At 65.3% G+C, this 56,724-nt stretch carries 51 protein-coding genes and 1 pseudogene (2 of these 52 running past the window's edge); 37 read left to right on the top strand and 15 right to left on the bottom strand.

Going from position 1 to position 56,724, the window contains the following annotated elements:
* From metK to E4K65_RS14105, 6 genes are all read left to right on the top strand, one after another.
* Positions 1-843, top strand: partial view of a methionine adenosyltransferase gene (gene metK, locus E4K65_RS14130; RefSeq protein WP_135174678.1) — the 3' portion only. Its footprint begins 354 nt before the window's first position; 843 of the gene's 1,197 nt are visible here — the last part of the coding sequence; its start codon lies off the left edge, out of view; the stop codon is at positions 841-843.
* Positions 844-966: 123 nt separating this feature from the next.
* Complete coding sequence (gene ahcY, locus E4K65_RS14125) at positions 967-2,388, top strand: adenosylhomocysteinase (RefSeq protein ID WP_027545108.1); 1,422 nt, start codon at positions 967-969, stop codon at positions 2,386-2,388.
* 164 nt (positions 2,389-2,552) lie between these two features.
* The gene (locus tag E4K65_RS14120; protein ID WP_135174677.1) at positions 2,553-2,972 is read left to right on the top strand and encodes a nuclear transport factor 2 family protein; all 420 of its coding nucleotides are present in this window, start codon (positions 2,553-2,555) and stop codon (positions 2,970-2,972) included.
* A 50-nt stretch (positions 2,973-3,022) separates the two neighbouring features.
* Positions 3,023-4,489: a flavin-containing monooxygenase gene (locus E4K65_RS14115; protein WP_135174676.1), complete on the top strand. Its 1,467-nt coding sequence runs from the start codon at positions 3,023-3,025 to the stop codon at positions 4,487-4,489.
* Positions 4,490-4,631: 142 nt separating this feature from the next.
* A complete protein-coding gene (locus E4K65_RS14110; protein WP_135174675.1) occupies positions 4,632-5,294 on the top strand; it encodes a ParA family protein in 663 nt (220 codons plus the stop codon).
* Positions 5,257-5,904 carry a phasin family protein gene (locus E4K65_RS14105; RefSeq protein WP_135174674.1) on the top strand — a complete coding sequence of 216 codons (648 nt, stop codon included), beginning with the start codon at positions 5,257-5,259 and terminating at the stop codon, positions 5,902-5,904. The genes E4K65_RS14110 and E4K65_RS14105 overlap by 38 nt, the downstream gene beginning before the upstream one ends.
* A gap of 25 nt (positions 5,905-5,929) precedes the next feature.
* Here E4K65_RS14105 and E4K65_RS14100 read toward each other — a convergent pair whose 3' ends face one another.
* From E4K65_RS14100 to E4K65_RS14090, 3 genes are read right to left on the bottom strand one after another with little or no spacing between them, the layout of a single operon-like run.
* A complete protein-coding gene (locus E4K65_RS14100; protein ID WP_167770800.1) occupies positions 5,930-7,162 on the bottom strand; it encodes a YbfB/YjiJ family MFS transporter in 1,233 nt (410 codons plus the stop codon).
* 32 nt (positions 7,163-7,194) lie between these two features.
* Entirely contained in the window at positions 7,195-7,431 is a 237-nt protein-coding gene (locus E4K65_RS14095) for a tautomerase family protein (protein ID WP_135174672.1), read from the bottom strand.
* Positions 7,432-7,448: 17 nt separating this feature from the next.
* Positions 7,449-8,159, bottom strand: a complete 711-nt coding sequence (locus E4K65_RS14090) for an SDR family NAD(P)-dependent oxidoreductase (RefSeq protein ID WP_135174671.1) — start codon at positions 8,157-8,159, stop codon at positions 7,449-7,451.
* A gap of 212 nt (positions 8,160-8,371) precedes the next feature.
* Between E4K65_RS14090 and E4K65_RS14085 the strand changes: the two genes are divergently transcribed.
* The 4 genes from E4K65_RS14085 to E4K65_RS14075 all read left to right on the top strand — a co-directional run bounded on the left by E4K65_RS14085 (position 8,372) and on the right by E4K65_RS14075 (position 11,141).
* A complete protein-coding gene (locus E4K65_RS14085; RefSeq protein ID WP_135174670.1) occupies positions 8,372-9,295 on the top strand; it encodes a LysR family transcriptional regulator in 924 nt (307 codons plus the stop codon).
* Positions 9,296-9,440: 145 nt separating this feature from the next.
* Positions 9,441-9,596, top strand: a complete 156-nt coding sequence (locus E4K65_RS47195; protein ID WP_165448167.1) for a hypothetical protein — start codon at positions 9,441-9,443, stop codon at positions 9,594-9,596.
* Positions 9,597-9,741: 145 nt separating this feature from the next.
* A complete protein-coding gene (locus E4K65_RS14080) occupies positions 9,742-10,671 on the top strand; it encodes an aspartyl/asparaginyl beta-hydroxylase domain-containing protein (RefSeq protein WP_027545117.1) in 930 nt (309 codons plus the stop codon).
* Positions 10,672-10,682: 11 nt separating this feature from the next.
* Complete coding sequence (locus tag E4K65_RS14075; RefSeq protein ID WP_135174669.1) at positions 10,683-11,141, top strand: YybH family protein; 459 nt, start codon at positions 10,683-10,685, stop codon at positions 11,139-11,141.
* Between the two features lie 66 nt (positions 11,142-11,207).
* Here the strand turns inward: E4K65_RS14075 and E4K65_RS14070 are convergent, their stop codons facing one another.
* The 3 genes from E4K65_RS14070 to galE all read right to left on the bottom strand — a co-directional run bounded on the left by E4K65_RS14070 (position 11,208) and on the right by galE (position 14,879).
* Positions 11,208-11,909 (bottom strand): fumarylacetoacetate hydrolase family protein, encoded by a 702-nt coding sequence (locus E4K65_RS14070; protein WP_027545119.1) that lies wholly within the window; start codon positions 11,907-11,909, stop codon positions 11,208-11,210.
* Between the two features lie 35 nt (positions 11,910-11,944).
* Positions 11,945-13,747 (bottom strand): ABC transporter ATP-binding protein, encoded by a 1,803-nt coding sequence (locus tag E4K65_RS14065; protein WP_135174668.1) that lies wholly within the window; start codon positions 13,745-13,747, stop codon positions 11,945-11,947.
* A 118-nt stretch (positions 13,748-13,865) separates the two neighbouring features.
* Complete coding sequence (gene galE, locus E4K65_RS14060; protein WP_027545121.1) at positions 13,866-14,879, bottom strand: UDP-glucose 4-epimerase GalE; 1,014 nt, start codon at positions 14,877-14,879, stop codon at positions 13,866-13,868.
* A gap of 126 nt (positions 14,880-15,005) precedes the next feature.
* Here galE and E4K65_RS14055 point away from each other — a divergent pair, with 126 nt between their 5' ends.
* Positions 15,006-16,043, top strand: a complete 1,038-nt coding sequence (locus E4K65_RS14055) for a glycosyltransferase family 4 protein (protein ID WP_135174667.1) — start codon at positions 15,006-15,008, stop codon at positions 16,041-16,043.
* 179 nt (positions 16,044-16,222) lie between these two features.
* Here the strand turns inward: E4K65_RS14055 and waaF are convergent, their stop codons facing one another.
* On the bottom strand, positions 16,223-17,293 hold the full coding sequence (waaF, locus tag E4K65_RS14050) for a lipopolysaccharide heptosyltransferase II (protein WP_135174666.1): 1,071 nt from the start codon (positions 17,291-17,293) through the stop codon (positions 16,223-16,225).
* Between the two features lie 159 nt (positions 17,294-17,452).
* Here waaF and rfaD point away from each other — a divergent pair, with 159 nt between their 5' ends.
* The 6 genes and pseudogenes from rfaD (at position 17,453) to E4K65_RS14020 (ending at position 25,391) form a co-directional block, all read left to right on the top strand.
* Positions 17,453-18,433 carry an ADP-glyceromanno-heptose 6-epimerase gene (rfaD, locus tag E4K65_RS14045; RefSeq protein ID WP_135174665.1) on the top strand — a complete coding sequence of 327 codons (981 nt, stop codon included), beginning with the start codon at positions 17,453-17,455 and terminating at the stop codon, positions 18,431-18,433.
* 12 nt (positions 18,434-18,445) lie between these two features.
* Complete coding sequence (gene rfaE1 / locus E4K65_RS14040; protein ID WP_135174664.1) at positions 18,446-19,930, top strand: D-glycero-beta-D-manno-heptose-7-phosphate kinase; 1,485 nt, start codon at positions 18,446-18,448, stop codon at positions 19,928-19,930.
* A gap of 8 nt (positions 19,931-19,938) precedes the next feature.
* A pseudogene (locus E4K65_RS14035) lies at positions 19,939-21,226 on the top strand (O-antigen ligase family protein).
* An 84-nt stretch (positions 21,227-21,310) separates the two neighbouring features.
* Positions 21,311-23,224, top strand: a complete 1,914-nt coding sequence (locus E4K65_RS14030; protein ID WP_167770799.1) for an SDR family NAD(P)-dependent oxidoreductase — start codon at positions 21,311-21,313, stop codon at positions 23,222-23,224.
* A 2-nt stretch (positions 23,225-23,226) separates the two neighbouring features.
* Entirely contained in the window at positions 23,227-24,447 is a 1,221-nt protein-coding gene (locus tag E4K65_RS14025; RefSeq protein ID WP_167770798.1) for a glycosyltransferase family 4 protein, read from the top strand.
* Positions 24,444-25,391 (top strand): NAD-dependent epimerase/dehydratase family protein, encoded by a 948-nt coding sequence (locus tag E4K65_RS14020; protein WP_135174661.1) that lies wholly within the window; start codon positions 24,444-24,446, stop codon positions 25,389-25,391. Before E4K65_RS14025 ends, E4K65_RS14020 begins: the two co-directional genes overlap by 4 nt.
* On the opposite strand, the gene E4K65_RS14015 is transcribed toward E4K65_RS14020, so the two are convergent.
* Together E4K65_RS14015 and E4K65_RS14010 are read right to left on the bottom strand one after the other, a co-directional pair.
* Entirely contained in the window at positions 25,379-26,398 is a 1,020-nt protein-coding gene (locus tag E4K65_RS14015; RefSeq protein WP_135174660.1) for an MraY family glycosyltransferase, read from the bottom strand. The two genes, E4K65_RS14020 and E4K65_RS14015, sit on opposite strands and share 13 nt — an antisense overlap.
* On the bottom strand, positions 26,395-27,354 hold the full coding sequence (locus E4K65_RS14010; RefSeq protein ID WP_135174659.1) for a lysylphosphatidylglycerol synthase transmembrane domain-containing protein: 960 nt from the start codon (positions 27,352-27,354) through the stop codon (positions 26,395-26,397). The genes E4K65_RS14015 and E4K65_RS14010 overlap by 4 nt, the downstream gene beginning before the upstream one ends.
* Before the next feature lie 210 nt (positions 27,355-27,564).
* On the opposite strand from E4K65_RS14010, the gene E4K65_RS14005 reads away from it, so the two are divergent.
* The 11 genes from E4K65_RS14005 (at position 27,565) to E4K65_RS13955 (ending at position 40,657) form a co-directional block, all read left to right on the top strand.
* Positions 27,565-28,554, top strand: coding sequence for an SDR family NAD(P)-dependent oxidoreductase (locus E4K65_RS14005; RefSeq protein WP_135174658.1), 990 nt, complete (start codon positions 27,565-27,567; stop codon positions 28,552-28,554).
* A gap of 7 nt (positions 28,555-28,561) precedes the next feature.
* Complete coding sequence (locus E4K65_RS14000; RefSeq protein WP_167770797.1) at positions 28,562-29,974, top strand: mannose-1-phosphate guanylyltransferase/mannose-6-phosphate isomerase; 1,413 nt, start codon at positions 28,562-28,564, stop codon at positions 29,972-29,974.
* Between the two features lie 184 nt (positions 29,975-30,158).
* On the top strand, positions 30,159-31,163 hold the full coding sequence (locus E4K65_RS13995) for a Gfo/Idh/MocA family protein (RefSeq protein ID WP_135174656.1): 1,005 nt from the start codon (positions 30,159-30,161) through the stop codon (positions 31,161-31,163).
* A 51-nt stretch (positions 31,164-31,214) separates the two neighbouring features.
* Positions 31,215-32,366 carry a DegT/DnrJ/EryC1/StrS family aminotransferase gene (locus E4K65_RS13990; RefSeq protein WP_167770796.1) on the top strand — a complete coding sequence of 384 codons (1,152 nt, stop codon included), beginning with the start codon at positions 31,215-31,217 and terminating at the stop codon, positions 32,364-32,366.
* 226 nt (positions 32,367-32,592) lie between these two features.
* On the top strand, positions 32,593-34,122 hold the full coding sequence (murJ, locus tag E4K65_RS13985) for a murein biosynthesis integral membrane protein MurJ (protein WP_135174654.1): 1,530 nt from the start codon (positions 32,593-32,595) through the stop codon (positions 34,120-34,122).
* A gap of 137 nt (positions 34,123-34,259) precedes the next feature.
* The gene (locus E4K65_RS13980) at positions 34,260-34,658 is read left to right on the top strand and encodes a VOC family protein (RefSeq protein ID WP_135174653.1); all 399 of its coding nucleotides are present in this window, start codon (positions 34,260-34,262) and stop codon (positions 34,656-34,658) included.
* A gap of 367 nt (positions 34,659-35,025) precedes the next feature.
* Entirely contained in the window at positions 35,026-35,424 is a 399-nt protein-coding gene (locus tag E4K65_RS13975; RefSeq protein WP_235885634.1) for a DUF1127 domain-containing protein, read from the top strand.
* A 58-nt stretch (positions 35,425-35,482) separates the two neighbouring features.
* The gene (locus tag E4K65_RS13970; RefSeq protein WP_167770795.1) at positions 35,483-36,007 is read left to right on the top strand and encodes a GNAT family N-acetyltransferase; all 525 of its coding nucleotides are present in this window, start codon (positions 35,483-35,485) and stop codon (positions 36,005-36,007) included.
* Between the two features lie 161 nt (positions 36,008-36,168).
* Positions 36,169-38,478: a xanthine dehydrogenase family protein molybdopterin-binding subunit gene (locus tag E4K65_RS13965; RefSeq protein ID WP_135174651.1), complete on the top strand. Its 2,310-nt coding sequence runs from the start codon at positions 36,169-36,171 to the stop codon at positions 38,476-38,478.
* A gap of 124 nt (positions 38,479-38,602) precedes the next feature.
* Positions 38,603-39,052, top strand: coding sequence for a cytochrome c (locus tag E4K65_RS13960; RefSeq protein ID WP_135174650.1), 450 nt, complete (start codon positions 38,603-38,605; stop codon positions 39,050-39,052).
* Positions 39,053-39,373: 321 nt separating this feature from the next.
* On the top strand, positions 39,374-40,657 hold the full coding sequence (locus E4K65_RS13955) for a cystathionine gamma-synthase family protein (protein WP_135174649.1): 1,284 nt from the start codon (positions 39,374-39,376) through the stop codon (positions 40,655-40,657).
* 94 nt (positions 40,658-40,751) lie between these two features.
* On the opposite strand, the gene E4K65_RS13950 is transcribed toward E4K65_RS13955, so the two are convergent.
* Positions 40,752-41,171 (bottom strand): CHRD domain-containing protein, encoded by a 420-nt coding sequence (locus E4K65_RS13950; protein WP_135174648.1) that lies wholly within the window; start codon positions 41,169-41,171, stop codon positions 40,752-40,754.
* Between the two features lie 154 nt (positions 41,172-41,325).
* Between E4K65_RS13950 and E4K65_RS13945 the strand changes: the two genes are divergently transcribed.
* Positions 41,326-42,252 carry a c-type cytochrome gene (locus E4K65_RS13945; RefSeq protein WP_135174647.1) on the top strand — a complete coding sequence of 309 codons (927 nt, stop codon included), beginning with the start codon at positions 41,326-41,328 and terminating at the stop codon, positions 42,250-42,252.
* A gap of 69 nt (positions 42,253-42,321) precedes the next feature.
* Here E4K65_RS13945 and E4K65_RS13940 read toward each other — a convergent pair whose 3' ends face one another.
* Positions 42,322-42,567 carry an Lrp/AsnC ligand binding domain-containing protein gene (locus E4K65_RS13940; protein ID WP_027545146.1) on the bottom strand — a complete coding sequence of 82 codons (246 nt, stop codon included), beginning with the start codon at positions 42,565-42,567 and terminating at the stop codon, positions 42,322-42,324.
* Between the two features lie 114 nt (positions 42,568-42,681).
* Positions 42,682-44,661 (bottom strand): PAS domain S-box protein, encoded by a 1,980-nt coding sequence (locus E4K65_RS13935; RefSeq protein WP_135174646.1) that lies wholly within the window; start codon positions 44,659-44,661, stop codon positions 42,682-42,684.
* A 308-nt stretch (positions 44,662-44,969) separates the two neighbouring features.
* On the opposite strand from E4K65_RS13935, the gene thiD reads away from it, so the two are divergent.
* The 4 genes from thiD to E4K65_RS13915 all read left to right on the top strand — a co-directional run bounded on the left by thiD (position 44,970) and on the right by E4K65_RS13915 (position 49,004).
* Positions 44,970-45,770 carry a bifunctional hydroxymethylpyrimidine kinase/phosphomethylpyrimidine kinase gene (thiD, locus tag E4K65_RS13930; RefSeq protein ID WP_135174645.1) on the top strand — a complete coding sequence of 267 codons (801 nt, stop codon included), beginning with the start codon at positions 44,970-44,972 and terminating at the stop codon, positions 45,768-45,770.
* Between the two features lie 214 nt (positions 45,771-45,984).
* Positions 45,985-46,797 (top strand): UDP-2,3-diacylglucosamine diphosphatase, encoded by an 813-nt coding sequence (locus E4K65_RS13925; protein WP_135174644.1) that lies wholly within the window; start codon positions 45,985-45,987, stop codon positions 46,795-46,797.
* The gene (locus tag E4K65_RS13920; RefSeq protein WP_135174643.1) at positions 46,797-47,855 is read left to right on the top strand and encodes a glycosyltransferase family 4 protein; all 1,059 of its coding nucleotides are present in this window, start codon (positions 46,797-46,799) and stop codon (positions 47,853-47,855) included. The genes E4K65_RS13925 and E4K65_RS13920 overlap by 1 nt, the downstream gene beginning before the upstream one ends.
* A gap of 165 nt (positions 47,856-48,020) precedes the next feature.
* Entirely contained in the window at positions 48,021-49,004 is a 984-nt protein-coding gene (locus tag E4K65_RS13915; protein ID WP_135174642.1) for a threonine/serine dehydratase family protein, read from the top strand.
* A gap of 175 nt (positions 49,005-49,179) precedes the next feature.
* Here the strand turns inward: E4K65_RS13915 and E4K65_RS13910 are convergent, their stop codons facing one another.
* Complete coding sequence (locus E4K65_RS13910) at positions 49,180-51,018, bottom strand: caspase family protein (RefSeq protein ID WP_167770794.1); 1,839 nt, start codon at positions 51,016-51,018, stop codon at positions 49,180-49,182.
* A 192-nt stretch (positions 51,019-51,210) separates the two neighbouring features.
* On the opposite strand from E4K65_RS13910, the gene E4K65_RS13905 reads away from it, so the two are divergent.
* Both E4K65_RS13905 and E4K65_RS13900 read left to right on the top strand, forming a co-directional pair.
* Positions 51,211-51,654: an RbsD/FucU family protein gene (locus tag E4K65_RS13905; protein WP_135174640.1), complete on the top strand. Its 444-nt coding sequence runs from the start codon at positions 51,211-51,213 to the stop codon at positions 51,652-51,654.
* Between the two features lie 147 nt (positions 51,655-51,801).
* Positions 51,802-52,161: a hypothetical protein gene (locus E4K65_RS13900; protein WP_167770793.1), complete on the top strand. Its 360-nt coding sequence runs from the start codon at positions 51,802-51,804 to the stop codon at positions 52,159-52,161.
* Between the two features lie 448 nt (positions 52,162-52,609).
* On the opposite strand, the gene E4K65_RS13890 is transcribed toward E4K65_RS13900, so the two are convergent.
* Entirely contained in the window at positions 52,610-54,001 is a 1,392-nt protein-coding gene (locus tag E4K65_RS13890) for a hypothetical protein (protein WP_167770792.1), read from the bottom strand.
* Between the two features lie 75 nt (positions 54,002-54,076).
* On the opposite strand from E4K65_RS13890, the gene E4K65_RS13885 reads away from it, so the two are divergent.
* A complete protein-coding gene (locus tag E4K65_RS13885) occupies positions 54,077-55,273 on the top strand; it encodes an MFS transporter (protein WP_135174636.1) in 1,197 nt (398 codons plus the stop codon).
* Here the strand turns inward: E4K65_RS13885 and dgcA are convergent.
* A complete protein-coding gene (gene dgcA / locus E4K65_RS13880) occupies positions 55,243-56,238 on the bottom strand; it encodes an N-acetyl-D-Glu racemase DgcA (RefSeq protein WP_135174635.1) in 996 nt (331 codons plus the stop codon). The genes E4K65_RS13885 and dgcA overlap by 31 nt on opposite strands.
* Before the next feature lie 134 nt (positions 56,239-56,372).
* Between dgcA and E4K65_RS13875 the strand changes: the two genes are divergently transcribed.
* A protein-coding gene (locus E4K65_RS13875) for an MlaE family ABC transporter permease (RefSeq protein WP_135174634.1) crosses the window boundary here: on the top strand, positions 56,373-56,724 show its beginning. 782 nt of this gene lie beyond the right edge of the window; the window shows 352 of its 1,134 coding nt (coding positions 1-352); the start codon lies at positions 56,373-56,375; its stop codon lies beyond the right edge, outside the window.

Below are 56,724 nucleotides of genomic sequence, written 5' to 3'. Positions count from 1 at the left end.
CTTCAGCCGGGCGAGGTCAAGGAAGAAGGCGCAGGCGACCAGGGCATCATGTTCGGTTACGCCACCAACGAGACGCCCGACTTGATGCCGGCGCCGATCTTCTACGCCCACAAGATCCTGCGCCTCATCTCCGAGGCGCGCCACTCCGGCCGCGAGAAGGTGCTGGGCCCGGATTCCAAGAGCCAGGTCACCGTGCAGTACGAGAACGGCAAGCCGGTCGGCGTGCGCGAGATCGTGGTCTCCCATCAGCATCTGGTGCCGGACCTCACCTCGAACCAGGTGCGCGACATCGTCGAGCCCTATGTGCGCGAGGCGCTGCCGAAGGACTGGATCACGCCGAAGACCATCTGGCACATCAATCCGACCGGCAAGTTCTACATCGGCGGCCCCGACGGCGACTCCGGCCTGACCGGCCGCAAGATCATCGTCGACACCTACGGCGGCGCGGCCCCGCATGGCGGCGGTGCGTTCTCCGGCAAGGATCCGACCAAGGTCGACCGTTCTGCGGCCTACGCCGCGCGCTACGTCGCCAAGAACATCGTTGCAGCCGGTCTCGCCGACCGCTGCACGCTGCAGCTCGCCTACGCCATCGGCGTGGCGCGGCCGCTCTCGATCTACATCGACACCCACGGCACCGGTAAGGTGCCGGAGGATCAGCTCGAGAAGGCGGCGGCGCAGGCGATGGATCTCACGCCCCGCGGCATCCGCAGCCATCTCGACCTCAACCGCCCGATCTACGCGCGCACCTCGGCCTATGGCCATTTCGGCCGCACGCCCGACAACGAGGGCGGCTTCTCCTGGGAGAAGACCGATCTCGTCGAGCCGCTCAAGCGCGCGCTCTAGTTCACTCGCGTCATTCCGGGGCGCCGCAACAGCGGCGAACCTGGAATCTCGATCCTCCGGATTCCGGGTTCGCTCGTTTCACGAGCGCCCCGGAATGACGAGCCAAACAAACAGGAACCCCCTATGAACGCGAAGCCCGGCTTCACCGATTACATCGTCAAGGACATTTCGCTCGCCGATTTCGGCCGCAAGGAACTCTCGCTGGCCGAGACCGAAATGCCCGGCCTGATGGCCACCCGCGAGGAGTATGGCCCGAAGCAGCCGCTGAAGGGCGCGCGCATCGCCGGCTCGCTGCACATGACGATCCAGACCGGCGTGCTGATCGAGACGCTGGCAGCACTCGGCGCCGACATTCGCTGGGTCTCCTGCAACATCTATTCGACGCAGGATCACGCTGCCGCCGCGATCGCGGCAGCCGGCATTCCCGTCTTCGCGGTCAAGGGCGAGACGCTGGCCGAGTACTGGGACTACACCGCAAAACTGTTCGACTGGCACGGCGGCGGTCACCCGAACATGATCCTCGATGACGGCGGCGACGCCACCATGTACGTCCATCTCGGTCTGCGTGCCGAGAACGGCGACACCGCCTTCCTCGACAAGCCCGGCTCCGAGGAAGAGGAAGTCTTCTTCGCGCTTCTGAAGAAGCAGCTCAAGGAAAAGCCGAAGGGCTACTTCGCCGAGATCGCCAAGAGCATCAAGGGCGTTTCCGAAGAGACCACCACGGGCGTGCATCGTCTCTATGACATGCAGAAGGCCGGCACGCTGCTGTGGCCGGCGATCAACGTCAACGACAGCGTCACCAAGTCGAAGTTCGACAACCTCTATGGCTGCCGTGAATCGCTGGTCGACGGCATCCGCCGCGGCACCGACGTGATGATGTCGGGCAAGGTCGCGATGGTCGCGGGCTTCGGCGACGTCGGCAAGGGCTCGGCCGCCTCGCTGCGCCAGGCCGGCTGCCGCGTGATGGTCTCCGAAGTCGATCCGATCTGCGCGCTCCAGGCCGCGATGGAAGGCTACGAGGTCGTGACCATGGAAGATGCCGCGCCGCGCGCCGACATCTTCGTCACCGCGACCGGCAACAAGGACATCATCACCATCGAGCACATGCGCGCGATGAAGGATCGCGCCATCGTCTGCAACATCGGCCACTTCGACAACGAGATCCAGATCGCGGGTCTGCGTAATCTGAAGTGGACCAACATCAAGCCGCAGGTCGACGAGATCGAATTCCCCGACAAGCACCGCATCATCATGCTGTCGGAAGGCCGCCTCGTGAACCTCGGCAACGCGATGGGCCATCCGTCCTTCGTGATGTCGGCGTCCTTCACCAACCAGACGCTGGCGCAGATCGAGCTGTTCGCCAACAACAAGGACGGCAAGTACAAGAAGGAAGTCTACGTGCTGCCGAAGACCCTCGACGAGAAGGTCGCGCGCCTCCACCTCGCCAAGATCGGCGTCAAGCTCACCGAGCTGCGCAAGGATCAGGCCGACTATATCGGCGTGAAGCAGGAAGGTCCGTACAAGAGCGACCACTACCGCTACTGAGAATTTATCCAGCTGCGACACGAAAGCCCCGGAGCGATCCGGGGCTTTTTTTGTCGCCATTCTCTGTGGTACGCTCGGAGGTAGAGCCAAAACAAGCCTGCCACTTTCGAAGCGGGCGGCCGCTTTTCCCAGTTCATTTTCAGAAAGCATATGGAGGGAATGCGATGTCCAGCGAAGCCAACGTTCAGCTGTTGAAGGAAGCCTATCGCCAGTGGAACGACAGCAGGGGAGCCAGCGTCGACTATTGGTTCGACAAGGTCATCGGCCCGCAGATCAAGTTCGATTCGATTCCGCGGGGAGCCGAGCCGGTGCCTTTTGCCAAGCGCTATGACGACCGTACCGCGCTGCGCGGCTATTTCGACGGCCTGCTGGCCGACTGGAGCATGCAGTACTACACGATGAACGAGTACGTCGCGCAGGGCGATACCGTCGTCGCGCTCGGCGAATGCGCGTGGACCAACAAGAAGACCAAAAAGGTCGCGAAGACGCCGAAGGTGGATTTCTGGCGCTTCAAGGACGGCAAGGCAGTCGAATTCCACGAGTATTTCGACACCGCCTGTGTCTACGGCGCGACCATCCCCTGACGGTTGCAATTCGGCGCGGCGCCGCCCATCCTGTGCGGCGGGAGAACGCCATGATCGAAGCCAAAGAACATTTCGACGTGCTGATCGTCGGTGCCGGCCTGTCCGGCATCGGCGCGGGCTATCATCTTCAAAGCAGGTGCCCGGGCAAGAGCTACGTCATCCTGGAGGGCCGCGACTGCATCGGCGGCACCTGGGATTTGTTTCGCTATCCTGGCATCCGCTCCGATAGCGACATGTTCACGCTCGGCTATTCATTCAAGCCGTGGACCGATTCGAAGGCGATCGCCGACGGGCCGCAGATCCTGAACTATGTGCGCGAGACGGCTAGCGAGAACGGCATCGAGAAGCACGTCCGCTTTCGCCATCGCGTCAAGCGTGCGGCGTGGTCGACGCCGGACGCGCGCTGGACCGTCGAGGCGGAGCGCATGACGGGCGAGGGCGCGACCGAGCTGGTGCGCTTCACCTGCAATTTCCTGTTCATGTGCTCGGGCTATTACAAATACGAAGCGGGCTATACGCCGGAGTTCAAGGGCGCGGCGGATTTTGCCGGCCGCATCGTGCACCCGCAAAGATGGACCGAGGACATCGACTATGCGGGCAAGCGCGTCGTTGTGATCGGTTCGGGCGCAACCGCGGTGACGCTGGTGCCGGAACTGGCCAAGAAGGCGGCGCAGGTCACCATGCTTCAGCGCTCGCCGACCTATGTTGTGTCGCGCCCGGCGCAGGATCCCCTCGCCAACAAATTGCGCCGCAACCTGCCGGCGCGGCTTGCCTATCATCTGATCCGCTGGCGCAACGTGATGTGGGGAATGTTCTTCTTCCAGCTCAGCCGGCGCAGGCCTGCGAAGGTGAAGGACCTCATCCTCAGGGGTGTGCAGATGGCGCTCGGGCCCGATTACGACGTCGCGACCCATTTCACGCCGCGCTACAATCCCTGGGATCAGCGGCTGTGCCTCGTGCCGGATGGCGACCTGTTCAAGGCGATCCGCGAGCAGCGCGCTTCCGTCGTCACGAGCGAGATCGACAATTTTACGCGCGATGGCATCCGCCTGAAGGACGGCCGAGAGCTTGCGGCCGATATCATCGTCACCGCAACGGGGTTAGTGCTCCAGGTCGTCGGCGGCCTCGAGGTCAGCGTCGACGGCCGCGCCGTCGATTTCGCCAATACGCTGACCTACAAGGGCATGATGTATGCCGACGTGCCGAACATGGCGTCCGCCTTCGGCTACACCAACGCGTCCTGGACGCTGAAATGCGATCTCACCTGCGAATATGTCTGTCGGCTCATCAACTACATGGACCGGCACAATTTCCGCCAGTGCATGCCGCACAATGAGGATCCTGAAATCACCGCGCAGCCCTCGCTCGATTTCACCTCGGGCTACGTGCAGCGCTCGGTCGCGAAGATGCCCAAGCAAGGGTCGAAGCAGCCGTGGCGGCTGTACCAGAACTACGCCCTCGACATCGTCTCCTTGCGCTTCGGCCGGATCGACGACGGCGTGATGCAATATTCCTGATCTTGCTACGTAAATTACCGGGAGAGGCTCGCGATCGCTTGAGACGAATCGCGACTTAGGGTAGATTTGTTGCGTTGCAAGAAAATTATTTCCGGCGATGTCCGGGTTCCACGTTGTTGCCGTCCTCTGGAGAACGCGGAACATGTATGTCCTTGCCCTGGTCACGCAAAAAGGCGGAAGCGGCAAGAGTACGCTGTCCGTTGGACTAGCAGTGGCAGCGATGCAGCGCGGAGAGCGCGTCGCTCTCATCGAGGCGGACGCGCAGGGTACGATCTCGAGATGGAAAGGGCGCCGTGAGAAGCCCTATCCCCGCGTCGATTGCGTTACCGATCCCACCGAAATCGAGCCGGTGATATCCCGCCTCAAGGCCGAAGGGGTCTGGCTCGCAATCATCGACACAGCCGCCACGAACAATGCCTTGGCGACCCGCGCCATTGCCTGTGCCGATCTTTGTCTCATCCCGGCTCGTCCGAGCCCGGCCGATATCGAAGCCGCAATACCTACGCTGATCGCGACCCGCAGGCTCGATCGCCGGTTTGCCTTCATCCTCAATCAGACCCCCACGCGGGGAGGCCGGCTGAGCGAAGCTGCCACGTCGCTCAACTCGCTCGGCGTGCTTGCGCTTCCCTGCATTGGGCAGCGCAACGACCACCAGGATGCGCTCGGGGCAGGGCTGGGCGTGACCGAGTTCGCGCCGGAGGGAAAAGCCTCGGAGGAAATCGCGGCCCTGTGGGGTTGGATCTCGGAGCGCCTTATCAGGGAGTCGAATGATCATGGTCAAGCCGCGCTCAAGACAGCCTGCTGACGTTGCACGCGCCGGGCGTCGCTCGCTGGTGGAGCTGGCGGCGGAAGTGAGCCGTGCCGTCGACGAGGGCTTGGCGATGCAGCCGGGTTCGGTCGCCGTCGTCCTGCAAGAAGCGCCGCAGGTTGCGCAAGCAGCGCCCGCTCCGGCGACAGTTCCAGTACACGAAGCGGCCAGCGTCATCGTTGCAACACCTGAACCTCCGGGCGCTACCACCATTGATCTCATCGTGGACATCGCCAAGGAGTTTCAGGCGCGTGCTTTGGACGACATGAAGACTGGCGCTCACGCTGCGCTGGATTATGCCAGGGACCTCGCCAAGCCACGGCTGGCCGATGCGACATCGGAAGCCAACGGAATCGCCACCGCAGAAAGCCACCTCATCGAGGCGATTGGAACGGCAGCCGAGTGTCGTGTCGTCGTGCTCGAACTGATGAAAGTCAATGCGGGCGCGACCTTGGAGTATGCGCGGGAGTTGGGCCGTGCGAGAACGCTGGCGGAGTTGGTTGAGCTGTCGAGCACGCATGCGCGACAGCAATGTGAGGTGGTCCTGAAGCAAACCGAGTTGCTGAGATCGCTTACTCAAATCATGACGAAGCCCGGTCCCGGGTAGCGCCGCTCGCCTTCCGTCATCGCGCTCAGGAGCTGCGCGGGACGATCAGTGCGAGGCCAAGATCAATCGCGAGCGCCAGGACCGCTGCGCCGCCGCCTAAACCGAACAGCACGATATAGTCGCCGCCGGTCTGCGCGTAAATCCAGGAGAAGCCGTAAGCCGCGGCCGCCTGGAACAGCGCAAAGCTGGTCGTGGCATGGCTCCATGTCGCGCGCTGCCGCTCGGAAGAATGCGGGACGAGCTCGTGGATGCGCCCGAGCACCAGCGGAACGATGCCGGGCGTGAAGCCGCCGACCACGACACTCGACACGATCAGCGAAACCGGCGCGTTACTGACGGTCGGCAGCAGCACGGCGGCCGCCTCGATCAGGAAGGCCGCCCGCAGGGCCGGACCGAAACCTGCCCTGTCGCCGAGATGGCCGGTGACGAGCGGGCCAAGGATCGCGCCGAGACCGTACAGCACCCAGTAGCGCGATCCCGCAGCGATGCCCTGGCCGAGGCAGCGCGCCACGAAATCGACGATGAATACCATGTGCGGCACCAGCGCCACTGCGTTGAGGCCGTATTGGACCAGCAGCGCGCGGGCCGCCGTCGATGCATGGTGGTGCTTCGCGTGATGCAAAGGCGAAGCATCAGTCTTGGCCTCCGCGGGCCAGTTCCACCAGCTTGCGAGGGTGAGCAGCGCGGAGAGGGCGCAGAGGCCATACCAGCTCTGCTGCAAGCCTTGTTGCAGCAGCAGCGGCACCAGCGTGCCCGATGCGGCGACGCCAAGGCCGACACCCGCAAAGATCACGCCGCCGACGATGCCGCGCCTCGCGGCCGAAATGCGCGGCATAATGACGGAGGCCGCTAGCACCATGATGATGCCGCCGGTGAGACCTGACAGGAAGCGCCAGGCGAAGAACCAGGTGAACGACACCGGGGCTGAACTGGCGAAGAAAGAGAGCGTGGCGAGTAGCATCATCGCGCGCAACGCGTGGACCGCGCCGATGCGGTCGGCGACAGCGCGCGCCGCGAGTGCGCCGGCGAGATAGCCGGCAAGGTTCGCCGCGCCGAGATAGACGACATCCGACGCGCTGAACCACTTTGCCGCGATCAACGCCGGGATCAGCGGCGTGTAGGAAAAGCGGGCAAGGCCGAGCCCGACCAGCGATGCGGACAAGCCCGCCGTCGCATATCGCCAGGTAGACTGCGACGTCGATCCCGGCCGCTGTCGCGGCCGGGTGTCGACGTGCTGCTTTGCATCTGCGTTGGTCATGTCATCCTCCTGCGCGCTCGGTTGCGCGCGGATCATCCTGTCTGGGCGGCGCGGCGGCGCCGGAATTCCGGCACGGGCAGGCCGCCCCAGCCCCAATTATCGGTGTCGACTTCCTCGATCACGACGAAGGTGGAATCGAGCGGCTTGCCGAGCACGTCGAGCAGGAGCTGACTCGATCCCCTGATCAGCGCCGCCTTCTCTTCCGCCGTGAGCGACGCCGCGCCCGGCGTCGTTCCCTCGCGGGTCACTTGAATGGTGACGATGGGCATGGTGTCTCTCCTCTCGCTCAGTGGCCGGCGCTCTGGCCGCCGTCGACATGCAGGATCTCGCCGGTGACGAAGGACGCACCCTCGAGATAGAGCACGGCATCGACGATGTCGGACATCTCGCCGATGCGGCCAACCGGATGCAGCGCGCCGAGCTCGGCATGCGTCGAAACCGGATGCATCGGCGACTTGATGACGCCGGGCGCCACTGCGTTCACGCGGATGCCGCGCTTGGCGTATTCGATCGCGAGCGACTTGGTCGCGGCGTTGAGGCCGCCCTTGCTCAGCGAGGCCAGCACCGAGGGCACGTTCGAATTGGCGTGATCGACCAGGGTGGTCGTGATCTGCACGACGTGGCCCGAGCCCTGCTTTTCCATCTCGGCGATGGCGAGCTGCGTGATATTGAAGAAGCCGGCGACGTTGGTGCCCATCACCGCCGCATAGTCCTCGGCGGTGTACTGCGTGAACGGCTTTGCAACGAAGATGCCGGCATTGTTGACCAGCGTGTCGACGCGGCCGAAGCGGGCGACGGCTTGCGAGACCACGCGCTCGGCGGTGGCCCGGTCGGCGATGTCGCCGGGAACGGCGAGGACGTCGTCGTCGCCCGACGGCTTGATGGAGCGCGCCGTTGCGACGACGCGATAGTTGCGATCGCGAAAACCCTGGACCAGGGCGGCGCCGATGCCCTGCGATGCACCGGTGATGATGACGACTTTCTGCTCGATACCCATGACTGGCTCCTGTTGTTGGCTTGAGAACTGCGCCGGCGGTGGCCGGCTTGGGTCGTGAGATAGGCCGCGGCGGCCCGGCTGCGAATACGCGCTGTCCGGCAGACACTCTTTCGCGGCGCGAACGAATGACGGATCGGCGCCCTGCGGCGGTTGTGGCGGCTGGCGCGAACGCCTAGCCTTCAGCCGGAATCTCAGGGGGCGGCGGGAAGCGCATGGATCGTCTGGATGCGATGAAGGTGTTCGTCCTTGCGGTGGACGAGGGCAGCCTCGCCGCCGCGGGGCGCAAGCTCGGCCGTTCGCCGGCGGCGGTGAGCCGCGCCATCGCCTTCCTCGAGGAGCGCGTCGGTGCCGAGCTGCTGCACCGGACGACGCGGTCGATCAAGCTGAGCGAGGAGGGCGAGCGTTATGTCGCGATCTGCCGCCGCGTGCTCACCGAGCTGGAGGAGGCCGACGACATCGCGGCCGGACCGCGCACGGCGCCGCGTGGCCTGCTCACGATCACCGCGCCGGTGGTCTCGGGGGAGATGGTGCTGCGGCCGATCCTCGATGCGTTTCTCGACGCCTATCCGACCGTGTCGGCAAAGCTCCTGCTGTTCGACCGTGCGGTCAACCTGATCGAGGAGGGCGTCGACATCGCGCTTCGCATCGGCCATCTCGCGGATTCGGCGATGGTGGCGATGCGGATCGGCGAGATCAGCCGCGTCGTGGTCGCTGCTCCCCGCTATCTGAAGCAGCATCCGCGCATCACTGACCCCGGCGATCTCGCCAAGCATCAGATCGTGGCGTTGGCGCATCTGCCCAATTCCTGGACCTTCGCGCCACAGGCGGGCTCGTCGGGAGCCCGGACGGTCCAGTTCACCCCGCGGCTCGTCGTCAACAGCACCTATGCGGCCGTCGCGTCCGCGGTCGCCGGGCGCGGCGTGGCGCGGATGTATTCGTACCAGGTGGCCGAGCAAGTCGCGCGCGGCGAGCTCGAGATCGTGCTGGCCGCCGACCAGGATCCGGAGATGCCCGCGCATTTGATCTGCCCGCAGGGGCGGCTCTCCGTGCCCAAGGTGCGGGCGTTCACCGATTTTGCCGTGCCACGGCTGAAGAAGCAGTTCGCACTGCTGAAGAAGAGCATCAATGCGCGCTGAGCCGCTGTGCGCCCGGCAATGCGTTGTTTTGCGTATACGGCCACCGGGCTGAATCGGCGATGCTGCCCGAACGGTTAACGGCGATTTAACGGATGAGTCCTAGCCTGTCTCGGCCGGGGTTACTCGCAAGGCCGAGGTGAGCCCAATGGAAGCCCAGAAAATCGCGGTCGACGCCGTCGTCGCGCTGACCGATTGCGACCGCGACGCCGTCATCGCGTTCATCCGCCGGCTCTATCTCGCCGGCGTCACCGACCCCAAGCGCCTGACCTTCAAGGGTCTCCAGGCGCTGGCGCGGGCGTAATTCGGCTCGTTTCGGCCCGTTTCAGCCCCGGGTTCCGTACCCCCGCTCTCCCCAGCGTGATTGCAACCCAGCGGTGAATATCTTGCCGCTCGGGCCGGCTCGGAGTAGATGACGTCCCCGGCTGGGTCACTCGGGAACTGGGGAAATGCTGAAACAGCTTTTTGCGCCGCAACTGGTCATTCTGTATGTGCTCGCGGCATCGACGATCTACGTTCACTTCCGCGGCAAGCAACGGCTGCGCTTCGCGCGCCAGCTTGGCGATCACTCGACCTATCTCGCCCCCTACAATGTGCTGATGTATGCGGGCTCGGCCGTGCCGAACAAGCCGGTGATCCCGGTCGAGCAGTTTCCCGAGCTCAAGCCCCTCAGCGAGAACTGGGAGACCATCCGCGACGAAGCCGTGCGCCTGTTCGACGAAGGCTTCATCCGCGCGGCCGCGAAGAATAACGACTGGGGCTTCTACTCGTTCTTCAAGAGCGGCTGGAAGCGCTTTTACCTGAAATGGTACGACGACTTCCTGCCCTCGGCGCGCACGCTGTGCCCCAAGACGGTGGAGCTGCTCAATTCGATTCCGAGCGTGCACGGCGCGATGTTCGCGATGCTGCCGCCGGGCGGCAAGCTGGGCGCGCACCGCGATCCCTTCGCCGGCTCGCTGCGTTATCACCTCGGCCTCGTCACGCCGAACTCGAACAAGTGCCGCATCCTGGTCGACGGCGTCGAATGCGTCTGGCGCGACGGCGAGGCCTTCATGTTCGACGAGACCTTCATCCACAGCGCGGAGAATGCGACCGACGTCAACCGCATCATCCTGTTCTGCGATGTCGAGCGCCCGATGAAGTTCGGCTTCATGACCGCCATCAACCGCTGGGTCAGCCATCACATCGTCAAGGCATCGGCGACCCAGAACGTCGACGGCGAGAGCGTCGGCGTGCTCAACAAGGTGTTCGGCAAGCTCTACGAGATCCACCTCGCCAGCCGCAAGGTCAAGGAGTGGAACCGCAACGTCTACTACACGCTGAAATACTCGCTGACGGCGCTGATCCTCGGCCTCATCGTGATGTCGGCGCTGCGGTGAAGCAGGTACGAATGGCGCCCTTGCCGACCGCGAACACCGAGATAGTGCAATTCTTCCGCCAATGGCTGGAGACCTTCGCCGGCTATGTCCGCGAGGTCGACTATGCTTCGGCGAGGCCGCTGTTTCATCCCGAGGTGCTTGCCTTCGGCACGCACAACGATGTCATCCCAGGCCTCGACCAATGGGTCACCACGCAATGGGACAACGTCTGGCCGAAGACGGCCGACTTCCGTTTCGTGCTCGAGCAGACCTCGGTTCTGGCATCCCCCGACGGTGCGATGGCGACCGTGATCGCACCGTGGACGAGCACGGGCTATCATCCCGACGGCAGCGCGTTTCCGCGTCCGGGCCGGGCGACCATGGTGTTCTCCAAAACCGCCGACGGCTGGCTGTGCGTGCATTCCCACATGTCGCTCAATCGCGGCGTCCCGCAGGTGAGCCACGCCAATCGGCCGGTGAAGGCCTGGTAGATTCGATCCGAATCAAAAAGGCCCCGGATATGTCCGGGGCCTTTCGCTTTCGAGATGTCGTGCAGCCTATTCCGGCTGGCCGATCGAGACCTTCAGGGTGCCGACGCCGTCGACGCCGCATTCGAGCTTGTCGCCGGGCTGGAGCTGCGACACGCCGGCCGGCGTGCCCGTCATGATGATGTCGCCGGCGGCGAGCTTCACCTGCTGCGAGAGCTGCCAGATGATCTCGGGCACGTTCCAGATCAGCTCGGTGAGGTCGCCCTTCTGCGCTTCCTTGCCGTTGACCGTGAGCCAGATCTTGCCCTTGGCGGGATGGCCGATCTTCGCGGCCGGCTGCACGGCGGAGCAGGGCGCGGAATAGTCGAACGACTTGCCGATCTCCCAGGGACGCTCCTTCTTGCGCGAGGCGATCTGGAGGTCGCGGCGGGTGAGGTCGATGCCGACGGCGTAGCCGTAGACATGGTCGAGCGCCTTGTCGGCGGGAATGTTGAGGCCACCGCTCTTCATCGCGACGATCAGCTCGACCTCGTGATGCAGGTCCTTGGTCAGCGGCGGATAGGGGATGGTGGCGCCATCGGGTACAAGCATGTCGGCGTGCTTGGCGAAGAAGAACGGCGGCGCGCGCTCGTCATTGCCCATCTCGCGGATGTGCTCGAGATAGTTGCGGCCGACGCACCAGATGCGGCGCACCGGATAACGGCCGGCCTCTCCGACGACGGGAAGCGATGGTTGCGATGGAAGCGGAATGACGTAGGAGGCGGCGTTCATGAAGCGGTCTCGCTGCTCTTGAGGTGAAGGGAATTCTATGCGGTTGCGCTGATCGGCGCCAGAGTGCCGGCGTCGTGATGTTGCAGGCGGAAGAACGAGGCGTAGCGGCCCGAGCGGCGCAGCAGCTCGTCGTGCCGGCCCTGCTCGACGATCTCGCCGCCCTCCACCACCAGGATGCTATCTGCGTGCATGATGGTGTGCAGGCGGTGCGCGATCACGATGGTCGTGCGGTTCTGGCAGAGATGCTCGATCGCCTCCTGCACCTGCTTCTCGGACTCGGAGTCCAGCGCGGCGGTGGCTTCGTCCAACAGGATGATCGGCGCGTTCTTGATCAGCGCGCGTGCCACCGCGATGCGCTGACGCTGGCCGCCGGAGAGCTGCGTGCCGTGCTCGCCGACCGGCGTGTCGTAGCCGAGCGGGAAGCTCATGATGAAATCATGCGCGCAGGCCGCTTTCGCGGCGTCGATGATCTGGTCTTCGGTCGCGCCGGGCTTGCCGAAGGCGATGTTGTTGCGGATGGTGTCGCGGAACAGGTAGACGTCCTGGCCGACATAGGCGGTCTGCGCCCGCAGCGACTTGCGCGAGACCGCGCCGATCGACTGGCCGTCGATGATGATGTCGCCTTGCGTCACCTCGTAGAAGCGCAGCAGCAGCCCCAGCACGGTGGACTTGCCGCCGCCGGACGGGCCGACCAGCGCGGTGACCTTGCCGGGTTCGGCGGTGAAGCTCATGCGGTTGAGGACGGTCTCGCCAGTCCGGTAGGAGAAACTGACGTCGCGCAGCTCGATCCGCGCGTCCGACAGCTTCAGCGCCGGCTTGTCGTCGTCGGAATGCTCGCTCGCCGGGCTGTCGACGACTTCCAGCAGCATGCGCGCGCCGACGAGCTGACTGTTCAGATCGATGTTAAGCCGCGCCAGCCGCTTGGCCGGCTCGGTCGCCATCAGGAAGGCGGTCATGAAGGAGAAGAACGCGCCGGGCGTGGCGTTGAGCGCGACCACGGCATAGCCGCCGTACATCAGGCAGCCGGCGACTGCGAAGCCTCCCAACATTTCCATCAGCGGATTGGAGCGGTTGGCGACGCGGGCCATCTTGTTGGCGTTGCGCTCGACGATCGCGATGTTCTCGTCGATGCGCTTCTGCATGGTCTCTTCGAGCGTGAACGCCTTGACAGTGCGGATGCCCTGCAGCGATTCCTGCATCGTCTCCATGATGTCGGCGGTGCCGGTGAACTGGTTGAAGGCGAGGCCCTTGATGCGCTTGACCAGCTTGCGCAGCACCAGCATCGCCGGCGGCACCGCGACGAGGCCGATGAACGACATCAGCGGATCCTGCCACACCATCACGCCGATCATCGCGAGCAGCATCAGCAAGTCGCGCCCGATGGCATTGACCAGCATGTTGAGCACGTCGGTGATCGACTTGGCGCCGGCCGTCAGCCGCGCCAGGAATTCGGACGAATGCCGCTCGGAGAAGAAACCGATGCTCTCGCGCATCAGCTTGGCGAACAGCTGGCGCTGGTTGGTGGCGAGGATCGCGTTGGAGATCTTGGTCAGGATCACCATGTGGCCGTAGGTCGCCACCCCCTTGATGAAGAGCAGGATCACCGTGATGCCCGAGAACATCGCGATGCCCGGGATGTTCTTGTCGACATAGGCCTGGTTGATGACCTGGCCGAGCACATAGGTCGCGCCCGCGGTCGACCCGGCGGCAAGCGCCATCAGCGCGAAGGCGACGAGGTAACGCCGCCAGTAGACGATCCCCTGTTCCGTGACCAGGCGGCGAATCAGGACCGCTGCCGTATAGGGATCGTCAGTGATTTTCTTTGGAAACTGGGCCATCCGTAGTCCATTGACGGCGCAAGGAAAAGCCTGCCCGCGCGTCAGGGATCGATGGGCCTCTGTGCCCGCTAAAGCGGGGCTTTTCAAGCCCAATTAAGGGCTTGCGTCCGGATGGAATCTAGGCCGAGACGGCGTGGCGGAGCTCGCCATGGCGCTCGCGGAACAGCTTGTCCTCCCAGGCCAGCGCGTGGGCCGCGATGGTCTCGAGGTCGTCGTATTGCGGCTTCCAGTCGAGCAGGCCGCGGATGCGGCTGGTGTCGGCGACCATGGTCATGATGTCGCCGGGCCGGCGCGGGGCGTATTGCACGGCGAAGCTGCGCCCGGACACCCGGCGCACCGCGTCGATGGTCTCCAGCACCGAATAGCCACGGCCATAGCCGCAATTCAGCGTCGTCGAGGCGCCGCCATTGCGCAGGTAAGCCAGCGCCGAGCGGTGCGCCTGCGACAGGTCCGTGACGTGGATGAAGTCGCGGATGCAGCTGCCGTCCGGGGTCGGATAGTCGGTGCCGAACACGTCGATCTTGGCGCGCTGGCCGGTCGCGGCCTCGACCGCGATCTTGAGCAGATGCGTGGCGCCGACGGTGGCAAGGCCGATGCGTGCCTGCGGATCGGCGCCGGCGACGTTGAAGTAGCGCAGGGCCACGTACTGCATGCCGTAGGCGGCGGCGACGTCGTGCAGCATGATTTCGGTCATCAGCTTCGACGAGCCGTAGGGCGACAGCGGCCGCGTCGGCGCGTGCTCGGGCACCGGCACCTCGTCCGGATTGCCGTAGACGGCGGCGGTCGAGGAGAAGATGAAGCGGCCAATGCCGCGCTTCACTGCGACGTTGAGCAGGTTGCGCGCGGTCATGAAATTGTTGCGGTAGTAGCCGAGCGGATCGCGCATCGACTCCGGCACGACCACCGAGCCGGCGAAATGGATGATGCTCTCGATGTTGTGCTGGGCGATCACGCCCTCGAGCAGGTTCTCGTCGCCGGCATCGCCAATGAACAGCGGCACACCTTCCGGCAGGTAGGCGGAGAAACCGGTCGAGAGATCGTCGATCACGACGACGTCCTCGCCGGCTTCCGCCAGCGCCAGGACCGTGTGACTTCCGATATAGCCGGCGCCGCCGGTGACTAGCACAGTCATGATCTCACCCGTCTTCGATCAACGCGCCAAGCTACCGTTTGCGTGGTGAAGAGGGGGTATCGGCGCGGCTGAACTGGTCACTATGCTTAATGTTGCGTATAGGGGGTCTGCTAAACGGAGCATGACGTGGCGAACTCCCCAGACGATCTGCAAGTGATCGTGCCAAATCTGCACAGGCGCTATTCCGGGGTCACCGCGACCAACCGGATGGTGGCGCCGCGGCTGGCGAAACTGTATCGCGCGGCGTGGTTCGGCTCGGACGCGCCGGAGGGGATCGCGCGGCTGAGCGTGGCCGATTTCCTCCGGCTATGGCGCCGCAAGACGCCGCTGATTTGGCATGCGCGTCGCAACAACGAGATGATCGCGGGCGTCGTGCTGCGCGCACTCGGCTGGCCGCTGAAACTGGTCTTCACATCTGCGGCGCAGCGGCACCACAGCTGGATCACGCGCTGGCTGATCCGCCGCATGGACGCGATCGTCGCGACGTCGGATCTCTCGGCCTCGTTCCTGAAGGTGAAGGCCACGGTGATCCCGCATGGCGTCGACACCGACGTCTATGCGCCGCCGATGGATCGTTCGGCGGCGTTCGCTGAAAGCGGGTTGCCGGGGCGTTACGCGATCGGCTGCTTCGGCCGTGTGCGCGCGCAGAAGGGCACCGACGTGTTCATCGATGCGATGTGCCGGTTGTTGCCGCACTATCCTGACTTCACCGCAATCATCGTCGGTCAGGTCACGCCCGAGCAGACGCCCTTCGCGAACGACTTGAAGAAGCGCATCGAGGCAGCCGGCCTGCAATCGCGCATCGTCATCACCGGCGAGTTGCCGATCGAAGCGGTGCAGCGCTGGTACCAGCGGCTGACGATCTACGCCTTCACCTCGCGCAACGAAGGTTTTGGTTTGACGCTGATCGAGGCGATGGCGGCGGGAAGTGCGCTCGTCGCCGCGCGCGCCGGTGCGGCCGAGCTTGTGGTCGAAGATGGCGTCACCGGCGTGCTGATCCCGACGGGCGATGCCGATGCGCTCGCCGCGGCGCTGGAGCCGCTGATGCGCGATGTGGCTGCCGCAACCGCAATGGGCGAGCGCGGACGGGTACGGGTGCTCGAACGGTTCAGCCTCGATGCCGAAGCGGCGCGGATCGGCCAGGTCTATCGTCCGCTGCTCTGAGCCACCGCTGTCGCGCCCCCAAAACAAAAAGCGCGAAAACAACCCCATGCACAGTAGCCGGGGATAACGGAATCAATGGCTTGGCGGCGGGGTCGATGCGCTGCTGATTTTACGAAACCCGTTTGACTCGTCGGGCAAGAGACCGGCATGATGTCATCATCGGCGAAGCCCCGGCGGCCTCACGTCTCGGCCCGCGCCCCCGCCTCACTCAGCACCCGCTGCGCAATCGCCACCACCTCGGACGCTGCGATATCGCGCATGCAGCGGTGGTCGTTCATCCTGCAGATCGTGCTCTGGCAGGGCTGGCAGGACAGCACGCTCTTGTCCTGGACCACGGTGGCGGCAAGGCCGTTAAGGGGGGCCCAGAGGTAGGGGCTGGTCGGGCCGAAGATGCCCATGGTGGGCGTGCCCAGGGCCGCCGCGATGTGCATCAGGCCGGAATCGTTGGAGATGGCGACGCCGGCCGCGGCCATGGCCAGCACGCCGTTGCGCAAATCGGTACCGGTGAGGTCGCGGACATCAGGGCCGCCCGCCGCGACGATCTCCTGGGCGAGGCCCTTTTCGGCGGGGCCGCCCACGACCCAGACTTCGAGGCCACGCTCGACCAGCAGCCGGGCGGCCTCCGGATAGTAGGTCCAGCGCTTCGAGACGCCGACCGAGCCGGGGGCCAGCGCCACGGCCGCGCCGGCGCCGAGGCCATTGGCCTGCCGCCAGCGGACGATGTCCTCGGCCGGGACCCGCAATTGCGGCACCGGCCATTCCGGCGGCAGGGGGGCACCGTCGGGCTGGGCCAGCGCAGCGTTCTTGTCGATGAAGCGGGGCAGCTTTTTCTCGCCCCAGCGCCAGCGATTGAGCAGGCCGAACCGGAACTCGCCGACGAAGCCGACCCGTTCGGGGATCCCGGCCAGCGCAGGCGCGATGGCGGCCTTCCAGGTCCGGGGCAGCACCAGGGCGGTGCCGTAGTTCCGCTCGCGCAGGAGCTTTGCTAGGCCGAACTGGCGACCGACGGCGAGCCGGCCGCGCGGCAGATCCCAGACGATACCTTGGCGCACGCCGGGCATGTAATCGACCAGCGGCGCGCACAGGGACGTGGTCAGGAGATCGACCGGACGGTTCGGCCAGCGCTCCTTCAGGACCCGGACCACGGTGTGATTCCGGACGAAATCGCCGATCCACATGTAGGGAACGATCAGGATCGGGCGGGTGTCGCTCCGATCCGCGCTTCCACTAAATTGTGAATTTTGGTTCATTCGTTAATAGGACCGAGGACGGACTGATCTGGCGGTTCGGTTAGCCGCTCCCGGCCGGCAGGTAAAGCCGGCAGCGCGTTGGTCCCAAAATGCTTACACTTTGGCAGATGATGCGCTACGGCAGGTATCGGGCCGCGAAGATCGGGCAGGGTGGTTGGAATGTTGCTGGTGACCGGCGGAGCCGGTTTTATCGGGTCGAATGTCGTGGCCGCGTTGAACGACGCCGGCCGCAGTGACGTCGTCGTCTGTGATTTCCTCGGCACCGAGGGCAAGTGGCGCAATCTCGCCAAGCGGCAGCTCGTGGATATCGTCCCCCCGGCCGAGCTGCTGGACTGGCTGAACGGCCGCAAGCTCGACGCGGTGATCCATCTCGGGGCGATTTCCGCGACCACCGCGACCGACGGCGATCTCGTGTTCGAAACCAATTTCCGTCTCTCCATGCGCCTGCTCGACTGGTGCACGGCGAATGCGGTGCCGCTGATCTACGCCTCCTCGGCGGCGACCTATGGCGACGGCGAGGCAGGCTTTGACGACGATGCGTCGCTGGGCGCGCTGAAGAAACTGCGGCCGATGAACCTCTACGGCTGGAGCAAGCACCTGTTCGATCTCACTGTTGCCGAGCGCGTCGCGCGCGGCGAGAAGCTGCCGCCGCAATGGGCGGGGTTGAAATTCTTCAACGTGTTCGGCCCCAACGAGTATCACAAGGGCTCGATGATGAGCGTGCTGGCGCGGCGCTTCGACGACGTGAGGGCGGGCCGCGCCGTGCAATTGTTCAAGTCGCATCGCGAGGGCATCGCCGACGGCGACCAGCGCCGCGATTTCATCTATGTCGACGATGTCGTGCGCGTCATCATGTGGCTGCTGGCAACGCCCTCGGTGTCCGGGCTGTTCAATGTCGGCACCGGCAAGGCGCGCAGCTTCAGGGATCTGATGTTGGCTGCCTATGCGGCGCTCGGGGCGAGGCCCAACATCGAATATATCGACATGCCCGAACAGATCCGCAACAGCTATCAATACTTCACCCAGAGCGAGGTCGATCGCCTCTGCCGCGCCGGCTATAACGGCGGCTTCACGACGCTCGAGGATGCGGTGAAGGCTTATGTCGGGGATTATCTCGACCGGCCCGACCGCTTCCGCTGAGGCTCCAGGATCATGCCGACGCCCATTCTCGATTTCGACGCCCTCGCGCAAACGATCTCAGGCCGCACGGTGCTCTGCATCGGCGACATCATGCTGGACGAGTTCGTCTATGGCGAGGTGTCGCGGATCTCGCCGGAAGCGCCGACGCCGGTCATCGTTGCCCAGCGCAGCGAGATCGATATCGGCGGCGCCGGCAATGTCGCGCGCAATATCGCCTCCCTCGGCGCGCGCTGCATCTTCGTCGGCCTCGTCGGCGAGGATGATGCGGGCAAGCGGCTCGCGGTCGCGCTTGCGGAGCAGGGGGGCATCGAAAGCGCGCTGGTGTGCGATCCGTCGCGGCCGACCACGCGAAAGGTCCGCTTCGTCTCCGAGCATTTCTCCACCCACATGCTGCGCGCGGATTGGGAGCAGGCGCAGCCTGCTTCCGACGAGGTCGAGGCGAAGCTGATCGAGGCGATCCTGCCGCAGGTCGCCCGCGCCGACATCGTGCTGCTGTCCGACTACGCCAAGGGCGTGCTGACGGCGCGCGTGATCCGCCACACCATCGACGCCGCGCGAAAGCTCGGCAAGCCCGTGATCGTCGATCCCAAGAGCCTGAACTGGGCGATCTATCGCGGCGCCACGCTCCTCACGCCCAATCGCAAGGAATTTGCCGAGGCGACCCGCAGCCGCGCCGACACGCCGCAGAGCATCGTCGATGCCAGCGAGGACGTGATGCGGCTCGCCGATTGCGAGGCGATCCTGGTCACGCAAGGCGAGCACGGCATGACGCTGGTGCCGCGCCAGGGCGCGGCCGTTCACGTTCCGGCCGTCCCCGTGAAGGTGCGCGACGTCTCCGGCGCCGGCGACACCGTCGCCGCCGCGCTCGCGGTCTCGCTCGCGGCGGGCGCGGACTGGGACACGGCGCTGCGCGTGGCCAATGCCGCCGCCTCCGTCGCCGTCGGCAAGCAGGGCACCGCCATCGTGAGCACGGCCGAGCTGCGGCGAAAGATCCTGCCGCACGCCTATCTCGCGGCCGAGGAGAAGATCGTGCTCGAGCCGGCGGCGCTCGACGCGCAACTCGCGGAATGGCGCAGGCAGGACCTGCGGGTCGGCTTCACCAATGGCTGCTTCGACATCCTGCATCCCGGTCACGTCAAGGTGCTGACCGCGGCGCGCGGCGCTTGCGACCGCCTGGTCGTCGGCCTGAACAGCGACGCCTCGGTGCGGCGGCTGAAGGGCGCCGACCGTCCGGTCCAGGACGAGCGCGCCCGCGCCGAGGTGCTGGCCGCGCTCGAAGCGGTCGATCTCGTCGTCATCTTCGAAGAGGACACGCCGATCGACCTGATCACCCGGATCAAGCCCGGCGTGCTGGTGAAGGGCGGCGACTACACCCGCGAGCAGGTGGTCGGCCATGAGGTCGTCGAGGCCGCGGGCGGGGTGGTCGTACTGGTCGACATCCTCCAGGGTTTCAGCACCACCGCGCTGGTCCATCGCGCGCGGGGAGGGGGCAAGTGACGGACCAAGTGACGACGCTCGCCCGGGAGACGACCGGCCAGATGCTGTGGCGGCGCTGTCGCAGCCCGGCGGCGTGGTGCGAGACGGCCGACCTGTTCGCGATCCTGACCGTGGCCTCGCTGCCCTGGTCGACCTCGCTCGCGGCGATCTTCAACGCTCTGTTCTTGGTCTGCATGGTGCCGTTTCTCGACGTCCGCGCATTCCTGCAATCGCTGAAGCGCCCGATCGCAGCCGCGCCGATCGCGCTGGTCCTGCTCGCGCTGGTGGGCACGCTGTGGTCGGATGCGGCCTGGGGCGCGCGCCTCTATGCGGTCAATCCGACCGTCAAGCTGCTCGTGCTGCCCGTTCTGCTCTATCATTTCGAGCGCTCGCCGCGCGGACACTGGATCTTCATCGCCTTCTTGGTGTCCTGCGCGCTGCTGTCGGTGATGTCGTGGCTGGTCGTCTTCTATCCCAACCTGACGCTCAAGCCCGACCACCTCGAGCGCGGCATCTTCGTCAAGAACTACATCGACCAGAGCCAGGAATTCGCGCTGTGCGCGGTCGCGCTCGCTTATCCCATCGTGATGCTGCTGCGTCAGAAGCGCTATTGGTTCGCGGGATTATTGATCGCGCTGGCGCTGAGCTTCTTCGTCAACATGGCCTTCGTGGTGGTATCGCGCACCGCGCTCGTCACCGTTCCGATCATGTTTGGCGTGTTCGCACTGCTGCACCTGCGCTGGCGCAGCGTTGCGATTATTTCCGCCACGCTGATCGTCTGCGCCGTCCTCGCTTGGCAGGCCTCGCCGCAATTGCGCAAGACCGCCGATACCTTTGCCAGCGACTACACGCGCTATGTCGAAAAGGGCGAGCCGACCTCGCTGGGCCTGCGGCTCGAATTCTGGCGGAAATCGCTCGGCTTCTTCGCGGAGGCGCCGGTCATGGGGCACGGTACGGGCTCGACGCGCGGATTGTTCGAGCGCGTCGCGACACCCGGCGTCCAGTACCAGGCGTCTGCCGAGGTAATCGGGAATCCGCATAACCAGACGCTGAATGTCGCCGTGCAATGGGGCGTGATCGGCATCGCCGTTCTCTATGCGATCTGGATCCTGCATCTGCTGTTGTTCCGCGGCGACGGGCTGGCCTATTGGATTGGCCTGCTGGTCGTGGTGCAGAACGTCTTCACCTCGCTGTTCAACTCCCATCTGTTCGACTTCCACGAGGGCTGGATGTATGTCATCGGCGTCGGCGTTGCCGGTGGCATGGTGATCCGGGCCCGACACGGCCGAAGCGAAGGTGGGGGAAGCCGGTTCCTGAACGGCCGCGCGGCTGGCAAGTCCTGTCGAGATGGGCTATCAGCGCGGTCAGGTTGCACTTAACTGGGATTTCATCGGTCGGCGGATGACGCGTCTTTCGCATCTCACCTTGCGCAATTTCCTGATCGCGCTCCACGACCTGCTGGCGACCACCGCGGCGCTGTTCGCAGCCTTCTATCTCCGTTTCGAGGGCGGTGACGGCTTCTTCGACCGCTTGCCGCTGCTTTTCCAGATTCTGCCCTACTTCCTCGCCTTCAGCGTGGTCGTGTTCTTCGTCTTCAACTTGACCACGACGAAATGGCGATTCATCTCGCTGCCCGACGCGCTGAACATCATTCGTGTTGCGACCGTGCTGACGGTTGCGCTGCTCGCGCTCGACTACATCTTCGTCGCCCCCAACGTCCGCGGCGCCTTCTTCCTCGGCAAGGTGACGATCGTCCTCTACTGGTTCCTTGAAGTCTCCTTTCTCAGCGCCTCGCGCATGGCCTATCGCTACTTCCGCTATACGCGGGTGCGGCGCCATGCCCGGACCGACGATGCCGCGCCGACGCTGCTGATCGGCCGCGCCGCCGATGCCGAGGTGCTCCTGCGCGGCATCGAGAGCGGCGCCATCAAACGCATCTGGCCGGTCGGCGTGCTGTCGCCGTCGAGTTCCGATCGCGGCCAGTTCATCCGCAACGTGCCGGTGCTGGGCGGCGTCGACGACGTCGAGGACGTCATCGCCGACTTCGCCAAGCGCAACAAGCCGATTGGGCGCCTCGTCATGACGCCGTCGGCGTTCGAGCCGGAGGCGCACCCGGAATCGATCCTGATGCGGGCGCGCAAGCTCGGCGTGATCGTCAACCGCATGCCCTCGCTGGAAAGCGGCGATACACCGCGCCTCACGGCGGTCGCGGTCGAGGACCTCCTGCTGCGGCCGAGCGAGACAATCGACTATGCGCGGCTCGAAGCCCTGATCAGGGGCAAGGCGGTGATCGTCACCGGCGGCGGCGGCTCGATCGGTTCCGAGATCTGCGAGCGCGTGGTCGCGTTCGGCGCCGCGCGCCTCCTGATCGTGGAAAATTCCGAGCCGGCGCTCTACGCTGTGACGGAGACGCTCGCCGCGCAGGGCGCGGCGGCTGCGATCGAAGGGCGGATCGCCGACATACGCGACCGCGAGCGCATCATGCGCTTGATGGCCGAGTTCAAGCCGGACATCGTGTTTCACGCCGCCGCGCTCAAGCACGTGCCGATCCTGGAGCGCGACTGGAGCGAGGGCGTCAAGACCAACATCTTCGGCTCGATCAACGTTGCCGACGCCGCGCACGGCGCCGGCGCCGAAGCCATGGTGATGATCTCGACCGACAAGGCGATCGAGCCGGTGTCGATGCTCGGCCTGACCAAGCGTTTCGCCGAAATGTACTGCCAGGCGCTCGACCATGATCTCGCCGCAGGCGGCAGCGGCGCCAAGCCGCCGATGCGGCTGATCTCGGTCCGGTTCGGCAATGTGCTGGCGTCGAACGGTTCGGTGGTGCCGAAGTTCAAGGCCCAGATCGAGGCCGGCGGTCCCGTGACGGTGACGCATCCCGACATGGTCCGCTACTTCATGACCATCCGCGAGGCCTGCGATCTCGTCATCACGGCGGCGACGCATGCGCTCGGAACGCAGCGTTCGGACGTCTCGGTCTACGTGCTCAACATGGGTCAGCCGGTGAAGATCGTCGATCTCGCCGAGCGCATGATCCGCCTTTCCGGCCTTCAGCCCGGCTACGACATCGAGATCGTGTTCACGGGGATGCGGCCGGGCGAGCGCCTGCACGAGATCCTGTTCGCCTCCGAGGAGCCGACCCGCGAGATCGGCGTCGCCGGCATCATGGCCGCGCAGCCGAACGAGCCGCCGATGCAGACCCTGCGCAAGTGGATCGCAGCACTCGAGCAGGCGATCGCGCGCGACGATCGGGCCACCATCAGGACCATCCTGAAGGACGCAGTTCCGGAATTCGGATCGACCGCGGCCTGACCATGCAGTCTCCCGGCAAGATCGTCGTTGCGAGCCAGCATTATCCACCGGACCCGAGCACGACGGCGGCGATCATGGCCGAGATCGCCTGCCGTCTCGCAACGGGGCACGAGGTCGTCGTGCTGTCGGGCTCACCCGGCGCGTTGCCGGCGTCGCAGACCGGCCCCGGCAAGCCGCGGATCGTCGCTATCAAGAACCGCATGACCGGCAAGGCGGCGCTGGTGCGGCGCGGCGCGGCCGAACTGCTGTTCGCGGCGCGCACGTTCCTTGCGTTAATGCGGGAGCTCCGGCCCGGCGACGTTGTGGTCACCGTCACCGCGCCGTTCATGCTGCCTTACGCGGTCGCGACGGCCGCAAGGCTGAAGCGCGCCCGCTCGGCGCTGATCCTGCACGACCTCTTCCCCAACGTGCTCGTGACGGCGGGCCTGCTGAAGCCCGGTTCGATGGTGACGCGGACAATGCGCTTCGCCAACAGCCTGATGTTCCGCGCGCTCAATGCCGTCATCACCATCGGCCGCGATGCGGAGCGGCCGCTGCTGAGCTATGCCGGGATGAAGCGGAACAAGATCCGCTTCATCCCGAACTGGGCGACGCTCACGCCCGGGCCGCGTCCGCTGTCGCCGGACAACCCGTTCCGCAAGCCGCTCGCCGCGCGTTTCGTCGTGGGCCTGTCGGGCAATCTCGGCTTCACCCATGATCCGGAGATCGTATTCGAGGCGGCGCGCCTCTTGAAGGACGAGGCGGACATCCACTTCCTGCTCTCCGGCTGGGGCATCGGCTTTGCGCGGCTGAAGCAGTTGCAGGCGGCCGCGAACCTGCCCAATGTCTCCTTCGTGGGGCGGGTCGAGGATGCCGAGCTCGAGGCGTTCCTGGCGGCTGCCAATCTCTGGATCATTCCGTACCGGAAGGACGTTGCGGGGGTGTCGGTGCCGAGCCGCTTCTACAATCTGCTGGCGGTCGGCCGTCCCGTGGTGCTGGTGTCCGAGCCGGAGGCCGAAGCCGCGTTGACGGTGGTGGAGAACGGGCTCGGCTGGGTCGTGACGCCGGGCCGCGCCGACCAGCTCGCCGAGGCGATCCGTGCGGCGTCCCGTTCCGACGACGGCGCCATGGCGGAGCGCGCGGTGAAGGCGGCATCGAAGTTCGACCGCGCCACCGCGATGAACGCCTACGCCGCCCTGGTCGACGAATTGTTGCGCAACCCGGATCTTTCGGAGCAGCGATGAGCGAGCGCAAACCGGTCGTGCTGGTCACGGGAGCGAGCGGCTTCGTCGGTGGTCATGTCGTACCCGCTCTCGCACGCGAGGGGTGGTCGGTCCGCCGCGCCGTACGCAGTCTGACGGGTGCCGACAACGAAGTCGTGATCGAAACGATCGGTCCCGCGACCGAGTGGAAGGCCGCGCTCGAAGGCGTCGACGCCGTCGTCCATCTCGCCGCGCGCGTGCACCACAAGCACGAGGAGCAAGCGGTCCAGCTCTACCGCAACGTCAACATCCTCGGCACGCTGCATCTGGCGCGCTGCGCGGCGGCGGCCGGCGTGCGCCAGTTCATCTTCGTCAGCACCGTTCTCGTGCACGGCCGCAGCAACGAGGGCCTCGCGCCGTTCAGCGAGAACGACATCCTGACGCCGCGCGGCCTCTACGGCATGTCCAAGGCCGCGGCCGAGGCGGGCTTGAGGACGCTGGCGCGCGACAGCGCCATGAGCATCTCGGTGATCAGGCCGCCGCTGGTCTATGGCGCGGGCGCCAAGGGCAATTTCGCGCTGCTGACGCGCGCGGTGAGCCTGGGGCTGCCGCTGCCCTTTGCCGCGATCCGCAATCACCGCGCCTTCCTGGCCGTGCAGAACCTGTCGTCGTTCGTCCTGCGCCGGCTCGCTCATCCCGACCCCGCCAGCAATTTCGAGATCTTCCTGGTGGCGGACCGGGAGCAGGTCTCGACGCCCGAATTCATCGAGCGCCTGGCGAAAGCATCCGGCAAGAGCCCGCGGCTGTTCCGCGTGCCGCCGGACCTGCTCGGCACCCTGCTCAGCATGATCGGACGGCAGGATATGCATGACAGCCTGATCGGCTCGCTCGAGCTCAACATCTCCAAGGCGATCGCAACGGGCTGGGAGCCGCAGGTCTCCCTCGACGAGGGCCTGCGGCTTGCGCTATCGGCTCAGGACGCCTGAGGGCGGGAGAAGCGGCGCAGGACGATGCCGACCGCGATCGCGCCTGTGAGCAACGCGAGCAGCGTGACCGGCATCGAAGCGGCGCGCACGGTGACGATCGCCAGCAGTGCCAGCACGAGATTGAGCGCGAACACCTCGCCGACCACGCGCGTGACCTTGAAGCCGTTGTCGGTCGCGCGCTGGTAAAAGTGCGAGCGGTGCGCCGACCAGAATTGTTCGCGGCGGGCGACGCGGCGAAACAGCGTGATGGTGGCATCCGCGAGGTAATAGGCCGGCAGCAGCAGCGCCGCGGCCGGCTGCCCGTGCCAGGCGAGCTCCAGCAGGCACCAGCCGAGCAGAAGGCCGATCGGCAGGCTGCCGACATCGCCGAGAAACACCTTCGCGACGGGACGATTGAACGGCGCAAAGCCGATCATGGCGCCGCACAGGGTGGTGGCGAGCAGTGCGGCCGGCCAGGACAGTTCGCCGAGCCATCCCAGCAGCAGCAGCGCCGCGGTGATCGGCACGACTTCCACGACCGTCATCAGGTCGAGCCCGTCCATGAAATTGACGAGGTTCACGAACCAGACGCCTGCGAGCAGGAGGAGGCCGCGCTCCAGCGCGAGCGGCACCGCGGGCACGATGCGCGCCGTTTCGGGCGCGGTGAACACAACGGCCCCGACAGCGGCGGCTTGGAGCACGAGCCGCACCAGCACCGGCAGCGAGAAAATGTCGTCGGCAAATCCCACCAGTGCGATCAAGACCGTCGCAGCTATCAGCGCCGGCGGGATCGCGACGTTTGCCCAGGCTGCCCAGGCCGATGCGACCATCAGCGTCGCTGATATCACCGCGATGCCCGCACCCTGCGGGGTCGGAACGCGATGCGAGGACCGCGCGTTGGGCCGCGCCAGTGCGTAACGCTGGAGCAGGGGACGGCTGGTCCAGGTGATGACGGCCGACACCATCGCGGCGATCGCAACGGCAAGCAGCGAGGGTGCGGCGGCGAGCGCGTCGGCGGCCGGACTCACTCCGGCACCCCGATCGGGGCCGACCCTTGCGCGGCTTTCTCCGCGCTGAGGATCCAGACCAGGCCGCCGATCGCGCCGACGATGAAATACACGGCGCCGAACAACAGCGAGACGTTGACGCCCTCACTTGCGGCAAGTCCCGCGAAGCCGAACGCCAGGCCCATCGTGGCTTCACGCAGGCCCCAGCCGGCGATCGAGATCGGCATCATCGTGATCAGCATCACCGGCGGCACCAGCAGGAGGACGTCGCTGAAGCGGACGGGAGCGGCGATCGACTGCACGACGCACCAGGCGACGACGGCGGCGAGCACATGCACGATCAGCGACAGGATCGCGACGACCGGCCCGCGCCTGCGGCTGAAGATCACGCGGTTGGCGATCACCGCGCAGGCGTGGATGTGGTGGGTGGCCCACCACGTCTTCAGCCATCGCCATTTCAGCGCGCCGAAGACCAGGAAGCCGAGGCCGCCGGCGAGCGCGGCAAGGTCGACGAGCAGCAATGCCGAGCGACCGTGCGGATCGGTGATGAGGGAGTAGCTCCAGGGTAGGCTCGCGACGATGAGGATCGCGAGCGCGATGAGGCCGATCGCGCGATCGACAAAGATGGAGTAGGTGGCCGCGCGCCATCCGGCGCCGGCGCGCGCGACCAGCCACAGCCGGACCGCATCGCCGCCGATCGCCGATGGCAGGGTCTGGTTGAAGAAGGATCCGATCACGTTGTAGCGCATGGCCCGGGCGAGCTCGAGCGGCGCGCCGCATGCGGCGCCGACCTCGCGCCAGCGCAACACGCCGACGAAGATTTGCAGGAACGTGACCGCGATCGCCATGCCGATCCAGAACAGGCTGGTCGCGGTGAAGCGCGAAAACAGTTCGGATAAATCGACCTTGCGCAGCGCCAGGTAGAGCAGCGCCGCGGAAATCAGGATCTTGGCCGTCGACAGCAGGATTCGGCGCATCTCGTCCGCATGAACAGGGTTTGCGAAGATTTGAGGCAACCCGACGCGAGGCGCCGAATTAGGCCGCTTTGGTATGGTTTTGGCGCCGATCTTGCAATAGCGGTGACGAAGTGGATTATGAACGGCCGTTATGACGTATGGCGGGGCTATTGCGCCCCCTCGATACCGGCTAAAGATGCGGCGAGGGTCAGAGGTCCCCTTGGGAACAAGATGACGGATCAGGCGATTTTGGTCACCGGGGCCGCCGGCTTCATCGGCTTTCACGTCGCCCGGCAGCTGCTCGCCGAAGGCCGGCCGGTCGTCGGGCTCGACAATCTCAACAACTATTACGACCCGGCGCTGAAGAGCGCGCGGCTTGAGCTGTTGCGGAGCGATTCCCGCTTCTCCTTCGTCAAGGCTGACCTTGCCGACCGCGAGGCGATCGCAGCGCTGTTTGCGCGGCATCGATTTGCCAAGGTCGTGCATCTGGCCGCCCAGGCTGGCGTGCGCTACTCGATCGAGCATCCGCAGGCTTACGCCGATTCCAATCTCCAGGGCTTTCTCAACGTGCTGGAGGGCTGCCGCAACAACGGCTGCCGTCATCTGGTCTACGCCTCGTCATCCTCCGTTTACGGCGCCAACACAAAACTGCCATTTGCCGTGCAGGACCGGACTGATCATCCCGTGAGCCTCTACGCCGCGACCAAGAAGGCGAACGAAGTGATGGCGCAGTCCTACAGCCATCTCTACCGGCTGCCGGTCACGGGCTTGCGCTTCTTTACCATCTACGGCCCGTGGGGACGGCCCGATATGGCCATGTTTCTGTTCGTGAACGCCATCATGGCGGAGCGGCCGATCCGGCTCTTTAACCATGGCAGGATGCGCCGCGACTTCACCTATATTGACGACGTCACCCGTGTCGTGTCCAAGCTGATCGATCGGGTGCCGGCCGACGACCCGGCTGCCGCAAATGCGCCGTCTAAGGTCTACAATGTCGGCAACCACCGCCCCGAGGAGCTGATGCACGTCGTCGGACTTCTGGAGCAGGAGCTGGGTCGGACGGCGATCAAAGAATTGCTGCCGATGCAGCCGGGAGACGTCTTGGAAACGTTCGCGGATGTCGAGGACCTGATGCGCGACACCGGCTTTGCACCGTCAACGCCGATCGAGCAGGGGGTTCGTAATTTTGTCACCTGGTATCGGGACTACTTCAAGGTTTGAGATGACGATGGACAAACGCATTATCCCCCTGATCATGTGCGGCGGTGCCGGCACGCGGCTGTGGCCGGCCTCGCGCGAGGTGCGCCCCAAGCAGTTCCTGGCGCTGTTCGGCGCGCGCTCGACCTTCCAGGACACGCTGCTGCGCGTCTCGGACGCCTCGCTGTTCGATCGTCCGATCGTCATCACCAATGCGTCCTACCGCTTCATGGTGCTGGAGCAGCTCGCCGAGATCGGCATCGAGGCCGACGTGATTCTCGAGCCGATGCGGCGCGACTCCGGCCCCGCGATCGCCGCGGGCGCGGTGTTCGCGCAGAACCGCGCCAGCGATGCGATCGTGCTCGCGCTCGCCGCCGATCACGTGGTGCAGGACAAGGCCGCTTTCGTCGCGGCCTGCCGCGAAGGCCTCACCGCCGCGAGCGCCGGGCGCATCGTCACCTTCGGCGTCAAGCCGGAGCGGCCGGCGACCGAATACGGCTATATCAGCCCGGGCGAGGTGATCTCCGGCGAGGTGCACGCGGTCGCGCGCTTCGTCGAGAAGCCGGACGCGGTGAAGGCGGCCGACTACGTCAATTCGGGCTATCTCTGGAACAGCGGCAACTTCATGTTCCCGGCGACCGTCCTGCTCGACGAATACCGCAAGGTCGATGCGGCCAGCGTGGAGGCGGTCGCTAATGCAGTCAACAACGCCGGCCGCGATCTCGGCTTCGTGACGCTGGAGCCCGAGGCGTTCGGTTCGGCGAAGGCGATCTCGATCGACTACGCGGTGATGGAGAAGACCTCGCGCGCGGCCGTCGTGCCGGTGTCCTGCGGCTGGTCCGACGTCGGTTCCTGGCACGCGGTGTGGGAATTGTCGGAGAAGGACGCGCTAGGCAACGCCGCGCACGGCGCCGCCGTGTTCGAGGATTCGCGCAACTGCAACGTCACCACCGATTCCGCGCTGGTTGCGCTCGAGGGCGTCGACGATCTCGTCGTGGTCGCGACCGCTGATGCGGTCCTCGTGTCGCGCCAGAAGGATGCCAACGGCCTGAAGCGCCTCGTGACCAAGCTCAAGGCAGTCGCCCCGAAGGTCACCGAGGAGCATCTCAAGGTGCACCGGCCCTGGGGCAGCTACCAGTCGGTCGACAATGGCGAGCGTCACCAGGTCAAGCGCATCGTGGTCAAGCCCGGCGGGCGGCTGTCGCTGCAAAAGCACCATCATCGTGCCGAGCACTGGATCGTGGTGCGTGGTGCCGCCCGGGTCACCGTCAACGAGACCGTGAAGACGGTGCACGAGAACGAGTCGATCTACATCCCGATGGGCGCGGTGCACCGGATGGAGAATCCCGGCAAAATCATGCTGGAGCTCATCGAGGTCCAGACCGGCAGCTATCTCGGGGAAGACGACATCATCCGGATTGAAGACGACTATCAAAGGTCGTAACCAGCAGGCTCCGAATCACGCGACCCGGGCCGAAAGAGCGGTATCTTTCAGCGGCTTAAGGCCCGGGGAATGTGTAACTTTTTGAATCAAATCGTGTCCGGATCGGAAGCTGCGCATTCGCCACAAATGTGGCGCCCGTGCTAGAAGCGGCCCGGGGATTTGCGTTGAATCGGGGTTTGCTCAAATGAGTTCCAAAGGGTCAGCACCTGCCAAGGCAGGCTTGCGCGTCGGTGTCATTGGCGCCGGCGTGATGGGCAGCAACCACGCGCGCGTGCTCGCGGGTCTTCCCGGCGTCACTCTCGTCGGCGTGGTCGATCCCTCGCCGGCGCACCTGACGCGCACCAGCGAGCTTGCCAACTGCCAGGGCTTCGAGACGCTCGACCAGCTCTTCGCCGCCGGGGTCGATGCCGTCACCATCGCAGCGCCCACCCATCTGCATCACGAGGTCGCGCTCGCCTGCATCGCCAAGAACATCCACGTGCTGGTCGAGAAGCCGATCGCCTCCACGGTCGCGGAAGGCCGCGAGATCGTCGCCGCCGCGCAAAAGGCCGGCGTCACGCTGATGGTCGGCCATGTCGAGCGCTTCAATCCGGCGGTCGCCGCCGTCAAGCAGGCGATCGCGGGCGAGGACATCCTCTCGATCGCGATCACCCGCGTCGGTCCGTTCCCGCCGCGCATGTCCAATGTCGGCGTCGTCATCGACCTCGCCGTGCACGACATCGACCTGATCCGCTGGTTCACCGAATCCGACATCGTCGAGGTGCAGCCGCAGCTGTCGAGCGCGGTCGCCGAGCGCGAGGACATCGCGCTCTTGCAGTTCCGCACCGCCAACGGCGTGCTCGCCCACATCAACACCAACTGGCTGACGCCGTTCAAGGCGCGCAGCGTCACGGTTGCGACCCGCGGCAAATACGTGATGGGCGATCTCCTGACGCGCCAGGTCACCGAGTGCTTCGGCTTCAAGCCCGACGGCAGCTATTCGATGCGGCATCTGCCCGTCGGCCACGACGAGCCGCTGCGCGCCGAGCTGATCGCGTTCCTCAAGGCCGTGCGCCACGGCGAGACGCCGGCGGTCACCGGCGACGAGGGCGTCGCCAGCCTCGAGATCGCCACGCAGTGCCTGGAGACGCCGTCGCGTCCCGCCGCGACGTCGGCCGCCCGCAAGGGCCCGCGCCGCGTCGCCGGCTGATCTCCATCCATGTCGGCTTCTCCAACTTCGCAGGACAATCAGCAAGGCGCCATGAACCAGCATCTGCGCTCCGAACCCATTCCCTTGATCGACGTCGGCTCGCAGCGCCGCCGGCTCGGCGCCTCGCTCGATGCCGCCGTCAAGCGCGTTCTCGACCATTGCCAGTTCGTCAACGGCCCTGAAGTCGCCGAGCTCGAGAAGCAGCTCGCGGCCTATTGCGGCGCCAAGCACGTCATCGGCTGTGCCAGCGGCACCGACGCGATCCTGATGGTGATGATGGCGATGAATGTCGGGCCAGGCGATGCCGTGCTGTGTCCGTCCTTCACCTTCATCGCAACCGCCTCGCCGGTGGCGCGGACCGGTGCGACGCCTGTCTATGTCGACGTGGACGAGGCGACCTTCAACATGAGCCCGGAGTCGCTGAAGCGCGGCATCGCCACCGCCCGCAAGGCCGGCCTCAAGCCCGTCGCGGTCATTCCGGTCGACCTGTTCGGCCAGCCCGCCGATCACGACGCCATCGCCGAGATCGCCAAGGCCGAAGGCCTGTTCGTGCTCGACGATGCCGCGCAGGGTTTTGGCGCAAGCTACAAGGGCCGCAAGCTTGGCACTTTCGGGCTCGCCACCGCCACCAGCTTCTTCCCGGCAAAGCCGCTTGGCTGCTTCGGCGACGGCGGCGCGATCTTCACCGATGACGACGAGCTCGCAGCCAAGCTGCGCAGCATCCGCGTGCACGGGCAGGGCGTGGACAAATACGACAACGTCCGCCTCGGCCTGACCGGCCGGCTCGACACCATGCAGGCCGCGGTCCTGATCGAGAAGCTGAAGATTTTTGACGACGAGATCGCCGCCCGCAACAGGGTTGCGGAGCGCTATGCGCGCGGGCTGTCCAACGTCGTCACCGTGCCGCGTCTGGCGCCGGGCAATACCTCGGTCTGGGCGCAGTACACGATCCGCCTCCCCGAGGGCACCGACCGCGACGGCTTTGCTGCCGCACTGAAGGCCCAGGGCGTGCCGACCGCGATCTATTACGGCAAGTCGATGCATCAGCAGACCGCCTACAAGCAGTATCCAGTCGCCGAGGGCGGCCTGCCTGCTTGCGAGAGCCTGTCGCAGGACGTCATCAGCCTGCCGATGCACGCCTACCTGACCGAAGCCGACCAGGAGCGAATCATCGCCGCCGTCCGCGGCGCGCTTTCGAGCTGATTTGATAGTTCTTCCCCTCTCCCCTTGCGGGAGAGGGTGGCTCGCCGCGACAGCGGCGAGACGGGTGAGGGGTCTCTCTCCGTACGGAATGCGCGGAGAGACCCCTCACCCCAATGAGTTTGTGTCTACTCGCGGTGCTGCCCTCTCCCACAAGGGGAGAGGGCACAGCAATGCGCATCGCAAGATGCAATCGACCTCTGCCTGATAAGCCTCTAGAAGAGTCCGCATGCTCGGACGTATCTTCACAGTCGGCGGTTACACACTGCTCTCGCGGCTGACGGGATTTGCCCGCGACATCATGCTTGCGGCGATCCTCGGCGCAGGCCCGGTGGCCGACGCCTTTTTCGTGGCGTTGCGGCTGCCCAATCATTTCCGCGCGATCTTTGCCGAGGGCGCCTTCAACGCCGCCTGGGTGCCCGCCTATGCGCATGTCCATGGCGAGAAGGGGGAGGCGGCAGCACACCTGTTCGCGGACCGCATCCTCACGCTGCTGCTGGCCTCGCAGGTGGTGCTGCTGATCGTCGCCTGGCTGTTCATGCCGCAAGCCATGAGCATTCTGGCGCCGGGCTTTTCCGAGGATGCCGAGCAGCGCAAGCTCGCGATCGAGCTGACCCGGATCACCTTTCCCTATCTGCTCCTGATCACGCTGGTGACGCTCTACGGCGGCATGCTCAACGTGATGCAGCGCTTTGCCAGCGCCGCGGCCGCCTCGATCTTCCTCAACGTCGCGATGATGATGACGCTGGCAGTTGCCGTCTGGTTTCCGACCGCGGGCCATGCCGCGGCCTGGGGAGTCCTCATCTCCGGCTTCCTGCAATATTTCCTGCTCGCGGGCGATCTCGCCCGCCATGGCGGCCTGCCGCGCTTTGCGCCCTTGAAGCTCGACGAAGACGTTCGCGGCTTTTTCAAAGCGCTCGGACCTGCAACGCTGGGCTCGATGGGCACTCAGGTCGCGCTGTTCGCCGACACCATCATCGCGACCTTCCTGCCCGCCGGCGCGCTGTCGGCGCTCTATTACGCCGACCGCCTCAATCAATTGCCGATCGGCGTCATCGGCATCGCCATCGGCACGGTGCTGCTGCCGGAGATGTCGCGGCGGATCACGGCCAACGACCATGACGGCGCGATGAAGGCGCAGCGCCGCGCCTTCGATTTCACGCTGCTGTTCTCGGTGCCGTTCGTCGCGGCCTTTCTCACCGTGCCCGACGCGATCATGCGCGCGCTGTTCGCCCGCGGCGCGTTCTCGAAGGCCGATGCCGCCGCTGCCGGCGCGACGCTCGCGGCCTATGCCATCGGCCTGATCCCCTTCGTGCTGATCCGCAGCGCGGTCGCGACGTTCTACGCGCGCAAGGACACCGCGACGCCGGTTCGGGCGTCGCTGACCGGTATCGCCGTCAACGTTGCGCTGAAGCTCGCCTTGATGGGATCGCTGGCCCAGATCGGCCTCGCGCTGGCAACCGCCGTTGGTGTCTGGACCAATCTCTTGCTGGTGCTCTTCTTCGCCGTGCGGCGCGGCTTTCTCGTGCCGGACCGCGCCTGGCTGTTGTCGCTCGGCAAATTCCTGCTGACCGGATTGATCCTCGCCGCCGCGTTCTGGCTGATTGCGCGCTTCAGCCCGGCCGCTCTTGCCTCCGTGCATCCTTTCCGGGACGAAGCGACGCTGGCCCTGCTCGCCGTCGGCGGCACGATCGTCTACGCGATCGCGATCCTCATCCTGTTCGGCCGCCGCTGGCTGGTCTCGCTGGTGCGCGGTTAGGCGATGTACCCATAAACCTGGTGGCGTGACGCTGCGCGGTAAAGTGCCGGCATGCTGCTGACACCATGCTGTCAGCAGCACGGCGTTACGGGTCAGGCGTCGCGCGGGGCGGCAGGAGACCTACAGGAGACGACACTGTGAGATTTGCTTCAACGCGCCTGATTGCTGCAGACATCAAGGCGCTCGTCGAATTTTATGAGAAGGTGACCGGCAAAACGGCCGAGTGGCTAGCGCCGGTATTCGCTGAAATCGTCACTCCTTCGGCAACGCTCGCCTTTGGTGGCGTCGAGACGGTGGCGCTATTCAAGGAAGGGAGCGCGGAGCCTGCCCTCAACCGTACCGCGATCGTCGAATTCCAGGTCGATGATGTGGAAGCTGAATTTGCGAGGCTGAAGCACCACGTGGAGGTGGTGCATGAGCCGAAGATGATGCCCTGGGGAAATTGCACGGCCCAGTTTCGGGATCCGGAAGGAACTCTCGTGAGTTTTTACACGCCAGTCAGCGACGCTGCCAAAAATCGGTTGGGATCGCGATGATCCGGATCGAGCAAGGATGATGATGAGCCGCCATCCTTCCTTGGGGCAGGCGGTTGCGGCGAACTTCACGGGATTGGTCGCATCCGCTTTACGGAGGACGAATTGGCCGGAGCAAGGGGCTCGCCTCCAGGATGCAGCCGACCGCCGCACATCCCTTGATTTTGCAGGATTGCCATGGTATGAGCCGCCCATGATTAAATGCACGCGCAACGTCGACTTCTCGCACATGACCCGCTTCGGCTGGGCCGTGGAAGGAGTCGTGCGCTAGGATTTCGACGACGACATCTTTTCCACCAGGCCCCGCCGGCATCGGACGGGGCCTTTTGTTTGGCCACGCTCCCTGCCGGCACAACAGCAGGAGCATCCGATGCCACCCCAATTGACGAGCATCTCATCCGAAATTGAGGGCGATGCCGCAGGACGCGGCCTCAACCTCTCCATCGCGCAAGCCAAGGACGCGATCGACCATGCGTTGGCAGCACGTCTCAAGGCGTCTGCCGCAGCGCTGGACGACGCCTTGTCGGACGGCGATGCTGCCGGACCAGCAGCCGCATCGACGCGTAGCGTCCTCGGCCTGCTCAGGCGATATTGGTATGCGTTTCAGGAGCGGCGGCAGCACCCACGGGTCACATTGCAGGACCTGAGTGACAGGGAGCTGATGGATATCGGCCTGACGCGTGGCGAGATCGACTACATCACGCCTGAACGCGCCATCGAGAGGTTGAGAGATCGTGCGCTATATCTGTGGGGCCGTGGGGGGATGTGAGAGGTCACAATCCATGCGGATACCATCCTTCGCCGTTAGAAAGGAAAAAGGGGCGATCATGACGTCACCTGCTGCCGATGCTCGGGCGGATGTGGAAATCCGGAGACTGACTGTCGACGATCTGGATCTTCTTCGCGAAATTCGCGCGGAGGCGCTTCAGACGCACCCTGAATCCTTTGGTTCCCCCGAAGAAGACGAGGGCGGCGACACGATGGTGGCGGCGTATCGCCATTGGCTGAGCGGAGCGATCCTTGGCGCTTTTGAATGTGGCAGCTTGATCGGTGTCGGGGGCTTCTATGTCTTGCCGGATAGAAGATCGCGACACAGAGGCCACATCTTCACGGTTTATGTGAAGGAAAATGGTCGGGGTAAAGGTGTCGGAGATCGGCTTATCAAAGAGCTTCTTGCCCATGCCGAGGCATGCGTCGAACAGGTGCATCTTGCCGTCCTGTTGACGGCAACTGCGGCAATCAAGACCTACAAGCGCAACGGGTTCGAAATCTACGGCACGGACCCCCGTGCCATTCGCATAGGTGACACTACCTATGACAAGTACCTTATGGTCAGGAAATTCAGCCATTAACGCCGGTCTGGCACGGTCAGGCTGCCTGGTTGCGCCAGAACCGTCGAGGGTGGCTTCGAATCATCGGCCTCTATAGAGAACGGCCAGCTAAAGCCGTTTGCCTTGCCACTTTTTCCACGGCAATATGCCGGCAAAACAACCATAGGACGGGACGAGAAAAAATGGCAGCTCCCATCAAGTTCGGCGTCGGCCAAAGCGTGCTGCGCAAGGAGGATGACGCGCTCATCCGCGGCAAGGGCCGCTATACCGACGATTACGCGCCGCAGGCTGCGCTCCGCTGCTTGATGCTGCGCTCGCCGCATGCGCATGCCAAATACACCATCGATGCGAGCCGTGCCCGCGGCTTGCCCGGCGTCGCGCTGATCCTGACCGCCGACGACGTCAAGGATCTCGGCAATCTGCCGTGCCTGTTCAATCTCGAGACCGATCCCTTCACCGGCCCGCCTTACCCGATCCTCGCGAAGGACGAAGTGCGCCATGTCGGCGATTCCATCGCCTTCGTGGTCGCCGAGACCATCGACCAGGCCCGCGACGCGATCGAGGCGATCGAGGTCAAATGGAGCCCGCTGCCATCCGTGACCGGCGTCGTCAATGCCGTGAAGAAGGGCGCGCCGCAGGTCTGGCCGGACAAGCCCGGCAACGTGCTGTTCGACGTCTCGATCGGCGACAAGGCCGCGACCGAAGCCGCCTTTGCCAAGGCGCATGCGGTCGCCGAAATCGCCATCGTCAATCCGCGCGTGGTCGCAAGCTTCATGGAGACGCGCGCGGCGGTCTGCGAATACGACGCCAAGCGCGACCATCTGACGCTGACGGTCGGCAGCCAGGGCAGCCATCGCCTGCGCGACATCCTCTGCCAGAACGTGCTGAACATCCCGACCGAGAAGATGCGGGTGATTTGCCCCGACGTCGGTGGCGGCTTCGGCACGAAACTGTTTCCGTACCGCGAATACGCCCTGATGGCGGTTGCGGCGCGGCAGCTGAAGAAGGCGGTGAAATGGGCGGCCGACCGCTCCGAGCATTTCATGGGCGACGCGCAGGGCCGCGACAACGTCACCACCGCGAAGATGGCGCTGACTGAAGACGGCAAGTTCCTCGCGATGGATTGCGACCTGATGGGCGACATGGGCGCCTATCTGTCGACCTTCGGGCCCTACATCCCGCATGGCGGCGCCGGCATGCTGCCGGGCCTCTACGACATCCAGGCCTTCCACTGCCGGGTGCGTACCATCTTCACCCACAGCGTGCCGGTCGATGCCTATCGTGGTGCGGGCCGGCCCGAGGCGGCCTATGTCATCGAGCGCCTGGTTGACGCCTGCGCGCGAAAGCTCGAAATGACGCCGGACGCGATCCGCCGCAAGAATTTCATTCAGCCGAAGGCGCTGCCGTACAAGACCGCGACGGGCAAGGTCTATGATTCCGGCGACTTCGCCGCGCATCTGAAGCGCGCGCTGGAGATCGCCGAGTGGAAGGAATTTCCCAAGCGCGCCAAGGCGGCCAAGAAGAGCGGCCTGATCCGCGGCATTGGCCTTGCGAGCTATGTCGAGATTTGCGGCGTGATGGGTGAGGAGACGGCCAACGTCCGCCTCGATCCCAATGGCGACGTCACCGTCCTGATCGGCACGCAGTCGAGCGGGCAGGGGCACCAGACCGCCTATGCGCAGATCGTCGCCGAGCAGTTCGGCGTGGCGCCGGAGCGCGTCCACGTCCATCAAGGCGATACCGACGAGATCGCCACGGGTCTCGGCACCGGCGGTTCGGCCTCGATACCCACGGGCGGCGTCTGCGTGGAGCGCGCTGCGGGCGATCTGGGCAAGAAGCTGAAGGAGTTCGCAGCGCAGGCGCTGGAAGCGAGCGCGGGCGACCTCGAGATCACCGACGGCGTGATCCGGATCGCCGGCACCGACCGCTCGATCTCCTTCGCCGACCTCGCCAAGCGCCCCGGCGCCGATCCGTCGAAGCTGAACGGCAGCGCGACCTTCGCCAGCGCCGACGGCACCTATCCCAACGGCACCCATGTGGCGGAAGTCGAGATCGATCCGGCGACCGGCATCATCAAGATCGTCAACTACGTGATCGTCGACGATTTCGGCAAGACGCTCAACCCGCTGCTGCTGGCGGGGCAGGTGCATGGCGGCGCCATGCAGGGCATCGGCCAGGCCTTGATGGAGCAGGTGGTCTATGGCGCGGGCGACGGCCAGCTGATCACCGCGACCTTCATGGACTACGCGCTGCCGCGGGCGGCGGACGGTCCGGACTTCGTGTTCGAGACCGCCAACGTCCCCTGCAAGACCAATCCAATGGGCGTGAAGGGGGCGGGCGAGGCCGGCGCGATCGGTTCCTGTCCGGCCGTCGTCAACGCCATCGTCGACGGGCTCTGGCGCGAGTACAAGATCGACCACATCGACATGCCGGCAACCCCGGAGCGGGTGTGGATCGCGATCAGCGAGCACCGTCGCCGTCACAGCCTGTAAGCCACAATCCTCACGCGCGGGAATAAATGCCCCGCGCGGGGTTCTATCCATGGATGGACCGCGACTCCCGTGAAGCGGGTGGAGGGTCCAATCCCAAGGGATCTGCGAGTCGGAGAAACCAACAATGAAACGGACGATGATTGTCGCGACGACCCTGCTATTGGGCGCGGGCGCCGTGATGGCGCAGCAGGAGGTCGCGGTTCAACAGGACAATCTGATGCGCTCGCAGGCCAAGAGCCTCTATACGGTCATCCTGAAGATGACCAAGGGTGACATCCCCTACGACCAGAAGGCCGTCGACGAGGCGATCGCCAATCTTGAGACCGACGTCGCCAAAATCGCCAAGACCTTCGAAGTCAATCCAAAGCAGGACGTGGTGAACGCGACCTATGGAGCGTCGCCGAAGGTTTGGAAGAACAAGGCCGATTTCAACTCCAAGATCCCGCCGGTGCAGAAGGCGATCGCGGAGGTCAAGGGCAAGATCACCGACGTCGCGAGCCTCAAGGCCGCCTATACCGCGATCAACGATCGTTGCTCCGACTGCCACGAGACGTATCGCCTGAAGTTGAAGTAACGGCCCGATCTTTCACGCTCAACTCCTGCTATTTCGTGTCATCACCCGTGAAAGCGGGCGATCCGGTACGCCGTGGCGGGGCAGGACCGTTTGACGTCTCTGGAATACTGGATTCCCCGCTTTCGCGGGGAATGACAGCCGTGAGAGACGCAGCAAATTCTATTCGCAAGGCCTGACGGATCGTTGTCGGAGCGGTTATCTTCAAACCCAGCCGACGCGACGTTGATGCGTGCCATTGGATGACGACGCATTGCTCCCCCTACGCCTCACCAGGGAGTTCCAACGCGCGACGAGGATCCAACCAGAACAGCGAGACAGGCCATGGTAAAACCGTTCCCGTCGAAGACCCACATCGGCAACCATATGCTGCATCCCGAAACGCTGATGCTGACCTATGGCTATGATCCGCAACTGTCGGAAGGCGCCATCAAGCCGCCGGTGTTCCTGACCTCGACATTCGTGTTCAGGACGGCCGAGGACGGGCAGGACTTCTTCGATTTCGTCGCCGGCCGGCGCGAGCCGCCGGAAGGCATGGGCGCGGGCCTGGTCTATTCGCGCTTCAACCACCCCAACAGCGAAATCGTCGAGGACAGGCTCGCGGTCTATGAGCGCACCGAGAGCTGCGCGCTGTTCTCCTCCGGCATGGCGGCCATCGCAACCACGATCCTCGCCTTCGTCCGCCCCGGCGACGTCATCCTGCATTCGCAGCCGCTCTATGGCGGGACGGAAACCCTGCTCACGAACACGCTTGCGCGTCTGTCGATCGGCGCCGTCGGCTTTGCCGACGGGATCGACGAGACGGCGGTCCAGCAGGCCTCGGAGGAGGCGATGCGCAAGGGCCGGGTTTCGATGATCCTGATCGAGACCCCGGCCAACCCGACCAACGGCCTGGTCGACGTCGCGATGATTCGCCGCATCGCCGACGCGATCGGAAAGGCCCAGGGGCACACGCCGATCATCGCCTGCGACAACACGCTGCTCGGGCCGGTGTTTCAGCGGCCGATCGAGCACGGCGCCGACCTCTCGCTGTACTCGCTGACGAAGTATGTCGGCGGTCATTCCGACCTGATTGCGGGCGCCGCGCTCGGCTCGAAGGCGATCATGAAGGGCATCAAGGCGCTGCGCGGCGCCATCGGTACCCAGCTCGATCCGCATTCCTGCTGGATGATCAACCGCTCGCTCGAGACGCTGAGCCTGCGAATGGAAAAAGCCGATGCGAATGCGCGGCTCGTGGCGGACTACCTGCGCGATCACGACAAGGTGGCGAAGGTCCACTATCTCGGTCACCATGAAGGGGCCTCGCCGGCCGGACGCGTGTTCGCAAGGCAGTGTCTGGGGGCGGGCTCCACGTTCTCGTTCGACATCGTCGGCGGCAAGGAAGCCGCGGTCAAATTCCTCAACGCGCTGCAAATCCTCAAGCTCGCGGTGAGCCTCGGCGGCACCGAGTCGCTTGCCAGCCTGCCTGCGACGATGACCCATTCCGGCGTTCCTGCCGACATCCGCCAGAAAATCGGCGTTCTCGATTCCACGATCCGGCTGTCGATCGGCATCGAGAATCCGTCGGATTTGATCGCGGATCTCGCGCAGGCGCTGAGTGCGGCTTAGGCTCCCGGCTGTTGATTTCAAATGCTTCTCTCGAATCGAAAAGGCCGGGCGCCCCCCAGCACCCGGCCTTCGCCGACGAAGCCGCCGTTGAAGCTTACTTCGTCACCTGACCGCGGATCTCGCCGCCCGGATTGGCCGCGGTATGAATGTTGACGTAGAGCTTGCCGGCCAGCAGGTCGGCGGCCTGCGCATCGGTCAGGGTTGCGGAGCCCTCGACCGGGCTCGACGCCGCATTCGGGATCGCGACCGCGACGCCGGCGTTCTTGCCGGCCTCGGCGGGCCCGTGGAAATGAGCGGCGGTGGCGGGGCCGGAGAGGCCCGAATAGGTCACCTTCCAGGAGAGCTTCTTGCTCGCGGCGTCATAGTCCAGGTCGGCCGTTCCAGTGGCGCTGCTGGTGGTGGCGGGCACTTCGGACTTGCCATCCAGCGTCGCCTTCAGTTTCTCCGCGCTGGCCGGGGCGGCGAACGCGACGGCAGCTCCGAGTGCCAGCGTGGCAAAAAGTGCTTTGTTCATGGGTCTCTCCCTGTTGACGCCTGATTGCTATTAACCTGCAAACAGTGCGCGTCCGAGTTTATTCCCGGAACGAGATCAAACCATCTAAATTATTCGTGGCTGGAGCGGCCGCCGCCGAATCCGTAAGTTCGCCCGGTCACCATGGAATACCTCGATGCTGCGACGAACAATTCTTGTCATGCTGATGGCCGCCGTTGCAGGCTTCGGCGTCTATTGGTGGCTGACCGCGCCGGCTGCATCGGCCGTTCCGTTGCCATCCCGCGCGCCGGATCTTGCCAACGGGCAGGAGATCTTCAACGTCGGCGGCTGCTCATCCTGCCATGCCGTGCCCAACCAGCCAGACCGATTGCGGCTGGGCGGGGGCCTGGCGCTCGGCTCGCCATTCGGCACGTTCTATGCGCCCAACATTTCCCCCGATCCCGCTGATGGCATCGGGCGCTGGAGCGAGGCCGATTTCGTCAGCGCCGTGATGCGCGGCGTGTCGCCCGAGGGCAAGCACTACTTCCCGGCATTTCCCTACACGTCCTACCGTCTGGCGAAGGTCGAGGACGTTCGCGATCTCTTCGCCTACCTGAAGACGCTGCCGCCGGTGTCCGGCAAGGTGCGCGACCACGACCTGCCGTTCCCCTTCAACATCCGCCGCAATGTCGGCATCTGGAAATCGCTGTTCATGGACGGCAAGCCGTTCGTCGCCGACGGCGCGAAGTCACCGCAATGGAATCGCGGCGCCTATCTCGTCAACGGCTTCGGCCATTGCGCGGAGTGTCATAGCCCGCGCAATCTGCTCGGCGGCATCATCACCGCACAGCGCTTTGCCGGCGGGCCCAATCCGGAAGGCGAGGGGTGGGTTCCGAACATCACGCAAAAGGGCATCGGCGAATGGAGCGCGAAGGATATCGCCAACCTCCTGAAGACGGGCGAATTGCCCGAGGGCGACAGCGTCGGCGGCGCGATGACGCGTGTGATCAAGAACACCTCGCAATTGTCGGACGAGGACATCGCGGCGATGGCGGATTACGTCAAGTCGTTGCCGCCGGTGGACGGTCCGCCGCGCCCGAAGCGCAAGGAGGGCGGCGCATAAGGCCGGGCCTTTGCCGATTGGCACGCAGGGATCGCGCCAACATCCTTCGCTCGCATCAATTCCGGGCAGCTAGCCCGTGCCGAACGCCTTGAAGGTGATGATGGTGAGCGTGTCCTGGATGCCGGGCAGCACCTGCACCTTTTCGTTGACGAAGTGGCCGATGTCGGTGTCCTTGTCGAGGTAGAACTTCACCAGCAGATCGTATTGGCCGGCGGTGGAGTAGATCTCGGAGGCGATCTCGGCTTCGGCAAGCGCATTGGCGACCGTGTAGGACTGGCCGAGCTTGCATTTGATCTGGACGAAAAAAGGAACCATTGCAGTCACTCCGAAGGCATATCTGGCGGCTAATAGGCCAAAACCGGCCGGGCTTGGCAAGCGAACTTGCTGGGCGCCCGGGAGAGATCGCCTCGCGCGGGTGCCGGTCCTGCCCTATGAGATCAGGGCCGCCGCGGCGAATGCATCCCGGAGCCGCTGCGCAAGCTCGATCTTGCGATAGGGCTTGGTCAGAAGGATCGATTGCGTGCGCGCTCGGCCCTGCTCGACCAGGGTCTCCAGCGCGTAGCCCGAGGTGAACAGGACCGGGAGAGCGGGGCGAATGAGCCGGGCCTGATCGGCGAGCTCCCAGCCGCTCATGCCTCCGGGCATCACGATATCGGTGAACAGCATGTCGATGCTGGGATCGGTGCGCAGTCGCTGCAGGGCCTCCTTGCCGTTGACGGCGGCAATCACGCGATATCCAAGCGATTCCACCCTGCGGATGGCCGAGGAGCGCACGAACGGATCGTCCTCCGCGATCAGGATCGTCTCGTAGCCTCGCGGCGCCGCCTCCTCGCTCTCCTGCACGTCGGCCACCGATTGTCCGGCGCCGGCGCGCGGCAGGTAGAGCCGGACCGTCGTTCCCAGGCCCTGTTCGCTATAGATCGCGACATGGCCGTCGGATTGCTTGGCGAAGCCATAGACCATGCTGAGGCCGAGGCCCGAGCCCTTGCCGACTTCCTTGGTGGTGAAGAACGGCTCGAAAGCATGCTCGATGACGTCAGGCGTCATGCCTTCGCCGTCATCGGTGACGGAGATCAGGGCGTAGCTGCCGGAGGCCACTTCCGGGTGAAGCGCGCGATAGTCGTCGTCGATCGCGGCCAGCTCGGTGCTCAGGGTGAGATGCCCGCCCGCCGGCATGGCGTCCTGCGCGTTGAGCGCGAGATTGAGGACTGCGGATTCGAGCTGGGCGCGGTCGGCGAAGGCCATGATGGAGCCGGGACCGAACGCCGTCCTGATCTCGATGTTTTCGCGCAAGGTCCGCTTGAGCAGCTTGTGCATGGACTCGAGGAGGTCGCGGCACTCGATCGCGCGCGGTTGCAGCAATTGGCGGCGGCTGAACGCGAGCAGCCGCTGCGTCAGCTCCGCGCCCCGCTCGCCCGACAGGCAGATATCGTCGGCAAAACGCCTGAGGTCGGGACGGGCCTTGAGCTGGTCGCTGAGAAATTCCGCGTTGCCGATGATGACGGTGAGCAGATTGTTGAAGTCGTGGGCGATGCCGCCGGAGAGCTGGCCGACCGTTTCCATCTTCTGAGCCTGCTGAAGCTGCTGCTCGGTCAGCTTGCGCGTGGTCAGGTCGTGGACGATTCCGACGTAGATCAGCTCGCCGTCCTGCCACGCCTGGCCCACCGACAGATTCATCGGAAAGGTCGATCCGTCCTTGCGCAGGCCGCCGGCTTCCCCGGTTGCGAAGCGCCGCGCATGCCCCGTGGATGAGGGCCTCGCCTCGCTGGACATCAGCATGCCGATGTCGCGGTTCATGACCTCGTCGGCGCGATAGCCGAACAACCGTTCGCAGGCGGGATTGAACAGCAGAATGTGGGCTTGCGCGTCGAACAGGATGACGCCGTCGACCGCGGTCTCGACCACGGCGGTGAGGCGCGTCATGCTCTCGCGCAGCGCGCGCTGGGCTTCACGGACCTGTCCGAGCAGCTGGGCTGCATCCCGGCTCTTGGTCTCCTCCTCCTCGAGCGCGGCCTGGACCTGCCGGAACTCGAACGCCGAGGGGATCGTCAGGATCTTCGGCAGCAGCGGCCAGAGCGCACCGGCCGTGACGACCGACGCAATGGCCGTCGCCGCCTTGACCATGCCCTCGATGCCGTAGACCGGGACCCAGAGCGTGTAGATCGACAGCAGATGCGTCAGGCCGCACGCCATGATGAAGACCGCGAACGCCCAGTAGACCCACCCGAATTTGAGGTCGCGCCGCTTGGTGACGAGGATCGCGAGCGCAAACGGGATCGAGAAATAGGCTGCGGCGATGCAGGCGTCCGAGACGACGTGCAGCCAGATCAGTTCGGGCTCCCAGAGCAGGCAGATCCCGTGTGGCGAGAACATCGAGGAGTCGAGGAGACGTTCGAAGAAGGCCCACATGGTTCCACCCCGAGAGGCTTGCAGGTCGGGTCGGCCCGCAGCATTGGTGCCGTTGGACGGCTCTGCCGCCCAAGGTCTCACTCATCGATGGTGGAGGCCAAGGGCCGAGGCCGTGTCGGGCCGTATATTGCAGCATGTGCCTGATTCGGGGCGACAATGCTGGCAGGATCGGCTCCGCCTGACTCGCCTGGGCCCGGATCGGCCGTGCCGCAAATCACCGCTGCCGCGGCCGGCCCCGCTTGCTGGCGTTCCATGGTCGCGCTAGGACAGGCCATGGCGGTATTCCTCTCAAACGACTGTATCCGGCGATGACGACGCCCGTGGCGCTCACCATTGCCGGCTCCGACTCGAGCGGCGGCGCCGGCATCCAGGCGGATCTGAAGACCTTCGCGGCGCTCGGCGTCTACTGCGCCTCCGCGATCACGGCGCTGACGGCGCAGAACACGCGCGGTGTCACCGGCATTCACGCGGTGCCGGCTGATTTCGTCACTGCGCAGATCGATGCGGTGTTCTCCGATCTCGACGTCGGCGCGGTGAAGATCGGCATGGTGGCCCAAGCCGCCAGCATCGATGCGATCGCGGCCGCGCTGGCGCGCTGGAAGCCGCGCCATGTGGTGCTCGATCCCGTGATGGTCGCAACGTCAGGCGATCGCTTGCTGGCGTCCGAAGCCGTGGAAGCCCTGCGCACACGACTAATGCCGCTGGCCTCGGTGATCACGCCGAACCTGCCGGAGGCGGCGGCTCTGCTCGGCGAGCAGGTCGCGGCCAGCGAGGCCGGGATCGAAAGCCAGGGGCGCCGCCTGCTGGCGCTCGGCTGCCGTGCCGTCCTGATCAAGGGCGGGCACGGCGAGGGTGCCGAGAGCATCGACTATCTCGTCACGTCCGAAAGCGCGATCGCGCTCGCCGCGCCCCGCGTTGCCACCCGAAACACCCATGGCACCGGCTGTTCGCTGTCCTCGGCCGTGGCGGCGGGTCTTGCCAGGGGCGAGACTCTCGAACAGGCGGTGCGCAACGCCAAGGCCTGGATCAGCGCCGCGATTGCGGCTGCCGACCGCTTCAGCGTCGGCCACGGCCACGGGCCGATCCATCATTTCCACAAGTTCTACTGACGCCGGCCTCGAGCTGCGCGCCGGCCCCTGCCGTTAACCAATAAGGCGACGGGGCCGGGCTTTTGCGGACAGCCATGGCCGCTTCATGTCGCCTGATTGTCGCATGCGACTGATATTCGCGGGGAGGGCGAGGCGAGGTTTGATTCGTATCTGAGGTGCCTCAAAGGTTCAATCGGTCATCCCCCTGTCACGGGATATTGTTACAGGCTGTCGCATGGGAAGCTACGATATGAGTGACGAGAGCCCTGAAAGGCGCTTTCGCACCTTGTTTATCTCCGACGTTCATCTCGGAGCCCGCGGTTCACAAGCCGACCTTCTGCTCGACTTCCTGCGCTACCATGACGCCGAGACGATCTACCTCGTCGGCGACATCGTCGACGGCTGGGCGCTGAAATCGAGCTGGCACTGGCCGCAATCGCATAACGACCTCGTCCAGAAGCTTTTGCGCAAGGCGCGCAAGGGCGCCAAGGTGATCTACATCCCCGGCAATCACGACGAGTTCCTGCGCAATTATTACGGCACGCATTTCGGCGGCATCGACGTGGTCGAGAACACCGTCCACACCGGCGTGGACGGCAAGCGCTATCTCGTCATCCACGGCGACATCTTCGACCTCGTGGTGCAGAACGCGCGCTGGCTCGCCCATCTCGGCGACAAGGCCTACGACTTCGCGATCCAGATGAATCGCTTCGTCAACTTCTTCCGGCGCATGTTCAAGGTGCCTTATTGGTCGCTGTCGCAATGGGCCAAGCAGAAGGTCAAGAACGCCGTGAACTATATCGGCGCGTTCGAGCAGGCGCTCGCCGCCGAAGCGCGCCGTCACGACGCCGACGGCGTGATCTGCGGCCACATCCACTATGCCGTGATCCGCGACGAGGCCGGCATCCGCTACATGAATTGCGGCGACTGGGTGGAGAGCTGCACTGCGCTGGTCGAGCACGACGACGGCCATTTCGAGATCATCACCTGGGCGGATCAGGCGCAGAAGCCGGCAACCGTCCCGCAGGTCGCAGCAAGGGCCGCTTGATGCGCATCCTGGTCGCGACCGACGCCTGGCACCCGCAAGTCAACGGTGTGGTTCGGACGCTGACCAAGCTTGCTGACGCCGCCAAAGGGCTTAACGTTGAAGGTCTCGGCGTCGAGTTCACGTTCCTGACGCCGCAATCGTTCCGCACCTTCGCGATGCCGAGCTATCGCGACGTGCGGCTAGCGATGCCCCGCCCGGCGCGAATCGCGAAGCTGATCGCGGAAGCTCGGCCCGACAGCATCCATATCGCGACCGAAGGGCCGATCGGCCTGATGGTCCGCCGCTATTGCCGACAGCGCAAGCTGCCGTTCACGACCAGCTTCCACACCCGCTTCCCCGAATATGTCCGCGCCAGGGTGCCGGTTCCGGAATCCCTGATCTGGCGGGCGCTGCGCCGCTTCCATGCGCCGAGCCGTGCCGTGATGGCGGCGACCCCGGCGCTCGCCCGCGAGCTGACCGAGCGCGGCTTTGACAATGTCGTGCTGTGGCCGCGCGGCGTCGACACGCACTTATTCCATCCCCGCGCGATCGATCTCTGCCTGCCGGCCCCGGTGTTCCTCTCGGTCGGCCGCGTCGCGGTGGAAAAGAATCTCGAGGCGTTCCTCGACCTCAAGCTGCCGGGCACCAAGGTGGTCGTCGGCGATGGCCCGGCGCGGGCTTCGCTCGAAGAGGCCTATCCCGACGCGATCTTCCTCGGCGAGAAGCACGGCGAGGCGCTGGCGGACATCTATGCGGCCGCCGACGTGTTCGTGTTTCCCAGCAAGACCGATACCTTCGGCCTGGTGCTGCTGGAAGCGCTCGCAAGCGGCCTGCCGGTCGCGGCCTTCCCGGTGAAGGGCCCCCGCGACGTGATCGGCGATGCGCCGGTCGGCGCCCTCGATCACGATCTGCACAATGCCTGCTTCGCCGCGCTCGACATTTCCCGGCAGGCCTGCGTCGAATTCGCCGCCAACTACACCTGGGAAGCCTCGGCGAGGGCCTTTATCGACAGCATCAGGGCGGTCGGCGCGGTGCTGCCCGGCGGGAACGGCGGGGAACAGCCGCGCTTCGTCGCCTGAAGGGGCTAGAGCCATTTCCGTTCCGATGGATCGGACCGGGCTCTAGATTCTTGTTTTGACGCGTTTTCCTCACGCGAACCGGTATCCACTTCGCTCTAAAACGCTTTCGAAACCCTCGCGCGGAGGTGTCTTGCCCGGGCCTCATCCGCCGCGATAAGGTCAGCCATGACCGAACAGCCCCTTCCGATCGGCCCCGCCGATATCGATGCCGCAGCGCGGGTGATCGCGCCCTTCGCCATCCGTACCCCGCTGTTGTCCTTTCCCGTGCTCAATGAGCGCGTCGGCGCCAAAGTGTTCCTGAAGCCGGAGATGCTCCAGCGCACCGGCTCCTTCAAGTTCCGTGGCGCCTTCAACAAGGTCGCCTCGATCCCGCAGGACCAGCGCGCCGGCGGCGTCGTGGCATTCTCCTCCGGCAACCACGCCCAGGGCGTGGCGGCGGCGGCCAAGATCCTCGACATGCAGGCGACCATCGTGATGCCTGCGGACGCGCCGCTGTCGAAGCGCGAGCGCACCAAATCCTATGGCGCCGAGGTCGTGCTGTACGACCGCGACCGCGACGACCGCGAGGCGATCTCGCGCGGCATCGCCGAGAAGCGCGGCGCGACGCTGGTCAGGCCGTATGACGATCCCTTCGTGATCGCGGGGCAGGGCACCGCCGGCCGCGAGATCGCGGAAGACATGGCAACGCTGGGCCTCAGCCCCGACATCGTGGTGGCACCGGCCTCCGGCGGCGGCCTGATCGCCGGCGTCGCGACCGCGATCAAGGCGCGATACCCGCTGGCGCAGATCGTGGTGGCCGAGCCCGAAGCATTCGACGATCACAACCTTTCGCTGACCGCGGGCCATCGCGAGCCGCACGCGCCCGCGGGCCGCACCATCTGCGATGCGCTGATGGCGCTGATCCCCGGCGAGATGACCTTTGCGATCAACAGCAAGCTGCTCGCGCGCGGCGTCACGGCATCCGACAAGGAAGTCGGCGCGGCGGTGGCGTTCGCCTATCGCGAGCTGAAGCTGGTGGTCGAGCCCGGCGGTGCCGTCGGCCTTGCCGCGCTGCTCGCGGGACGTCTCGACGTCGCCGGCAAGAACGTCGTCATCGTGCTCTCCGGCGGCAATGTCGACGCGGATCTGTTTGCCGAGCTGGTGGCTTAGTCGTCATTCCGGGGCACGCGAAGCGTGAACCCGGAATCTATAACCACGATAATAAGTATGGATTCCGGGCCTGCGCCTTGCGGCGCATCCCGGAATGACGACGTTTGAGAGCTGACGCGAAGAAGGGGCGGAGCATCACTGCTCCGCCCCTTTGTCGTCTGCGCTTCTCGCGCACTCAGTGCATGAAGCCGCGCTGATTGTTGCCGCTGCCCATGGCGGGCGCCTGGTTCATCGACTGCCGGAAGTTGTTGCCGCCGTTGTTGACCATCCGGTTGGTCGCATTGAACTGCGGGCGGTTGTTCTGCTGGTTGTTCTGGACTTGCACCTTGTTCACCGGGTTATTGTTGAGCTTCACGATGCCGGTGTTGCCGTTGTTGACGCGGATCGGGTTGGTCTGCGTCTGAATGACCGGCTTGGTCTCGACAGTCGTGCCGCCCTTGCCGACATTCACCGGCATGCTCACGATCTTGCCAGGCGTGCCATTGGTCTTGCCATTGGCAGTGCCGGCATTGTTGCTGCCGCCATTCTGCGTGGTGTTGTTGGTCGCGGGCAGCGTCACGATCTTGCCGATGCCGCCATTGTTGGTCGTGGTGTTGGTCGGTGCGGGCAGGGTGACGATCTTGCCCGGGGTCGGCGACGGCGTGCCGTTCTGGTTCGGCTGGTTGTTGCCCGCCGGCAGGTTGACGATCTGGCCGCCATTGCCGAGCTTGCCGATGACGTTGCCGTCGACAGGCTTCTGCACGACCGGCAGATTTCCATTCATCTGACCACCACCATTGCCCTGCTGCAACGGCATGTATTTGGGCTGGCCCAGATTGCTGATCTTGAAGGTCGGGGCAATGTTCTGCGGGGCCAGGAACTTCGTCGCCTGCATCAGCGGGATCAGCTTCGGCTGCGCTGCGAGCTTCAGCGCGGACACGGCGTAGGGGCTGTTGCCATAGCTGTCGTAGAAGGTCTGGTAGCCGAGCGGCGAGTTCGCGAGCACCGCCTTGTGCCAGGCCTGCGAGATCAGCAGGTTGTTGAGCAGCCAGCGGATGTGGTCGCACAGCGGATCGTGCGGATACATCTGGATGAACTCCTGATAGTACTCCGGCCGTCCCTCTGACACGACGTAGTCATAGGCCTGGCGCGTCGAGCGGCTCGGCAGGTTGGAGGCCATCTGCACGACGGGCGCATTCACCGGCGCGCGGTTGGCGGCGACGGCGGTGTCGCCGAAGAAGGTGAAGTCTGATGTCAGCGACGAGCTCTCCCACGGGATCTGCGCGCCGCTGGTGGTCTGGTTCACTTGCAGACGCACGCGCTTGAACAGCTGCTCGATGGGCACGTTGGGCTCGCGCGCGACGTTGAGGAAGGCCTGGGTGTAGGGGCTGTGGCCGCCGGTGCCGTCGAGCGCCTCGGCGCCCGGCGCGGTCGAATAACCGACGATCGAGCCGTTCGGCGCATCGACGATGGCAAGGCCGCGGCCGGCGTCGTTGATGCTCGGGAACGGGTTGTTGCGGCAGGCATCGAGGATGACGATGCGCATGCGGCTCGGGATCGTCTCCAGCGTCGACATCACGTCGACCAGACGCACCGAATTGTTGACGAGCTCGGTCGGGCTCGAGACCTTGGCGTCGACGGGAACGAGATAATTCTCACCGGCGAGCTGCACGCCGTGACCGGCGTAATAGACCATCGCCACGGTGTTGGGGCCACGCGAGGACACCTTGGCGGAAAAGTCCTGCACCACGCGGAGCATGTCGTTCTGGGTCAGGTCGGTCGCGGCGACCACCTCGAAGCCGGCCGAATTCAGGAACTTCGCCATCGACTCCGCGTCGTTGTCGGGGTTCACGAGCTGTGGCGCGTTCTTGTAGTTCGAATTGCCGATCACCAGCGCCACCCGCTGCTCCGGGCCTTGCAGCACGGCAGGAGCCGGCTCGACCGGGGCCACTTGCGCGGAAACAGGCCCGCAGGCGAAGCCGAACAGGCTTCCGATGAGGCCCGCAGTCATCAGGAAAGGCTTTAGGCGGAACATGGCGTGCTCCTCTGGCACTGATCTCGATGCGAGATTGGTTGCGATGAAGCTTGGCCGCGTTCGAGCCAGGGGTCCGTGATCCCTATCACCATGGGGGGCTGCGTGATCTGAATCACGCTTGGAACCTGCTATGGTGAATCGTCGGTTTCGCCGGCGACAGAAGAGACAAGCCTTCAGGGGAAATGCCGTCACATGCTGAAATCGATCGATCCGATCCTGACGCCCGATCTGCTCTGGCTCCTGGCCTCGATGGGCCATGGCGACGACCTCGTTTTCGTCGACGCCAATCATCCGGCAACGCGTATCGCCAAAACGACATCCTCGCAGCGCCTGATCCGGTTGCCCGGCATGCGCATGGAGACGGCCGCCCGCGCCATCATGTCGGTCTACCCGCTCGACGATTTCGATCCCGATCCGGTGCGCGTGATGATGCCCGTGGACGATCCCGATCGCGTGCCCGACGTGCAGCGTGCGGTGCTTGCGGAGATCGAGCGCGCCGCCGACCGCACTGTCGCTCCCGGCAAACTCACGCGTCCGGATTTCTATCGCGCGGCGGCGGCGAGCTTCGGCGTCGTGCAGGTCGGCGATAGCAGGGGCTATGGATGCTTCCTGATCCGCAAGGGCGTGATCAGCTAGAGGCCGCCTTGCGTTCGATCAATGGATCGCCGCTCTTGGCGTAAGGCGTGACGCGATTCCCGTTTGCGCTATCCTGCGCGTGGCTGCAGACAGTTCCGCACTCGGATTTGAATGGTCATCTCGCAACCGCCTGTCTATGGTCGATTCATGTCGCGCCTTCTGTGTCTATCTATTGCTGTCATCCTGTCGCTGCTGCCCGCTGTCGCGCCCGCTGCGTCAATTCAAAAACGCCCCAAGCCGGTCTGGCATGGCTACGGCTTCCTGCCGGGCTACCGTCAACCGCTGAGCAACAGCATTCCGCTCTACAAACAGAAGGACGCAATGCGGCGCCTTGCGCGCAACGACCGGCGCCATTGGTACATCGATCCGGTTCCCCAGTATTATCGCTGGGATGGCGAGTGGCACTATTTCGGCCAGCCCGGCTTTGGCGGCAGTCGCTACAATGGCGGCAGCTTCGGTCCGTGCTGGACGCGCACGCCGATCGGCGCGGTGTGGAATTGCGGGTGATCGGGATTAAGCAGCGCTCGCATCAATCACCGTCACCCTGAGGTGCTCGCCTCTTCGGCGAGCCTCGAAGGGCGACGGCCCGGCTGCATCTCGGCCGTGCATCCTTCGAGGCTCCCCATGGGACGCGTTGCGTCCCATGCCTCGCACCTCCAGCGACAACGGCTTCGCCGTTGCGCGGGGATGACGGAGCCCAGATCTCCGTTGTTGCAAACGTAGCGAAGCAATCCTGACTGTCGCCGCGGAAAGACTCTGGATTGCTTCGCTGCGCTCGCAATGACGATGTGGAGAGAGTGTTGGTCTCACTCCGCGCTCGTGCCCCGGACGCAGCGCAGCGTCTCTTCGACGGTGCGCTGCCGAGCCGGGGCCCATGTTGCAAAGGAGGCTGTGGCTCCTGGGTCCCGGATCTGCGCTTCGCTAGTCCGGGACACGCGCGAGTACGGTCGCCCCCTTACGAGAAGAACGCGATCTTCTCGGCCTGGGTCATGCGGCGGATCGGCGCGAGCGGGTCGTTGGCGGGCGCGCGGGGTTTTTGCAGGATGCCGCTGGCGAGGATGGTGGCGCCGAGCGAGGACTCGGGCAAGGACGCCGACAAGGGTGAGGGCATCGGCAGCGGTGCGGTCGGCGCTGCCGCGAAGGATGCCGTGGCCGCCATAGCCGGGGCCGGCTGCTCCATCACTTCGGCGGCGGCTTCCGCGATGGCATTGGTGAGGCGCGCCAGCGATTCCATCGCGATCGGCGCTTCCTCTGCGTGCTCCTTCACAATGGGCGCGGCGGCGGGTTCCGGCGCGGCCGGCTCCGGAAGCTCGGCGGCGACGGGCGCTGCGACCTCCGCAGCCCCCGGCTCGGGAATGGCTGCTGCCATCTCGACCGGCTCGATGATCTCGTCGAAATCAGGATCGGGCGCAGCCATCTCCAGCGCGATGGCCTCGAGCACGGCCTCGTCCTCGGCTTCCGCGGCGGCATCGAGCGAGAACTCGTCGGTGACTTCCGCGAACGCGGCCGGCTCTTCGAAAGCTGCATCTTCAGGCGCGGCATCTTCAAGAGCGATCGGGCTTTCGGCTGCGATCTCCGGCGCGATGGCAGCGTCCATTGCCTGCTCGGCCATTGCGAACGCTTCGGCGGTGCCGGCCGTCTGCGCGGTGGCTTCGGGCCCGGCAGACGCTGCGATGTCCCGCGGCGTCTCCGTAAAAGCCACGGGGGCTTCGCTCGCCATCGCGGCGGGCGCGGCCTCTGCGACCGGCGGTGCTTCCCGCACCGGAGCTGGCGAAGGAGGCACTGCCGACGCCTGCGGCGTTGCGTCGCCGTCGGCATCGAGCTCCTCGACCCGATCCTTCAGCAGATCGAATGCGGCCTTGAGCTCGGTGCGGGGGTCGATGGTCGAAATCTGTCCGCAGGCGGCCTCGATCGAGGCGAGCTGCGAATCAATGAGGTCGCAGATCCGCCCGTCGGCGCCGATCTCGCGCCAGCGCCAGGAGATCTCCTTGATGATGCGCACGCCGCGCGGGATCGGGGCAAGGCTCGCCTCGATCGCCGCGGGGTCGAACGCCGCGATCGCGATCGTCTCGGCCTCGCGGACGGCGCGGCGGATCTCGACCAGCGCCTCGGGCAGGCGGTCCTCGACGACCGGTTGCCGCTGTGCCGCAAGGGTTTCTTCGATCTTGGCGACCGCGTCGAGCACCATGCTCGTGTCGGCATTGCGGTTGCGCTTGGCATATTCGCCGAGGAACCAGCGGCCGCGCGCGGTCTCCATGAAGGCTTCGCGGATCGCGTCGTAATCCTGCTCGTTCGGCTCGGCCGCGCGGGCAGACATGGGCGAAAGGGCGAATGCTTCGTTGGCCATGACAATCTCGTCGCGCAAATCAGTGCGCGTTACTGTAACGATCACCACGATATCGACCGAATCGCAATTGGTTTGATGGCAGGCGAATCACAAATCCCCACGCAAGCCGCCGTGAACCGGCGATTCGCCGTGAGCCTGGCCCTGTTCTACTCGGCCTTCTTCGCGGTCCTGGGCACGCATATGCCCTTCTTCCCGGTTTGGCTGAAGGCGATCGGTATCGACGCGGCCTGGATCGGCCTCATCAACGCGCTGCCGGCGATCACGCGCTTCACCACGCTGCCGCAGGTCGCGGCCTTCGCCGAAAAGCGACATGCCATTCGCGCCGGCATCATGGTGTCGGTGCTGGCCACCGCAATCGGATTTGCGGCCCTCGGCCTGCAGCAGCGGCCGCTGGCGCTGTTCCTGATCTACGCGCTGACCTGCACGATGTGGACGCCGACGATGCCGCTGACCGATGCCTATGCGCTGCGCGGTGTCGCCCGTTACGGACTCGATTACGGACCGTTGCGGCTGTGGGGCTCGGCGGCGTTCGCCGCCGGCTCGCTCGCCTGCGGTTATCTCGTAGACCACATCGCGGCGCGCGACCTGATCTGGGTCATCGTGGCGTGGGCCGTCATTGCGGTCGCAGCCGGCCTGCAGCTTCAGCCGCTCGACGATGTGAGGCGGAGGACGACGGAGACGCATGCCGGCAAGACGCTGCTGCACGATGCCGCCTTCTGGGCCGTGATCGCCTCGGCGGCTCTGATCCAGAGCAGCCACATCGCCTTCTACACGTTCTCGGCCATCACCTGGCAGCTCCATGGTCTCGCCGGCCTGACGATCGCGGCGCTGTGGACGCTGGGTGTGATCGCCGAGATCGTCGTGTTCGCGCTGTCGCCGCGCTTCTCGCTGCATCCATCTACGCTGATGGCGATCGGCGGCCTGAGCGCCGTGGTGCGCTGGATCGTCACCGCGAGCGAGCCGTCGCTGGCGTGGCTCGCGATCGTGCAGCTCGGCCACGGCCTCTCCTTCGGCATGACCATGGTCGGCACCATGAACCTCCTGGTGCAGCGCGTGCCGTCGCATCAGATCGCGCGGGGGCAGGGCTACTACGCCGCCTGCAACGGGCTGCTGGGAGCTGCGACCTCGATCGCGTCAGGTGCGATCTACGCCCGCATCGGCGAGGGCCTGTATTACGTCATGGCCGCGATGGCCGCGGCCGGCGCGGTCCTGATCTGGTCGGCGCGGCATCGGCTCAAGGCTCATCCCCACAGCGAGGAATCGGGCGGATAGACCAGGCTGTCGTCATAGCGCAGGCGGTGATCGCGGTCGCGCGCCAGCAGCAGCGGGCCGTCGAGATCGACGAAGCGCGCCTGCGGCGTCACCAGCATCGCGGGGGCCATCGACAGCGAGGTCGCGACCATGCAGCCGATCATGATCTCGAAGCCGAGCGCCTGCGCCGCATCTGCCATCGCGAGCGCCTCGGTGAGGCCGCCGGTCTTGTCGAGCTTGATGTTCACGGCATCGTAGCGCTCGCGCAAGGGAGCGAGCGAGCTGCGGTCATGCACGCTCTCGTCGGCGCAGACCATGAGCGGCCGCTTGATCCGCGCCAGCGCGTCGTCCTTGCCGGCCGGCAGCGGCTGCTCGACCAGGGTGACGCCGACGGCGTCGCAGGCGGCGAGATTGTGCTCCAGATTGGCCTCGGTCCAGGACTCGTTGGCATCCACGATCAGCTCGGATTCGGGGGCCGCCTTGCGCACCGCCGCGATCCGCTCCGGATCGCCGTCGCCGCCGAGCTTGATCTTGAGCAGCGGCCGGTGCGCCGCTTTTGCGGTCGCCGCGGCCATGGCCTCAGGGGTGCCCAGCGAGATCGTGTAGGCGGTGGTGCGCTCGCCCGGGACCGGGCGGTCGAGCAGGTTCCAGGCCCGCAGGCCCGCCGCCTTGGCCTCGAGGTCGATCAGGGCGCAATCCAGCGCGTTGCGGGCCGCGCCCGGCGGCATGGCGGCCTGCAGCGCCTGGCGGGTGATACCGCCCGCCACGGCCGCCTGCATGGCCTCAATGGCGGCCAGGGTTGCCTCGGGGGTCTCGCCATAGCGGGGATAGGGCACGCATTCGCCCCGGCCGGTCAGGCCGTTCTGGCTCACTTCGGCCACAACGGTCACGGCCTCGGTCTTGGCGCCCCGGCTGATGGTGAAACTGCCGGCGATGGGAAAGCGCTCGATTCGCGCCCGAAGAGCCGGAACTTTGCTGGAAGTCATTTTGAACTCTGGCGAAATCTGAACCTGCTAGTTACCTCTAGCAACTAACGTTAACCAGTTGGGGATACCTTCTCCGGGTAAGGGCGCGTGCGCAACTATCTGATTTCCTCCGCCCCGGCACGGGAGCGGACATCTTGACTAGCGATCCGAAGCTGGAACGGATTGCGAAGGGCAACGCGCTGGCACTCTGCGCCACCGGAACCTGGACCGCGAGCTTCGCGCCGGTCCTGGAGCGGATGGTGGCGGATGCCGAGAAGCTGGCTGGCGGTTCGCAAAACATCTTCATCGACGTCTCCGAGGTCGCCAAGCTCGACACGTTCGGCGCCTGGCTGATCGAGCGGCTGCGCCGCAGCCTGACCCACGGCGCGGTCGAGGCGCAGATCGCGGGCCTCTCCGCCAATTATTCGAGCCTCGTCGACGAGGTCCGGCGGGTCAGGGCGACGCCGGTGGTCGATGCCGGCACGATCACCATCACCGGCATGCTGG

Source organism: Bradyrhizobium niftali (assembly GCF_004571025.1).
Taxonomy (GTDB): Bacteria; Pseudomonadota; Alphaproteobacteria; order Rhizobiales; family Xanthobacteraceae; genus Bradyrhizobium; species Bradyrhizobium niftali.
Note: the sequence above shows the minus strand (reverse complement) of the source record. Positions and strands in the feature narration are given on the sequence as shown.

Bases quoted from the DNA above. Each gene is read 5' to 3' on its own strand.
- rfaE1 (WP_135174664.1), top strand. From the start codon at position 18,446: ATGCCGACGCCCATTCTCGATTTCGACGCCCTCGCGCAAACGATCTCA.
- E4K65_RS14070 (WP_027545119.1), bottom strand. From the start codon at position 11,909: ATGAACGCCGCCTCCTACGTCATTCCGCTTCCATCGCAACCATCGCTT.
- E4K65_RS13890 (WP_167770792.1), bottom strand. From the start codon at position 54,001: ATGGCCAACGAAGCATTCGCCCTTTCGCCCATGTCTGCCCGCGCGGCC.
- E4K65_RS14020 (WP_135174661.1), top strand. From the start codon at position 24,444: ATGAGCGAGCGCAAACCGGTCGTGCTGGTCACGGGAGCGAGCGGCTTC.
- E4K65_RS13910 (WP_167770794.1), bottom strand. From the start codon at position 51,018: ATGTTCCGCCTAAAGCCTTTCCTGATGACTGCGGGCCTCATCGGAAGC.
- E4K65_RS14010 (WP_135174659.1), bottom strand. From the start codon at position 27,354: ATGCGCCGAATCCTGCTGTCGACGGCCAAGATCCTGATTTCCGCGGCG.
- E4K65_RS47195 (WP_165448167.1), top strand. From the start codon at position 9,441: ATGGAAGCCCAGAAAATCGCGGTCGACGCCGTCGTCGCGCTGACCGAT.
- E4K65_RS13950 (WP_135174648.1), bottom strand. From the start codon at position 41,171: ATGAACAAAGCACTTTTTGCCACGCTGGCACTCGGAGCTGCCGTCGCG.
- E4K65_RS14100 (WP_167770800.1), bottom strand. From the start codon at position 7,162: ATGACCAACGCAGATGCAAAGCAGCACGTCGACACCCGGCCGCGACAG.
- E4K65_RS13940 (WP_027545146.1), bottom strand. From the start codon at position 42,567: ATGGTTCCTTTTTTCGTCCAGATCAAATGCAAGCTCGGCCAGTCCTAC.
- E4K65_RS14025 (WP_167770798.1), top strand. From the start codon at position 23,227: ATGCAGTCTCCCGGCAAGATCGTCGTTGCGAGCCAGCATTATCCACCG.
- E4K65_RS14030 (WP_167770799.1), top strand. From the start codon at position 21,311: ATGACGCGTCTTTCGCATCTCACCTTGCGCAATTTCCTGATCGCGCTC.
- E4K65_RS13945 (WP_135174647.1), top strand. From the start codon at position 41,326: ATGCTGCGACGAACAATTCTTGTCATGCTGATGGCCGCCGTTGCAGGC.
- ahcY (WP_027545108.1), top strand. From the start codon at position 967: ATGAACGCGAAGCCCGGCTTCACCGATTACATCGTCAAGGACATTTCG.
- dgcA (WP_135174635.1), bottom strand. From the start codon at position 56,238: ATGACTTCCAGCAAAGTTCCGGCTCTTCGGGCGCGAATCGAGCGCTTT.
- E4K65_RS14085 (WP_135174670.1), top strand. From the start codon at position 8,372: ATGGATCGTCTGGATGCGATGAAGGTGTTCGTCCTTGCGGTGGACGAG.
- E4K65_RS14105 (WP_135174674.1), top strand. From the start codon at position 5,257: ATGATCATGGTCAAGCCGCGCTCAAGACAGCCTGCTGACGTTGCACGC.
- rfaD (WP_135174665.1), top strand. From the start codon at position 17,453: ATGTTGCTGGTGACCGGCGGAGCCGGTTTTATCGGGTCGAATGTCGTG.
- E4K65_RS14120 (WP_135174677.1), top strand. From the start codon at position 2,553: ATGTCCAGCGAAGCCAACGTTCAGCTGTTGAAGGAAGCCTATCGCCAG.
- E4K65_RS13885 (WP_135174636.1), top strand. From the start codon at position 54,077: ATGGCAGGCGAATCACAAATCCCCACGCAAGCCGCCGTGAACCGGCGA.
- murJ (WP_135174654.1), top strand. From the start codon at position 32,593: ATGCTCGGACGTATCTTCACAGTCGGCGGTTACACACTGCTCTCGCGG.
- waaF (WP_135174666.1), bottom strand. From the start codon at position 17,293: ATGAACCAAAATTCACAATTTAGTGGAAGCGCGGATCGGAGCGACACC.
- E4K65_RS13905 (WP_135174640.1), top strand. From the start codon at position 51,211: ATGCTGAAATCGATCGATCCGATCCTGACGCCCGATCTGCTCTGGCTC.
- E4K65_RS14115 (WP_135174676.1), top strand. From the start codon at position 3,023: ATGATCGAAGCCAAAGAACATTTCGACGTGCTGATCGTCGGTGCCGGC.
- galE (WP_027545121.1), bottom strand. From the start codon at position 14,879: ATGACTGTGCTAGTCACCGGCGGCGCCGGCTATATCGGAAGTCACACG.
- E4K65_RS13965 (WP_135174651.1), top strand. From the start codon at position 36,169: ATGGCAGCTCCCATCAAGTTCGGCGTCGGCCAAAGCGTGCTGCGCAAG.
- E4K65_RS13915 (WP_135174642.1), top strand. From the start codon at position 48,021: ATGACCGAACAGCCCCTTCCGATCGGCCCCGCCGATATCGATGCCGCA.
- thiD (WP_135174645.1), top strand. From the start codon at position 44,970: ATGACGACGCCCGTGGCGCTCACCATTGCCGGCTCCGACTCGAGCGGC.
- E4K65_RS13970 (WP_167770795.1), top strand. From the start codon at position 35,483: ATGACGTCACCTGCTGCCGATGCTCGGGCGGATGTGGAAATCCGGAGA.
- E4K65_RS14090 (WP_135174671.1), bottom strand. From the start codon at position 8,159: ATGGGTATCGAGCAGAAAGTCGTCATCATCACCGGTGCATCGCAGGGC.
- E4K65_RS13975 (WP_235885634.1), top strand. From the start codon at position 35,026: ATGCCACCCCAATTGACGAGCATCTCATCCGAAATTGAGGGCGATGCC.
- E4K65_RS13920 (WP_135174643.1), top strand. From the start codon at position 46,797: ATGCGCATCCTGGTCGCGACCGACGCCTGGCACCCGCAAGTCAACGGT.
- E4K65_RS13925 (WP_135174644.1), top strand. From the start codon at position 45,985: ATGGGAAGCTACGATATGAGTGACGAGAGCCCTGAAAGGCGCTTTCGC.
- E4K65_RS14065 (WP_135174668.1), bottom strand. From the start codon at position 13,747: ATGGCCCAGTTTCCAAAGAAAATCACTGACGATCCCTATACGGCAGCG.
- E4K65_RS14080 (WP_027545117.1), top strand. From the start codon at position 9,742: ATGCTGAAACAGCTTTTTGCGCCGCAACTGGTCATTCTGTATGTGCTC.
- E4K65_RS14075 (WP_135174669.1), top strand. From the start codon at position 10,683: ATGGCGCCCTTGCCGACCGCGAACACCGAGATAGTGCAATTCTTCCGC.
- E4K65_RS14095 (WP_135174672.1), bottom strand. From the start codon at position 7,431: ATGCCCATCGTCACCATTCAAGTGACCCGCGAGGGAACGACGCCGGGC.
- E4K65_RS13900 (WP_167770793.1), top strand. From the start codon at position 51,802: ATGTCGCGCCTTCTGTGTCTATCTATTGCTGTCATCCTGTCGCTGCTG.
- E4K65_RS13990 (WP_167770796.1), top strand. From the start codon at position 31,215: ATGAACCAGCATCTGCGCTCCGAACCCATTCCCTTGATCGACGTCGGC.
- E4K65_RS13935 (WP_135174646.1), bottom strand. From the start codon at position 44,661: ATGTGGGCCTTCTTCGAACGTCTCCTCGACTCCTCGATGTTCTCGCCA.
- E4K65_RS13960 (WP_135174650.1), top strand. From the start codon at position 38,603: ATGAAACGGACGATGATTGTCGCGACGACCCTGCTATTGGGCGCGGGC.
- E4K65_RS14000 (WP_167770797.1), top strand. From the start codon at position 28,562: ATGGACAAACGCATTATCCCCCTGATCATGTGCGGCGGTGCCGGCACG.
- E4K65_RS14005 (WP_135174658.1), top strand. From the start codon at position 27,565: ATGACGGATCAGGCGATTTTGGTCACCGGGGCCGCCGGCTTCATCGGC.
- E4K65_RS13955 (WP_135174649.1), top strand. From the start codon at position 39,374: ATGGTAAAACCGTTCCCGTCGAAGACCCACATCGGCAACCATATGCTG.
- E4K65_RS14110 (WP_135174675.1), top strand. From the start codon at position 4,632: ATGTATGTCCTTGCCCTGGTCACGCAAAAAGGCGGAAGCGGCAAGAGT.
- E4K65_RS13995 (WP_135174656.1), top strand. From the start codon at position 30,159: ATGAGTTCCAAAGGGTCAGCACCTGCCAAGGCAGGCTTGCGCGTCGGT.